Here is a 56795-nt window from a genome sequence, read left to right on the forward strand (position 1 = left end):
GCCCTTGCAGGTTGCGTATTTCCGAGGCGAAAGCGTAATGGTCCTGCTTCATGCGGATGCGTACGTCCTGCTCTGCAGGCGAGCCGTAATTGGCGTCGTAAGTGCTGTAGGACAACCCGGCGTAACCGTCATCCCAGGTGTAGGAACCGCCCAAGGCACCGCCATCCTGACGGCCGTTACTGTTACCCAGGCGGCCCCTTTTACTATCGTCGTCGTCACTTTGCGGGGCGTGCCGGCTGCGGGCCTCGCCCGGGATTTTCAGGTCATTGAACTCGCGGGCGTTGGCATCCAGGTGCAAGGCGAAAGTGCCATCGCCAGCTTCCAGTTTGCCTGCACTGCTGCGGGTGGTTGCGGCGCCGCCATAACGCAGTTCACCGGCGCCATGAATTCCGTCGATGGCTTCAGTCGGGATGCGGTTGTCGAAGGTGTTGACCACGCCGCCGATGGCATTGCCGCCATAGAGCAGAGCCGCCGGGCCACGGACGATTTCGATCCGCTCAACATTGACCGGGTCCAGTGGCACCGCGTGGTCGTATGACAGCGACGAGGCATCCAGCGCGCCGACACCATTGCGCAGGATGCGGATCCGGTCGCCATCCAGTCCGCGAATGATTGGTCGGCTGGCGCCCGGGCCGAAGTAGGACGAAGACACGCCGGGCTGTTTGTTCAGGGTTTCCCCCAGGCTGCCTTGCTGTTGCAGGGTCAGGTCGTCGCCCTCCAGCACCGTGGTCGGCGAGGCCAGCTGGCTGCTGCCCAGAGGATTGCCGGTAATCACTTGGGGTTGCAGTTCGAGGGCATAGGCCGGGGAGGCGATGAGCAGTGCGGTGGCCAGCGGCGTCAGGCGCAGGCGTCGCAGGTTACGTGAGAAAGCAGGGGCGGACATTGCAGGTTCCTTGGCAAGGGGCAGGGGAGGACAGGGGGCGCTGAGCGCTCTTTGAGTGGCAAGTTATAGTTACAATATAACATTGCTTTAATGGTCGCCAAGCGGAACTTTCATTTGGCCGTCAGGTCACCGCTAGACTGGCTGCATAGCGAATGCTCTTCCCCCTGAGCAGGTGCTCGGCTAAGGTGCGCGACTTTCCTCTATTGCTTAAAAGGCTCGGCATGACTGAACCCAACAACAACCCATTGCACGGCGTGACGCTGGAACAGATCCTCACTGCGCTGGTGGCGCATTACGAGTGGGAAGGGCTGGCCGAGCGCATTGATATTCGCTGCTTCAAGAGCGACCCGAGCATCAAGTCGAGTCTGACCTTCTTGCGTAAAACCCCCTGGGCGCGGGAAAAGGTCGAAAAGCTGTATGTGAAATACGCCCGTACCAAACGCGAACTTTGACAGACCCATGAACGCAACCGCGATGGGATTGAGCGAAGCCCGGCAGCGCATGCTATGCAGACTGGTGGCGATACTGGGATGGACCGGGCTGGCCATTCAGCTTGATCTGGTGCTGTTTGCGCGCTGGACATTGGGAGCGAGTCTGGTGGGGGGGCTGGTGGCCTACTTCAGTCTTTTCACCATCCTCAGCAACACCCTGGCCGCGACAGTGTTGACCTTTGCCGCTGGCACGCGAAATGCCACAGGCAAGGGGTTTTTCCTGCAGCCCTGGGTCAGCAGCGGCATTGCCGTGAGCATTATCGTGGTGGGTGTGGCGTATAGCCTGCTGCTGCGCCAGCTCTGGCAACCGCAGGGCCTGCAATGGCTGGCCAATGAAGTGCTGCACGACGTAATGCCGGTGCTGTTCACGTTGTACTGGTGGTTCTGCGTACCCAAAGGGTCGCTGCGCCTGAGCCATATCGGGCTATGGGTTTTGTATCCCGTGCTGTATTTCGCCTACATCCTGTTGCGCGGCGACTTGCTGGGCACGTACCCGTATCCGTTTGTTGACGTTGAAACCCTTGGTTATGCACAGGTGTTCGTAAATGCCTGCGGGATTCTGGCGGGGTTTGTGCTGGTGGCGCTGGTTGTCGTGGGGCTGGATCGCTGGCGCGGCCGAACAACCCTGTTGTTGTAGGAGCGAGCTGATTGTGCCTGGAAGCGCTCGCTCCTGCAGGTCAGGCAGGGCTATTCTTCTGAACTGCTGTCCAGCCGCCAGTAGCCTGCAGCCTTGACGAATTCTTCATCCAGCCCGTGGCTATCCAGCAACACTCTGCGCACTTTGCGCGACAACGCTGTTTCGGTAGCGACCCAGGCATAGAGCTTGCCTTGTGGAACGCTCAGTCCTTCGATGATCTCCAGCAAGTTGTTTGAGCCGTCGCGGTGAACCCAGATCACTTCCACTGAGGCTGCGCTGTTCAAAGCCTGCTCTTCCGCGGCGTTCTCCACCTCGACCACCACCAGGGCGCGACGATTGGCGGGCAGTTCTTCCAGGCGCCTGGCAATTGCTGGCAACGCGGTTTCGTCGCCGATCAGCAAGTAGCTGTCGAACATGTCCGGTACTACCATCGAGCCCCGCGGACCCCCGATATACAACGATTGCCCCGGGCTGGCCTGAGCCGCCCAGGTGGCCGCCGGGCCGTCACCGTGCAAAACAAAATCGATGTCCAGCTCAAGTGTGTCCAGGTCATAGCGACGCGGGGTGTAGTCGCGCATCGGTGGCATGGTCTTGCTCTTCATGCCTGCACTCAATTCCAGATTTTCCAGGGTCGCCAGTTCCTCGGCGGTCTGCGGGAAAAACAGTTTGACGTGGTCGTCGCTGCCCAGGCTGATAAAGCCTGCCAGCTCAGGGCCACCCAGGGTGATGCGGCGCATGCGCGGGGTCAGGTCGACCACCCGCAGCACTTCAAGTTTACGACGTTTGATTTCGTGGGTGACCCGGTGAATGGTCTGGGTATCAGCGGTATTCATTGAGCATCCTCCTGTGCAGTAACAGGGCCGTCGACTATGGCTTTGGCAGTGTTGTTGAGCAAATCGCGGACCCGCACAATTTCTGCCGGGCTCCAGCGACCGTGATGCATTTGCAGGGCGTGGCGCAGGTTGTGCACCGCTTCGTGGATTTCTGCCGGACGATCATGGCCGCGCAGTGAGCGCTTGCTGACCTCGATGCGCATACGCACGCCATCCAGGGCAATGGCCTGATCCGTCAGGGACTGGCGACCCAGGTCGGTCACGCAATAGCGTTTTTTCCCGCCCTCAGCATCGCCTTGGATCATTTCGCTTTCTTCAAGGAAGGTCAGGGTCGGGTAGATCACACCGGGGCTGGGGCTATAGGCGCCGTCGAACATGGTTTCGATCTGGCGGATCAGGTCGTAGCCGTGGCAAGGCTGCTCGGCAATCAGGGCCAGCAGCAGCAATTTCAAATCGCCAGGTGCAAATACCCGTGGGCCGCGGCCACCGCGTTCGCGGCCTGAGCGTTTTTCGAAGCTGTCCGGGCCCGCGCCATGGTCGCGGTGATGGGGATGATGTTCTCTCATTTCTCTTAGTCCTCTCTGCAAGTTAGATACAACTTAAGATATATCTTAAGAAGAGCGCAAGTGCAGCAGACGAACGGTAATGATTCTCAACACTCGCGTCCCGGTGGCGAGCCGTCTACGAATTGATGATGAACTGCAGGAGCGAGCTTGCTCGCGAGCCTTGCGCGATCTTGCAGAAGAGCTCGCGAGCAAGCTCGCTCCTACAGGAGAAGAGGGGGTCAGAGGGTTTGTGCGGGTTTCGGGATCTGGCACAGGGTGTGGGTGCCGGGTTGCAGGTAAGGCGTGAGAATGGGCGCCATGCCCTTGAGCACTTGCACCGGCAATGCCGAGGTGAACTTGAAGGCTTCGGCCGAGCGCCCGGGTACGAAGGCGGTCAAGGTGCCGAAATGATGATCGCCGATGTAAAACACGAAAGTGGCGGTGCGGTTGATTGATTTGGAACTGAGGATTCGTCCGCCAGCCCCCATGCTTTCGATCCGGTTGTCACCGGTACCGGTTTTGCCGCCCATGGCCAGCGGGGTGCCATTGTCCAGTTTGAAACTGCCCGATACGCGTCGCGCCGTACCTGCATCCACCACTTGGGACAGGGCATCGCGCAGTGCGCTGGCAACTTCGCTGGGCATCACCCGGACCCCTTTGTCGGGATCGTTCACCAGGCGGGTTTCGTACGGCGTATCTGCGGCGAAATGCAGGGTATCAATACGCAACACCGGCAAACGGACGCCATCGTTAAGGATGATCCCCATCAGCTCCGAGAGCGCTGCCGGACGGTCACCGGAACTGCCCAGTGCTGTGGCGAGGGACGGTACCAGATGGTCGAACGGGTAGCCCACCTGTTGCCAGCGCTGGTGAATATCAAGGAAGGCTTCGATTTCCAGCATGGTGCGAATCCGGCTGTCCCGGGCGCTTCTGTGCTTGCTTTTAAACAGCCAGCTGTAGACTTCCTGACGCTCGAATTCACTGGCGGCTATTGCTTGCTGGAAGGTGGCCTGGGGATTGTTCAGCAGATAGCCCAGCAGCCACAGATCCAGTGGATGGACTTTGGCAATGTAGCCCTGGTCCGGCAGGTCGTAGGTGCCGGGGCCATAGCTTTGGTAAAGCCTGGCCAGACGTTCGTCGGTGATCTTGTCGCTGCTGAGGTGCGAACGTACGAACCTGTTGAACGTGGCCTGCTCAGCATGGGGGAACAGATAGCGGTGCACCGCGGACATGCGAATGGCGGTGGGGTGCATGCTGTCGAGAAAGGTCTCCAGGCGCGCCTTGGAATCCTTGCCTTTGTATTTTTTCCAGAACTTGAGCATGTAGGTCGTACCTTCGCGGTCGGCGAAGCGGCTCAGGTATTCCTGCCGGCGCGGGTTCTGGTCATCGCGAAGCAATTCGGCATTGTTGCTGGGTGCCTGGTAAGAGGTGTAGCGCACCACATCGCGCATAAGGCGCACGAACGGCAGGTTGATCGATTCCCGTATCGCGTCCCGCAGGGAGGGGCTGCGGTTGTTGTCCTGATTGCGGAAGTTGTGGAAGTGATGCATGCCGCCCCCGGTAAAGAAACCTTCCCCGGGGTTGGCTGAATACTGCCGGTCCAGAGCCGCATCGAGCATTTTGGCGAGGCTGGCGCCGGGGTTCTGGATCATGTAGGCCAGGGCCCAGCGAGTCAGAGGGTCTTGATCGGTAATCTGGATTTTTTTCAGGTCGGCGCTCGACTGGCTGGCATAACGCTCATGCAGCTCGGAAATGATTTGCAGGTAGGTGGTCATGACCCGCAGTTTGGCGGTTGAACCCAGCTCCAGCTTGCTGCCTTCATTGATATCAAAGGGTTGGTCGGTGCTGTCGGTCTGCACCCGCGCGCGCGCGCCATCGGGGGTGAGTTCAAACAGAGTGAAGCTGTAACGCACTTGCGCGGTACTGGTTGGCGTCAGCAAGCTCGGGCCCAACAGACCCAGCTTGCCGGCAAACACGGGGTCAGCCAGTTTGCGCAGGTAGTCACTGGCCTGCTGCTGCAAATCACCCTGCAAGGTGCTGGTGGCTGACAGGTCAAGGCGATCGAGATCATAGAGCGGGCGCTTGAGCAGGACCGATAGCCGACTGCGGGCGAGGCTGATGCCCTTGTTGGTTTCGACGGGTTGAATCGTCGGCGCCTGTTGCCAGTCGCGGTAGGTCACGCGGCTGGCCAGGGCGGCGGTTGTCAGTGCGGGATCGATCACATTGCTCTGCGCAAGCAATCGTATGTGGCTGTCGGTCAGTTGCGCCAGTTCATCGCGGCCCTTGGTCAAATAATGTGACGGGCGACGCTGGGCAATCATCAGCGACAGCACCTCGCGCAGCGCCAGGCCTTTATCTGCCAGGCTTTTTGGGTCAGTAGCGGGGCTGCTCAACTGTTGATTGACCTGATTGAAGTCGGCGCCGTACCACACGCGCAGACCCTCAGCCATGCCATGCACTTCGCCGTGGCCGGGTACCGCGGAAAGCGGCACGCTGTTGAGGTAGTCGCGTACCACTTTCTGGCGTGCTTCCAGTGTTTGCGGACCACCCTGGTAAGCCCGCACGCTGGCTGAAATCATTTGCCGCAGCTTTTCGCCACCGGACAACGTCAAACCATCCGGAGAGTGGCGGTATTTTTCGAGTTGTGTGGCCAGGGTGCTGCCCCCTGCCGACTGGCCGGGCAAGTGCAACAGTTTGGCCACTTGAGAGTATGCCGCCATGGCGAAACGCGGCCAGTCGACCGCAGGGTTGGCCATTGGCAGTTTTGGGTCCAGCAGGTCGCGGTTTTCAATAAACAGCAGGCTGTGAACCATCAGTGGCGGAATACTCGCAAAGCTGGAGTACAGATGCTGCGGGTAATCGTACTGGTACAGGGGGCTGCCGGCACAGTCGGTGATAGACAGCCCGGCCTGGATTTTTTCGGCGTAGGGCACGAAAAATCCTTTCTCGCTGTAGCTGAGGAGCTCAGGGGAGAAGCGGGTTTGCTCAGCGATTATGTAGTCACGCTTTAACAGACGCGGCAGGAAATCACCCAGGGCGCTGTAGCCCAGGCGCTGGTCGAAAGGGCCTGTTCCGGGATAGCGGATCGAGTCTGTGGGACCTGCATGCATCGAGTAGCTCAGGGACGCAGCAAAACGGCTGAACTCCCGGGCCTGGAGTTTTGAAGTGCGCACTTCGTTGGCAATGGCAAACCCGCAGACGATCAGTGTGATTAACACCAGGAGCCAGAATAAACCCCAGCCATAGCGCCCCGATTTGCCCTTTTCTGGTTGGGGCACAGGTTCCGCCATTGTCGTTGATGGCTCTGCGGTTTTATTGGAATTGGAATGCCACAGTACGCCCATAGTTTGCAGATCCAGATGCGCATATTGGCTGCGCTTGAATGAAGCGTAGACGCTGACGCAAGCAGGCGAAAAGATTTGTGCCGTGGAAGTGAACAGAATTTTGCGACCCTGGCCGTTACCCAAGTGTTAAGTGGTATTAGTCCTAAAGTGCAGGACTAGAGCCTTCAAGCAGCAAAACAGGTCTTGGAACGGGGCATGACTGTGCACCAGCCCTATGCAATACTCGCCGCCGATCTCAACAGGGCATTTCCCTTTTGGTCCATCGACCTACAAGGTCAGGGCCGATCAAGAGGCAAGCCAGGTCACTCACCCGGTTTGGTCGAGCGCTCAGTTGATGCACATCCAAAAACAATACGAGGTTGTACTTTTATGCCAGTCGGCAACCACCAGCCCCACGGTGAAACCGCACAAGGCGGTCCGCTCAAGCGCGAGCTGGGCGAACGCCATATTCGCCTGATGGCCCTTGGCGCCTGCATCGGTGTCGGCCTGTTTCTGGGCTCGGCCAAAGCAATTGAAATGGCCGGCCCGGCCATCATGCTGTCTTACATCATCGGTGGCCTGGCCATTCTGGTGATCATGCGCGCACTCGGCGAAATGGCCGTGCACAACCCGGTAGCCGGCTCGTTCAGTCGCTACGCCCAGGATTACCTGGGGCCATTGGCCGGATTTCTGACCGGCTGGAACTACTGGTTCCTGTGGCTGGTGACCTGCGTTGCCGAAATCACCGCGGTGGCGGTGTACATGGGTGTCTGGTTTCCCGATGTCCCGCGCTGGATCTGGGCGCTGGCTGCGCTGATCAGCATGGGCTCGATCAACCTGATTGCAGTCAAAGCCTTCGGCGAGTTTGAATTCTGGTTTGCTCTGATCAAGATCGTCACCATCATTGCGATGGTGATCGGCGGCATCGGCATTATCGCGTTCGGCTTTGGCAACAATGGCGTAGCGTTGGGTATTTCCAATCTCTGGACCCATGGCGGCTTCTTGCCCAATGGCATCCAGGGCGTGCTGATGTCCCTGCAAATGGTGATGTTCGCCTACCTTGGTGTGGAAATGATCGGCCTGACTGCCGGTGAAGCCAAGAACCCGCAAAAGACTATCCCGAGCGCGATCGGTTCGGTGTTCTGGCGCATTTTGCTGTTCTACGTCGGCGCGCTGTTTGTGATTCTGTCGATCTACCCGTGGAACGAAATCGGCACCTCGGGCAGCCCGTTTGTGATGACCTTCGAGCGTCTGGGTATCAAGACAGCGGCAGGCATCATCAACTTCGTGGTGATTACGGCAGCACTGTCATCGTGCAACGGCGGTATTTTCAGCACGGGCCGCATGCTCTACAGCCTCGCGCAAAACGGTCAGGCCCCGGCCAACTTCGGCACCACCTCGAAAAATGGTGTGCCGCGTCAGGCATTGCTGTTGTCGATTGCGGTGTTGCTGATGGGCGTATTGCTTAACTACCTGGCACCCGGACAAGTGTTCGTGTGGGTGACTGCGATTGCGACCTTTGGTGCGATCTGGACCTGGCTGATGATCCTGCTGGCTCAACTGCGCTTCCGTAAAAGTCTGAGCCCTGAAGAAGCCGCCGGCCTGAAGTACCGCATGTGGCTGTACCCTTACAGTTCATACGCCGCTTTGGGATTCTTGCTGATGGTTGTAGGGCTGATGGCCTACTTCGAGGAAACCCGGATCGCCCTGTTCGTGGGCCCGGCGTTCCTGATTCTGCTGACGGTGCTGTTCTACGTGTTCAAGCTGCAGCCGACCCAGACAACATCGCCAGCGGTCCGTAGTTAATTCCCCCTGCACCGCTCATTCTGCAGTAGCGAGCTTGCTCGCGCTGCAATCACCTCGGTCAATCCGTTAAACCGAAGTGATTGCATCGCTGGCAAGCCAGCTCCCACAGTGCTGCTTACCTGACAAGCCAGCTCCCACAGTGCTGCTTACTTGGCAGGTCGGGCCAGGCGCTTGTTCCAGTCCAGCCATGCGGCCAGCACGGCCATGATTCCCACGCCCATCAGGGCGCTGAAAATCTGCATCACCATGATGTCCCCCCCCAGTGCATTCAGCATATCGGCCAGCGGCGCCAGAATCACCCCCAGACAAAACACTTCCAGAGAGTAGCGACCCATGCGGCAGGTTTGTCGGGCGAACCAGTTGTTCAGCCAGCCACTGTGGGGCACCAACCTGGCAACCACGTAAGCCAGCGCCAGAAAGTGCAGCAAGCGAACCGGCGAGAGATTGGTCTTGCTGATCGGGTACAGGTATTCCCCCAGCCATGGCGGCATGACTGCGTCGTGCAACTGAGGCCACTTCCATGACAACGCCAGCAGACCTGTGAGCAACAGGTACACCACGGCCGTCATAAACAGGGGTTGATGCGACAACGCTCGAGTTTCAGGCGCCTTGCCTTGTTGCCCGTGAAGCGCAGCCGCGCCCCCCAGAATGAACAGGAATTGCCAGGCCATCGGGTTAAAGAACCACACGCCGCCTTCCTGGGCCGCGAAGTTCCACACCGGTGCCAGCAAGTACAGCGCGAACGACACGGCCAACACGTATCGGGCTTTGCGCAGCAACATCGGCAGCACCAGCGGCAAGCCCAGCAACAGCACGATATACAGCGGCAGCGGGTCCATCAGGTTGGGTTTGAAACGCAGGAGCAGCTCGTCGGTCAGTGCCTGTTGCGGGTTGCTCAGGAAGTACTGCAAGCCCATCTCTTGCACCAGATCCCGGGTCTCTACATGGCTGTTGGCAAAGAACACGATGCCCATCAGCACCGCGAGCAAGAAAATATGCACCACATACAGCACCCAGGCGCGGCGCAGGATTTTTACTCCGGCGATCAGCAGGCCGTCACGCTGTGCGATTTTTCCGTAGGCCAGTACCGCGGCATAACCGGCCAGGAAGACAAAGATTTCTGCAGCATCACTGAGGCCGAAATTACGCACGGTCAGTTCGGCCAACGGGTTGTGCGGGATGTGATCCCAGAAGATAAAGATCAGCGCCAGCCCGCGAAAGAAATCGATGCGGTGGTCGCGTCCGTTAATCGTCACGGTGAGTACTCAAACGAAAGGTTGAATTAAGACCGGCGCGCGTAACAGATGATGCGCGCCGTACATCGGCGGCGCGCAGGGTGCGGGTATTGGTAGCTAATTGCAAAGGTTGGATATTGCAGAATATCTCAAGGGCCACAGGTTGGTGTCGTCAAAAGGCATTCATGAACATAAACCTGCATTCCTGCGACTGGCATGCATTGATCTGCGGCACCAACCGCCTGAAATGCTCACTTTGGCAGTGAGCATCCAGAGCGGCCTGATCGGGCCATTGCTCGACAAAAATAAAATGCCCCGGATCCTGGTGATCCACATACAAGTCGTAAGCGATGCAGTCAGGCTCCAGGCGGGTTTTTTCCACCAGCTCGGCGTACCACGGGCGCACAGTTTCAAGGTGTTCGTGCTTGATGAAGTCTTCGGCAATCACTTTCAACATGTTGATCAGTCCTGGTCAGGCTGCGGCAATTTCATTGGGTTCAAAGCTGTCGGCCCGGGCCATTTGCCACATGCGCGAATAGAACTCGCCATTGATCTCGCCGGTCAGCAACTCGCCGGGTTTGAGGAACACGTGCAGTTGCGAGAACAGTTTGATTTCGGTGGCCGAGACACGGCGCACCAGGTGTTTGGCCGAGAGTTGTGCCGGGTGTTCCAGGCCTGCTGCCGCGAGCATTTCGGCCAGTGCCTTGAGGGTGTTGGTGTGGAACTGCAACACCCGCTGCGCCTTGTCCGGTACCACCAGCGCACGCTGGCGCAGAGGGTCCTGAGTGGCGACGCCGGTCGGGCATTTGTTGGTGTGGCACGATTGCGACTGAATGCAGCCGACGGCAAACATGAAGCCCCGGGCCGAGTTGGCCCAGTCGGCGCCAATGGCCAGCACGCTGGCAATGTCGAAGGCGCTGACAATCTTGCCGCTGGCTCCCAGCTTGATTTTGTCCCGCAGGTTCAAGCCCACCAAGGTGTTGTGGACGAACAGCAAGCCTTCGCGCATCGGCGCGCCGATGTGGTCGGTGAACTCCACCGGGGCGGCGCCGGTACCGCCTTCCTTGCCATCGATGACGATAAAGTCGGGGAGGATGCCGGTTTCGAGCATGGCCTTGGCAATCCCCATGAACTCCCACGGATGGCCCAGGCAGAACTTGAAGCCGACAGGCTTGCCGCCGGATAGCTCACGTAACTGGGCGATGAATTGCATCAGTTCCAGTGGTGTTGAAAATGCACTGTGGCGCGAAGGCGATATGCAATCTTCGCCCATGGGGACGCCGCGGGTTTCGGCAATTTCCGGGGTGACCTTGTGCTTGGGCAGAATACCGCCATGGCCCGGTTTGGCACCCTGGCTCATTTTGATTTCGATCATCCGTACTTGCGGGGTGCGGGCCTGTTCGGCAAAGCGCTCGGGATCGAATCGACCGTCAGAGGTACGGCAGCCGAAGTAGCCGCTGCCCAGTTCCCAGGTCAGGTCACCGCCGTTTTCACGGTGATAGGAACTGATGCTGCCTTCGCCGGTATCGTGGGCAAAGTTACCGAGCTTGGCGCCCTGGTTCAGCGCGCGAATGGCATTGGCACTCAGCGAGCCAAAACTCATCGCCGAAATATTGAAGATGGACGCCGAGTACGGCTGGGTGCATTGCGGGCCACCGATGATGATGCGGAAGCTGCCGGGGTCGGTGAGCGGTGCCGGGCGCATGGAGTGGCCGATAAATTCGAAGCCGGGCTGGTACACGTCAACCAGGGTGCCAAAAGGTTTGTCGGCGCTTTCGTTCTTGGCGCGGGAATAGACCAGGGAGCGTTGCGCCCGCGAGAAGGGCAGTGCGTCGCTGTCTGACTCCAGCAGGTACTGGCGGATCTCCGGGCGGATAGCCTCCACCAGATAGCGGATATTGCCCAGGATCGGATAGTTACGGCGCACCGCGTGGGGGCTTTGCAGCAGGTCGAAAATCCCCAACACGCTCAAGATAAGGGTCACGGTGGTGAATGGCCATAACCACTCGTAGTGCATAAATGGCAGGCTGGCGAGAGTGAAAATCACGCAGAAGGCAAAAAACGCATAGCGGCTTAGCAGTGACAGGCTCATAGGGTTTCCTGTTTCAGGCTTGTCTGTTCAGGCGGGCGTCGAACAGAAAAAACGGGGCGGTAAACCCCCGGCGATACAGCTGTAGCAGTCGGCTCCCTCTCTGGACTGGAGGTTTGCTGACAAGGCATCTTACCCATTGAACGGGGCTTAGTGTCTTAAAGACGGCAAATGTCCATACAGAGGGTTCGGTTATGCGCGGCATCTGTGTCTTTGCATGGGCGCCAAGCCATGTGATCCTTCGCGCTCTTTCTACGCTGCTGGCCGATTCTTGTGACGTCTTCTGAACGCTGCACCGCAACCCCTGACATCATCCGTATTGCTGCTGCTCTGCTGATCGGTCCCGATGGCCGAACCCTGCTGGTGCGCAAGCGCGGCACCCTGGCGTTTATGCAGCCGGGTGGGAAGATCGAACCCCACGAGCAGCCGATCACTGCCCTGGCCCGTGAACTGGAAGAAGAGCTGGCATTAAAGATTGATCCGGCCAATGCCACCTACCTGGGCCACTTTTCGGCACCGGCGGTCAATGAGCCGGGATTTGAAGTGCAGGCCGAGCTGTTTCTGCTGCATATCCAGCAGTCAGTGGCGCCCGCCGCCGAGATTGAAGAAGTGCAGTGGATCGATCCGCAGGGTGATGGCGGGCTGATATTGGCTCCCTTGACCCGAGACCTGATCCTGCCGTTTTATCGCGACACCATGCTGACCTCAGCCTGATTCCTTTTCTGACAAGGACTGACCATGATTCCTGCTCAAGACCTGCTGATTTTCGCTGCGGCGTGTTTGCTGATGGTTTTGACGCCGGGGCCAAATATGATTTACCTGATTTCGCGCTCGATCTGTCAGGGGCGAAAAGCGGGGGTGACGTCATTGGTCGGTGTGGTCGCAGGTTTTTTGGTGCACATGTTTGCCGCCGCAGCCGGGCTGACAGCGGTATTTTTAGCAGTACCAATGGCCTATGAGGTATTGAAGTGGGCGGGAGCCCTGTATCTGCTGTGGATGGCGTGGCAGGCGCTCAAGCCGGGTGCCCGCTCGCCTTTTGAAGCGCAGGAGCTGGCGTCGGACTCATCGCCAAAACTGGTGCTGATGGGGTTTATGACCAGTGTCCTGAACCCCAAGGTCGCGGTGTTTTACCTGTCGGTGTTCCCGCAATTCATCAGCCCCGAGCATGGTTCGATGTTTACCCAGAGCCTGCTGTTGGGCCTGACCCAGATCAGCGTCAGTTTCACCGTGAACCTGTTGATTGCGCTGTTTGCTTCAGGCATCGCCTTCTGGTTTGTGCGTAATCCGCTGTGGCTGGCTGTCCAGCGTTATGTCATGGGCTTTGTACTGGCCGGTCTGGCGGTAAAATTGATGCTGGAACAACGTAAAACCCTATGATTGGGACCCGATATGGCTATAGAACTGCTTGATCCCTCACACGCCAGTGCGTATCGCCAGTTACTGCTGGAGGCCTACGCGCTGCACCCCGAGGCTTTTGTTTCCAGCCTGTCAAACCGTGAAAAGTTGCCACTGAGTTGGTGGCAAGCACAGCTGGATGATGAATTGAGCGCGCTGTTCGGCGCCTTTGTCGATGACCGGCTGGTGGGGGTAGTGGGTCTGGCTTTCGAGCCGTGGGAAGACGCCCGGCATCAGGCCACGCTGTTTGGCTTGTACGTATCCGGGGGCTTTCGCGGGCAGGGGCTGGGCGAGCACCTGGTGCAGGCAGTGTTGTCCATGGCAGAGCAGGAGCCCGAAATAAAAGTGCTGCAACTGAGCGTGAGCGCCAACAGTCCAGCGGCGCTGGCCTTGTATCGCCGCTGCGGGTTTGAACAGTCGGGGCTTGAAGATTGCGCGATCCGGGTGGGGGAGGAGTATTACGACCGGGTGCATATGCGCCGGCTGGTATAAGCGACCCCCCCTGCAGGAGCGAGCTTGCTCCCGCAGGTTGTACAGGTTCAGCGAACGGCACTCACCCCGTCCAGGGTCGAGAAGGATGTGTCTTTGGCCGTCAGCAAAAAGTCGCGCATATAAGGGGCGTCGAGCATATCGGCACGTACCGCCGCGTAGAGCGTGGCAAACAACCCTTTCTCACCGAGGCGCTTGGCTTTCACGTAGCCGCGCGAGCTGTATTCATGCAAGGCCCAGTGCGGCATCCCGCATACACCACGGCCACTGGCTACGAGCTGCATCATCATGACGGTCAGCTCGGAGGTGCGCACTTGTGCCGGTTCAACGTCTGCCGGCTCTAAAAAGCGGGTGAAAATATCGAGCCGGTCGCGCTCCACCGGGTAGGTAATCAGAGTCTCAGTGCTCAAATCTTCCGGCACGATAAACGGCTTGCTGGCCAGAGCATGCTGATTGGCAACGGCCAACATGGCTTCGTAGGTAAACAGCGGCACATACGTCAGCCCTGCAATCTCTTGCGGGTCAGAAGTAACCACCAGATCCAGATCGCCCCGGGCCAGTGCAGGCAAGGGGGCGAAGGCAAAGCCCGAAGCCAGGTCCAGTTCGACCTCGGGCCAGGCGTCGCGGAACTGATCGATGGTGGGCATCAGCCACTGGAAGCAACTGTGGCACTCAATCGCCATGTGCAAACGTCCGGCCGTACCGCCGACCAAACGGGCGATATCGCGCTCGGCGCCGCGCAGCAGCGGGAGCATGGCATCGGCCAGTTGCAGCAGGCGCAACCCGCCGCTGGTGAAACGGACCGGTTTGGTTTTGCGCACAAACAGCGGCATGCCCATGCGTTCTTCCAGCTCTTTGAACTGGTGGGATAAAGCAGATTGTGTCAGGTGCAGCCGTTCAGCCGCTTCGACCAGGCTGTCGGACTCGCGTAATGCGTGCAGGGTTTTGAGGTGACGAATTTCCAGCACGGTGACTCCATGAGTAAATTTGATGATCAACACGAAAACGTTGAGTTTGTCTCATGTTGCAGTGCGTGTCGATAATTGTGCCATTACTTACACGAAGGAATGTCGTTATGGCCCTGGCACACAATCTTGGTTTCCCGCGTATCGGTGCGGATCGTGAACTGAAAAAAGCACTCGAAGCGTACTGGAAGGGCGATATTGACCAGGCTGCCCTGCAAGCTGTGGGGCGTGAACTGCGCGCCAGCCACTGGCAACTGCAAAAAGACGCCGGGATCGACTTACTGCCGGTGGGTGACTTTGCCTGGTACGACCAGGTGCTGACCCACTCGCTGACCTTCGGTGCCATTCCCGAGCGGTTCGCCAGTACCCTGGACGCCCAGGGCCGTCCAACCCTGAATACCCTGTTCGGCATGGCCCGTGGTGCGAGCCAGAGTTGCTGCGGCGAACACGGCAAAGGTCAGTACGCTCAAGAACTGACCAAATGGTTTGATACCAACTATCACTACCTGGTGCCGGAGTTCAGTCAGGATCAGCGTTTTGAACTGAGCTGGAATCAGCTGTTTGAAGAAACTGCCGAGGCCCTGGCCCTGGGTCACAAGGTCAAGCCGGTGATCATAGGACCGCTGACTTTCCTGTGGCTGGGCAAGATCAAGGGCAATGAGTTCAACAAACTCGATCTGCTGGAAAACCTGTTGCCGGTATACGCCGCTATTCTTTCCCGTCTGGCTGAACAAGGTGTGGAATGGGTACAGATTGACGAACCGATTCTGTCGCTTGACCTGCCCCAGGAGTGGAAAAACGCCTTTGAGCGTGCTTACCACATCCTTCAGTACTCACCTCTGAAGAAGCTGGTAGCCACTTACTTCAGCGGTCTGGAAGACAATCTGGGGCTGGCTGTCAGCCTGCCGGTGGAAGGTTTGCACGTTGACCTGGTGCGTGCCCCTGACCAGTTGCATGCCATTCTGGATCGCCTGCCGACCTATAAAGTGTTGTCGCTGGGTCTGGTGAACGGTCGCAACGTCTGGCGCTGTGATCTGGAAAACGCCCTGGCCCAATTGCAGGAAGCCGAAGAACGCTTTGGTGACAATCTGTGGGTTGCCGGCTCTTGCTCGTTGTTGCATAGCCCGGTTGATCTGGACCGCGAAACCCGGCTGGATGCCGAGCTTAAAAGCTGGCTGGCCTTTGCCCGGCAAAAGTGCGACGAAATTGCCGTACTGCGCGATGCGCTGAATATCCCCCAGGATGCCAAAGTGCAGCAGGCGCTGGCCCAAAGCCGTGCGGTGCAGGCCAGCCGCGCCAACTCGCCACGAATTCACAAGCCTGCGGTGCAAGCACGTACCGCAGCGATCACCGCTGCGGACAGCCAGCGTCAGTCACCGTTTGCCACCCGTATCCAGTTGCAGCGCGCGCGCCTGAATCTGCCGGCATTTCCTACGACCACTATTGGATCGTTTCCGCAGACAGCATCGATTCGGCTGGCGCGGCAGTCTTACAAACAGGGCAAATTGTCGGTCAGTGAGTACACCGACGCCATGCACAGCGAAATTCGCAACGCCGTACAAACCCAGGAGCGTTTGGGGCTGGACGTGCTGGTCCACGGCGAAGCCGAACGTAACGATATGGTCGAGTACTTTGCCGAACAGCTGGATGGCTACGTGTTTACGCAATATGGCTGGGTGCAGAGCTACGGTTCGCGCTGTGTGAAGCCGGCGATCATTTTCGGCGACCTGAGCCGTCTTCAAGCCATGACCGTGGACTGGATCAAATACGCTCAGGGCCTGACCGACAAGGTAATGAAGGGCATGTTGACCGGCCCGGTGACCATGCTGATGTGGTCATTCCCCCGCGAAGATGTTTCGCGCAAAGTGCAGGCGCAACAACTGGCGCTGGCGATTCGTGACGAGGTGATCGATCTGGAAAAAGCCGGGATCAAGATTGTGCAGATTGACGAAGCGGCTTTGCGCGAAGGCCTGCCGTTGCGTCGGGCGCAGTGGCAGGAATACCTGGACTGGGCAGTGGAGGCTTTTCGCCTGTGTGCTTCGGGAGTCGGGGACGAAACACAGATTCATACCCACATGTGCTACAGCGAGTTCAACGATGTGATCAAGTCGATTGCCGAGATGGACGCTGACGTCATCACCATCGAAACCTCGCGTTCGGATATGGAACTGCTGGATGCGTTTGAAGCATTCGATTACCCGAACGACATTGGCCCGGGGGTGTATGACATCCACTCGCCACGGGTTCCGGACACGGCCGAGATGGTCAAGTTGCTGAGCAAGGCGGCCCAACGTATTCCGGCTGAGCGGTTGTGGGTAAACCCCGACTGCGGCCTCAAAACCCGCGCCTGGGCCGAGACCGAAGCGGCACTGATCAACATGGTGGCGGCGGCGCGGCAGTTGCGGGCGCAGGTTGCCTGAACCCGGCGCAGCACCTGTAGGAGCGAGATTGCTCGCGAGTATTGGAGCTTGAAAGCTCGCGAGCATTTGATGCTGAAACTGGGGGTTGGCTTTATCTGATGATTTTGTCGACGTGTATATCGAGCTTTTTCAGGCGGTACCAGAAGCTGCGTTCTGATATGCCAATCAACTGCGCTGCAGCAGCCTGGACTCCGTGGGCTTGTTGCAGCGCCGCCAGGATGTAGGCTTTTTCCACTTCAGCCAGCGCCGCTTCCAGATCGGGCGGTACGCTCGGGCCCGGGCTCGGCAGGGCGCTGGTCTGGCTCGGCTGGGCACTGAACAGGTACGGCGGCAGGTCACTGTCCTGGATCGTGCTGCTGGTGGCCACAATGGTGGCGCGCTCGACGCAGTTCTGCAGTTCGCGAATGTTGCCGGGCCAGCTGTATTCGGCCATTGCCCGCAAGGCACTGGGGCTGAAACCGCTGATCCGTTTGCCAGCAGTAGCTCCCAGATTGTGGGCGAAGTGCCGCGCCAGCGCAGCGATGTCTTCAACCCGCTCGCGCAAGGCAGGCAGGGGAATCGGGAATACATTCAGGCGGTAATACAGATCCTCGCGAAACTCTTTGTTGGCCACGGCTTCCAGCAGGTTTTTATTGGTGGCTGCAATGACCCGGACATCGACCTTGCGCTCGCGGGGATCGCCAACGGGCTCAATGACTCGCTCTTGCAGCGCGCGCAAGATCTTGGCCTGCAGGGCCAGGGGCATATCACCCACTTCATCGAGAAACAAAGTGCCTTTGTCCGCTTGCATGAAGCGCCCGACACGATCAGCGACGGCACCGGTAAAGGCGCCTTTGCGATGACCGAACATCTCGCTTTCCAGCAGCCCTTCAGGAATCGCCGCACAGTTGACCGCGACAAAGGGTTTTTCGGCCCGGCTACCGTGGTTGTGGATGGCACGGGCGACCATCTCTTTGCCGGTACCGCTTTCACCGGTCAGCAGGATGGTGGCGTTGCTGTCACGCACCGAGTCGATGGCCTGCAACACCCGGCGAAAACTCGGGCTGTCACCTATCAGGCTCTCGATATGCCAGTGCTCGTCGAGTTCGGCGCGCATGCGTGCGTTATCGCGCAGGATGTCGCGAAACTGCAGGGCTTTGCTGACGGTGATGTCCAGTTCGTCGATATCGAAGGGTTTGGCAATGTAGTCGTAGGCGCCATCGCGCATCGACTGTACGGCGTTTTTCACCGTGCTGTAGGCCGTCATCACAATGACTGGCAGATGCGGGTAACGCACCTTGACCTCGGCCAGTAACTGCGAGCCGTCCATGCCGGGCATGCGCCAGTCGCTGATGATCAGGTCGATGTCTTCCTGTTCCAGAATGGCCAGTGCGTGCAGGCCGTTGCCTGCGGTAAATACCTGCACCTCGTTCTGGCTCAGCGCGGAACTGAGCAGGTCGCAAAGTTTCGGCTCGTCGTCGACCACCAGGATGTTGTGACTCATGACTCATCCCCTCCGTGGGCCGGAATATACAGGTTGAAGGTGGTTCCGGCGTTTTTCTCGCTGATGCATTCAATCCGGCCGTCGTGGTTTTCCATAATGGAGAACACTTTGGGCAGACCCAGGCCCGTACCCGATGCCTTGGTGGTGACAAAAGGCGTGAAAATTCGCTCGATCATGTCAGGTTCAATACCTTGGCCGTTATCGATAATGCTGATCACGGTGTCATTGTTGGTGTCACGGGCAATGCGCAATGTCAGGTGCCCTCCGTCAGGCATTGCGTCTATGGCATTGATGATCAGGTTCAGGCAAGCCTGTTTCAGTTGCCGGGTGTCTGCATAAATGGTTGCCCCGGGGGCTTTGTCGTCTATTTCGGTTCTGATGTTGTGGCTGTCCAGCTCGGGCTTGCAGAAGCCCAGAATATCTTCGACCAGAAGTCGTGCCGGCTGGACTGAACGCACCGGTGCACTGGGTTTGGCAAAGTCCAGAAAGTCGGTAATGAGCTCGTTGATTCGAGATACCTCGCTGACCACGTACTCCAGATGGCGCTTGTCGGTTTCGTCCAGATTGGCCCGCCGGTGCAGCAGTTGGGTGGCGGTTTTGATAATGCCCAGCGGATTGCGGATTTCGTGGGCCAGGCCCATGGCGACCTCGCCCAGGGCATGCAGGCGATCACGCCGGCGCAACTGGGCCTCTAGATGATGCAACTGGGCCAGGCGTACGGTCATGTGGTTGAAGGTGCTGCTCAACTCAGCCAGTTCGTCCCGGCCAGACACCGCGACCAGTTGCGTGTAATCCCCGGCAATCACTGCCCGTACACCTTCAGACAGACCGCGCAGTGGCCGGGTCAGGCGCTCGGAAACCAGCCAGCCAACGCTTAGCGAAAGTATCGAGCCGACCAGGAAAATCAGTGCAAACAGGTTGCTCTGATTGACCAGGCCGACAAGGCTGGTATGGCGTAGCAAACCACTGTAAATAACGCCTTGCAGTTCACCGGTACCGTTGAGGATTGGCCAGTAGAGTCCGCTGTAGCGAGTGGTGAATTGCTCGCTGGGCTGTTTGGTCTCGCGCAGTATTTGCTCGATGGCAGTCGGCACCTGAAGCTCACGGTCATCAAAGTGCTGACTGGAGAAAATTTCGGAATAGCCATTACCACTGGCCAGGTACAGGCGCAGGTCCAGGGAGTGGACGTCAGCGACGCTGGTCAAAAAGCTGTTGTCCATGTAAGTGGCAACCAGTAATTGATACGCCTCGCCATCCTGGGTGGTAGGAAAGGTCGAAACCACTGTGCCGGTGGGCACGCCGCCCACGTCGATGGTTTGCAGCACGGCATTGGGCGCCATGCTGATCTGGTCAACGATGGCTTCACTGGCCGTGCTGAATACCACTTTGTGGTCACTGCTGCGAATCAGCGCCACCACGTTAATGTCCATTGCACTGGCAATGTCGGCGGTCAACTTGTCGTGGCGCAGGGCTGTATGGGAGGTAGGCGGGTGGGTATAGCGCAGGAACAATTGCGCCGCGCGGGCATTGTCTTGAATGATTTCGCCGATTTCGTCTTTGACGATTTCGGTCGATTCCTGCAGCCAGACGCGCACGTTGTTGTCGAAAATATGCGACAGCGTGGTGGCGGCCAGTTCGGCGGCAATCATGGTGGGGATGACGCTGACCAGCCAGAAGGCCAGTACCAGTTTGCGCTGAACCGTCCAGCGCGAGACCTTGAAAGCTGGAGCATTGCGCTTTGATTCAGAGGTGATTGGCATTAATGCTCGCTTATCGCTGCCGCAAGGGCGGGGTCATGACGGTCTGGGCGGACGAATAGTTTGACTAACTTGAGCATGTTATTGACCAACCCGTTGCGATGGCGGAAGAACAGCGTATTGCTCTGGAAGGTGCAGCCCAGGCGAACTTTGCTGGCGTATCCGGCCTGGCCACATTCGTATAGCGCAATTCTGTTACGGATGCAGTAGTCGACGTTCTCCATCCAGCTTCTGAAATACAAGCTGTACTCCCGTGTCAGTTCAAGGTCGTGACCGAAAAATTTGTCCACCAGCCGATGTTCGTCGATCAGTAGCAGATTGAACGCTACCAGTTGATCATCGAGCCAATACAGCACGCAGAGCGCCCGGTCTCCCAGTTGCTGGAGGATACCCGTGAAATAAGCGGGCGGTAAGCGTTCGAATTGCAGGTCGCTGCGGCCCAGGCTGGCTTCGTACAAACGCATGATGTCGGGCAGGACATCGTCAATGCTGCTGCGCCATTCCACCCTGGGTCCGGGTGAGCGCAATTTGCGGCGCATGTCTTTGCGGGTGGATTTACCCAGGGAGCCGAGGTAGCAGTCAACCGAGCCAAAAGGTACGGGCAGCACGGCCCTGGGCAGGCTGGGCATGGACTGATAGCCCGCCGCCTTGCAGCTATGGGACCAGTCATCGTCGTGGCTGGGGACGTCCTTGACCGCTATCAGGCCGATATCCAGCTGGCGGGCGTCGTGCTGCGCTAGAAGCAGCAGGCGTGCCAGCAGGGCCGGGCGCTGGTCAGGCGGAATATGGCTGGCGGTGCCCGCGTTGCATTGTTCGGTCACCGGGGAGCCGATGGCGTATAGAGGCAACTGCACCAGCCCCGGCAAAATATGGTTCAGCTTTTCGGTAAATCGTTTACCGATCCCCTGAACCGTGGTGTCGAGGCGATAAGAGGTGGTGAATGCGGTGGCGGCGGCAATCAGGGTCGAGCCTCTGTACAGCGTCAGGTAACGCCACTCGAAGCCCTCAATGCCGGCGTTTTCCACTGCCACGATGTAGTCCCAATCCTCCAGAGAATCTGGGAAGCAGTCATTCCAGGCCTCGCGTTCGATGGCCTGGATTGATGAAAAGGCTTGGGCTGTAATCATGGATCTTCCTTGGTCAGGCTTGCTGCAGGTACTCGACAGTGCCCTGGGCAACGGTGCTGTGGTGCTTGATGAAAGCGTCACTCAGTTCAATCACGCGGCGGTATTGCAGGTCGACGGTGATCATGTGGTAACAGTTATCGAGCAGCACTTTGGTCACCGGGCCGCCCAGATGGCGCTCTACGTAATCGGCGTTCCAGCGGCTGGTGATGTCGTCTTCGATGGAGTGCAGTACCAGTGCCGGGGTGGTGATCGACGGCATGCGCTTTTTCACCACGGCGTTCATCCGGTGCAGCTCGCGCACGGTGATGCCTTCCATTGTCAGTAACCCGGCATTGCTGCTTTCGCCGGCTTTCATCTGTCGTTCAACGATCGCTCGCAGGCGCTCGTTCTTGATCCCGTAGGGCGGTTTCTCCTCGAAACTGCACAGGTGCACGCCGAACGGAATGGCCATCAGCAAGGGTGTCAGGAACGCCAGTTTATGAATGCTCCAGCCGTCGTAGCGCAAGGTGGTGGAGTACATCAACAGGCCCGCCACTTGCCCCGGGTGTTCGGAGGCCAGGTACATCGACATCACTGCACCCATCGACAGACCGCCGACGAAAACCCGGGCATGGCGCTGGCGGACATCGACGAAGGTTTTACGCACCCCTTCGTACCAGTCTTGCCAGCCGGTGGCCTGCAGGTCGCTGTTGTCACCGCAGTGGCCGGCCAGGGTGGGTACGTACACTGTGCATGTTCCGTCCTTGGCCAGCCCCTGGGCCACCCGCCGCAACTCCGTCGGGGTGCCGGTGAGGCCGTGGATCAACAGGATCCCGACCTCACCCGTGCCGAGAACGAAACCGGCGTCGCCTTCGCCCAGGTCGATCTCTGACCGCTTCACCGCTTCATGGCCCGATGCAACAGGCGATCGAGCAGGGCGATGCCAAGGTCGATTTCGGCGTAGCTGATTTCCAGCGATGGAGCCAGGGTGATGACGTTTTTGTAGTAGCCGCCGACGTCCAGAATCAGACCCAGACGCTTGCCGTCGATTTCGATATCGCCCTTCATGCCTTCTTCAACCATGTAGTCCAGGGTTGCCTTGTCCGGGGTAAAGCCGTCCGGACCGCAGATTTCGCAGCGCAGGGCCAGGCCCAGGCCGTCGACATCGCCGATGATCGGGTAGCGTTTTTGCAGGTCCTGCAGGCCTGCCAGGAAGTATTTGCCTTTCTCCATGACCATCGCGCCGTAGTCGATTTCGCTGGTCATTTTGAACATTTCCAGACCCACCGCAGTGCCTAGCGGGTTGGAGGCGAAGGTGGAGTGGGTCGAGCCTGGCGGGAAGATTTTCGGGTTGATCAGCTCTTCACGGGCCCAGATGCCGCCCAGCGGGTTGAGGCCGTTGGTCAGCGCCTTGCCGAACACGATCACGTCGGGTTTGACGTCGAAGTGCTCGATCGACCATAGCTTGCCGGTGCGCCAGAAGCCCATCTGGATTTCATCGACCACCATCAAAATGCCGTGTTGATCCAGAACCTGCTTGAGTTCGCTGTAGAAGTTCATGGGGGGAATCACATAGCCGCCGGTGCCCTGGATCGGCTCGACGTAAAACGCGGCATATTCGCTCTGGCCGACTTTAGGGTCCCATACACCGTTGTATTCAGTTTCAAACAAACGGGCGAATTGCTGTACGCAGTGGCTGCCATATTCTTCTTTGGTCATGCCTTTTGGACCGCGGAAGTGATACGGAAACGGGATGAAATTGGCGCGCTCACCGAAGTGGCCATAGCGACGGCGGTAGCGGTAGCTGGAGGTGATCGACGAAGCACCTAGCGTACGACCGTGGTAACCGCCTTCGAAGGCAAACATCAGGCTTTTGCCGTTGGTGGCGTTACGGACCACTTTCAACGAGTCTTCGATGGACTGTGAACCGCCAACGTTGAAGTGTACGCGCCCGTCGAGACCGAACTTGTTTTTGGCGTCGACCGCGATGCGCTCCGACAACTCGATCTTGCCTTTGTGCAGGTATTGGCTGGCAATCTGCGGCAGGGTATCGATCTGTTGTTTCAGGGCGTTGTTCAAGCGCGGATTGGAGTAACCGAAGTTAACCGCCGAGTACCACATTTGCAGATCGAGATAAGCCTGGTCACTGGTGTCCCATACATAAGAGCCTTCGCAGCGGCTGAAAATGCGCGGTGGTTCGATGTAGTGGACAGTGTCGCCGTACGAGCAGTACTTGGCTTCTTTTTCCAGAAGAATCTGGTCTTCAGGTGAGGCGATCCGGATATCAGACATGATTGAAAAGCTCCTGTTGTTCACGAGAATAGTGGGGGGCGTTGGCGGCGTTGCTTGGCAATTTGGCCAGCAGGGCCGCAAGTTCAGCGAATGTGTCGAAGCGTGCGTAGGGGATGCCGTTGCGCTCGCAGTGTTCAGCCAGACTGTCTTTGGCGAATACGAAGTCGGCGCTTGCGGCCACACACATGTCGGAGCGCCCGTCGCCAATCACCAGCACGCGTTTGCCGCCAGGCGTGGATTTGCATTTGCAGTTGCCTGAAGCCGCATGGCAGGCGTCGCTGGCATGGGGGAAGTCGATGCGCCAACGGTTGTGGTCGACCTGGCGCAGGCGGTTGGCGAGGATCGGCAACAGGCTCACATAGTTGCGGGCCAGGATGCGCGCGATGCCCTGTTCGATGCCGTCACTGACCACTTCGATAGAAGCACCGAGGCCGATGACGTGATCAACGAAATCCGGAAAGTCCGGGTCAATCTCAACGGTATCGAAATAGGCCAGCAGTTCGGCTGGGGAGGCTTTAACCAGCGACAGCTGGCGGCTGAGGCATTCACGCGAACCAATCTCACCTCGCACCCATTGTTCTTCGATCGCTTCCCAGCTGGGGTCGGCGAAACGTTGAAGAATGTTGTCGATGACGTCGGTGCGGGTGATGGTTCCGTCGAAATCACACACGATATGCCATTGCATCATCTGCATTGTCCTGTTGTGGAGACGCGCACTTTGCGCATGTACAGGACAGAGCACGGACTGTGCCAAGTTGCCAAAGCCCCATGGGCCGGGGCTTTGGCCGTTGCCCGCGGTGAGAATCCCCGAGCAGGCTACAATTTTTGTAGCTTGCTACAAACAACATCAGTGCTTGCGTCGAATTCTCAAAAAAGCGACTTATGCGCGCATGAATTCATATGGAACCTCTGTCATGAAAACCTGCGCTCCTGTTTTTTTGCTGCTCTCATTGTTGGGTGTCGGGGCCGTGGCGCGTGCTGCCGACGGCCCCAGTGGCGAAGTGGGGGGCGGGATTGGCTATCAGCCTTACGACCCCAGTGGCAGCCGCTATCAGACAGTACCGCTGCCGTACTTCGATGTGGACTGGGGCGATGTCAGTCTGGATACCGACAATGGCTTGACCTGGAGTAGCTTCAAAGCTGATGGCTGGAGCGCCGGGCCATTTATCAATTACTTGTCGGGGCGTAACGCCAACGGTTCGCTGCGCGGGCTGCGGGATGTTTCGGACATGGCGCAGCTGGGCGGCTTCGTGCAATACAGTCCGGCCGAGTTCTGGCGCGTGTATGCGCAACTGGGCCAGGCGGTGGGCGGTGCCGGCGGGCAGGGAGGGTTATTGGGGCAAGTGGGCGGTGAGCTGGGTTATCCGCTGGGCCTGGGAATTATCGGCAGCAGCCAGTTGGCGGTGAACTTTGCCGATGCCCGGCAAATGTCGACTTTCTTTGGTGTAAGCGCCAGTGAAGCCCGAGCTTCGGGTTTTTCTGCGTACAAGGCCGGCGGTGGTTTCCAGAACGTGACATTGACCCAGAACTTCGAGTTTGCGCTGACACAACATTGGTCACTGGTGGCCAGTGCCAGCTGGGTTCGTCTGGTGGGTACAGCGGCAGACAGCAGCATCGTCAAGGATGTGGGCGACGTGAATCAGGGCACAGTGCAGACCGCGATCAGCTATAAATTCTAGAGTGCAGGCTGACTCTGCGGGAGCTGGAAAGCCGGCTCCCGCAGTTGCTCATCAGTCGATCTGTCAGTGCTCCGGCTCGCCGTCAGCCAGCAAGGCAATTCCGCCAATGATCACCGCCACGCCCGCCCAGTGCAGCGCGCTGATGTGCTCACCCAGGCCCAGCCACGACCCCAGCAGCACCCCCACGAATACCAGCGAACTCAGCGGAAACGCCAACGACAGGCTGCTGCGGCGCAATATCAGCATCCACACGAAAAATGCGCCGATATAGCAGGCAATGGCTGCCCATACCCCGGGATTGAGCAGCATGTCGTGCAGCCATTGCAGGGTGAAATCCGTATTGCCCAACTGATCGCCGCCGACTTTGGTCGCGATTTGCCCTGCGCTTTCCAGGATGATCAGCAATGCCCACAGTACAACCGTACCCAGCCGCCCATGCAGCCATCCACTTTGTGGCGGATTCATCGGTTCAGAGTTTTGCATGATTAATCTCCTAAGCTCCGGCGATGCTGACCAGCAACACGCCGAGGGTAATCACCAGAGTGCCCATCCAGCGGCGACGGCTGACGTGTTCACCAAGAAACACCTTGCCGGCGAAGACCACGCCGCAATAGGCCAGCGCTGCGGCCGGAAACAACAAACTCAGCGGCGCCCGGGACAAGGCTTCAAGCCAGATGAAAAATTCGATCACGTAGGCAGCGATACCCGCCCACAGCATGGGAGCCTGGAACACCTGGCCCCAGAACGCGTTGAGGCGAAAGCCGCCTTCGAGTTCGGGTAACCGGTCGAGGCCGATTTTGAAACACAGTTGGCCGATCACATCGAGAACGATGGAAAACGCCACTAGCGCAATAACAGTCAAAGTCACGGAAACAGCTCCTCAAACAACGAAATCAGGGCTTTGTTGGTGGTTGAGTTGCGTAACAAATCGCTTTCGCTCCAGCGTTCTGGTGGCGGCTGATCTGACTTGGCCTCCCAGCGTTTGAACAGGTTGCTGTGTGGGGCCCTGGCGAAGTCGCCGCAGACGTCGATCCCCAGTACGCGCTTGCTGGTGGCCAGGGCGCGTATGGCGTGGAGCAGGTGGGTAAGACGCATGCCGCCCTGATCCCAGTTGGTGGCGGCGTCTTCGCTGGCCAGCACGTCTTTGTCGATGCTGATCCACACCCCTGTGGTGGGCAGGTTCTTGATTAGATTGTCGATAAAGGTGGGCCAGTCCTGATCGGCCAGGTTGCGCCAGTACAGGAGATTTTCGTGTTGCTCATGGCCTGCGCCATCGCCGATGCGGCCCCAGACTTTGGTGGGCGCATGGCGCCATGGAAAGAGTTGCAGAGCCCCGCTGCGCAGGGCCCCCAGGTTGGCGCCTTTGAACTGCGGGCTTTTCAGGTCATCGCTGCAGGGGCCAAGGGTGACGATACGCTTGATATTGTGCAGTCTGAGCGCCCGGTTGATCCATGAACCGCAATGCCGGCGGGGAGCAAAGCGCACCCAGTCGGGGTGGTTGTCGAAATGGATCAGGGTGACAGGCTCGCGCAGGTCTGCCAGCAGGGCCGGGGTCAGGTGATGATAATCACCGGAGCCGACGAAGAATATTTCAGGCCTGTGGGCCGCCCGCCTGGGACGTTCCTGCAGTAATTTGGCGAAGCGCTGGTAATTGCGTTCGGTGGACCACAAACGCAATTTCGGTCCCAGGGCCAGTAAATCCATACGGATCGCGCGACCATCGGCCAGCCGCAGCGCAATGGGCGCCTGGTGGGTCAGGCTGTGATCCAGATCGAGAATGTTCATGTGCTATGTACCCCCGTTTGTTCACCGCCGGGTCAGACCAGGCGGGCGTCAGGGGGTAAATGCAAGGGGCGGGCCAGAATTTCGGCGGGTGTGGATCTCTGCTGGAACGAGACAGCTTGCGATCCAGGCCCCCGGGTATTTCAAGTGCAGCGCGACGTTGCTACCGCCAGCAAGCTCGCTCCTGGCGATCAGTGCAAGCGCACCCAGACACTGACCAGTACGGTTGCGGCGATCAGCCAGGCCACGGCGGCCAGTGCCAAAGAGGCTTCAAGACGCATGCGATCCACCAGTACGTAAAGTGCTGCGAGGTAGACGAAGTAGGGAATGATCGACCACATGCCGAAGACGATGGTGGTTTTCAGGTCGTCCAGTGAGCGCCCTTTGCCGACGATGTAGTGGGCAATCAGGGCAAAAGTCGGGAACAGCGGGACCAGACCTGCGATGTAGTAGTTTTTGGTTTTTGCCAGCATCGCCAGGATGATTACCACGGCGGCGCCCAGTGCAGCTTTCAGAATTAAATCCATCAGTGAGCCAGCCCGTATTTTTTGACCTTGTCGAAGAGTGTGGTTTTGGCCATGCCCAACTCCTGGCTGGCCTGGGTCAGGTTGCCGCCACTGCGTTGTAGTGCATCGCTGAGCAGATTGCGCTCGAACGCCTCCACCGCTTCCGAAAAGCCCAGGCCCTGGGCGACGTTGCTGCCCGATTTCTTGAAGGCCGGCAGGCCCAAAGCAAAACGCTCGGCCACGTTGCGCAGCTCTCGCACGTTGCCCGGCCAGTCATGGCTCATCAGGTTGGACAGGGTCTGGTTATCCAGTTCAGGCGCCGTGCGGTCGAAACGCAGAGACGATTGCTGCAGGAAGTACTCGAACAGTTGCAGGATGTCTTCGCGGCGCTCGCGCAGAGGCGGCAGCTCGAGTGTCACCACATTCAACCGGTAATAGAGGTCGCTGCGAAACTGGCTGACTTTGCTCAGCTGATCGAGGTCGGACTTGGTGGCGGCAATCACCCGGCAATCGACATCGATGCTCTGGTTGGAGCCCAGGCGCTCCAGTGAGCGCTCCTGCAGCACCCGCAGCAGTTTGATCTGCAGGTTGAGCGGCATGCTTTCTACTTCGTCGAGAAACAGGGTGCCGCCGTCGGCATGTTCGATCTTGCCGATCCGACGCTTGCCGGCACCGGTAAAGGCATTGGCTTCGTGACCGAATATCTCGCTTTCGAACAGGTTTTCCGGCAGCCCGCCGCAGTTGAGCGCGACGAATTGCCGGGGCTGGCGACGGCTGAAGTCGTGCAGGCAGCGGGCGACCAGCTCCTTGCCGGTACCGGTTTCGCCCTCAATCAGCACGTTGGCCGAGGTATCGGCGACATTGGCGATCAATTCGCGCAATTGCTGCATGGCGGGCGAGCGGCCGATGATCCGGCCCTCAAGGGAATCACGCTCGGCCAGCTGCCGGCGCAGTGACCACACTTCCCGGGCCAGGCCGCGTTGCTCCAGGGCCCGGCGTGCGATATCGACCAGGCGTTCAGGAGAAAAAGGTTTCTCCATGAAGTCATAGGCGCCATCGCGCATGGCGCCCACGGCCATGGAAATATCGCCATGCCCGGTAATCAGTACCACCGGCAGGCTGCGATCACGGGCCTTGAGCCGTTTCAGCAGCTCCAGACCATCGATCCCGGGCAGGCGGATGTCACTGATGACAATGCCGGGGAAGTTGTCCCCGACCATTGCCAGGGCTTGTTCAGCACTGCTCACGCCTTCGCTGCGAATATCTTCGAGCGCGAGCGCCTGCTGGCATCCGAGCAGGACATGGGGGTCGTCTTCGACAATCAGGACGGTCAGCTCGTTATTCATATCGGCTCGGCCTTAGCGGGTTGCAACAGCGGTAATAAGAGGACAAACGCAGCACCACCGGTGGCCGGGAACTCGACGCTGAGGCTGCCGCCGGCAGCGGCGGCCAGGCTGGCCGACAGGGTCAGGCCCAGGCCCAGACCCTGCTCGCCGGGTTTGGTGGTGAAGAAGGGTTCAAACAGGTGTTTTCGGCTTTCAGGGTCGATGCCGGGACCGTTGTCACGTACTCGCAGGCGGTACTTGCCGTCGCCGGGCTCGCCTTCCAGCCACAGCTTTTTGGGGGCTGCCTGGTCCTGCATGGCGTCCAGAGCGTTGCCAATCAGGTTGACGAGGATCTGTTCCAGCCGGGTCTGGTCGATCTTGAGCTGGACATCGCTGAAATCGCGCTGCAGTTCAACTCCGGCTGCTTCCAGGCGAAGCGCGAGCAGTTGCAGGGTCGCCTCCACTGCCTTGCCCAGGCTGGCCTGGCCCTGGTCATCGCCGCGTCGGGCAAAGGAGCGCAGGTTGGCAGTGATGCGGCCCATGCGGTCCACCAGATTGTTGATGGTGTTGAGATTGTCCGCCGCTACCTTCAGGTCGCCGCGCTGGAGAAACCTTATGGTGTTGCCCGACAGTGTGCGCAAGGCGGCCAATGGCTGATTCAGTTCATGGGCAATGCTGGTGGACATTTGACCGATGGCGGCCAGTTTGCCGGCCTGGACCAGTTCGTCCTGGGCCCGGCGCAGGGTGTCTTCGGCCTGACGGCGCTCGCGAATCTGGCCCTTGAGCCGTTCGTTGCTGGCACGCAGGTGGGCGGTGCGCTCCGTGATTTTGCGTTCGAGCTGGTTATTGGCTTCTTGCAGGGCTTCGCGGGCCGCAAGCCTGGTTGCTATCACTTTGCGCCGCTCATTCCAGGCAATCAGCAAGAAGGCCAGCAGGGCAAAGGCCACGGCCACCAGCATGCCCTGATTGGCAGCTTCGCGGCGCAAGTCTTGTAATGGGGTGAGCAGGGTTATTTCCCAGGGCGTGTCGTTGAGCTTGCGGGTCTGGGCCAGATAGCTGACTTCCTTTTCATCCTTGGCCAGTCCGCTACTGGCGGCAAAGGTGACGGTTTCTACGCCTTCGGCCAGATGCTCACGTTCCACAGGTTGCAGCTCATTAAGCGGCCACCAGTAATACTGCAGGCTGCGCGCCAGTTGCTCTTTGGTGTCGGCGGTCAGGGGGCGGACCGATTTCAGGCGGCGGGTCGGATCACTCGACAGAATGATGATGCCGTTTTCATCGCTTACATAGGCTTCGAGCCGGGCGCGTTGCCAGCGCTCCTCAAGGGCTTCGAGGCGGACTTTGATCACCGCAACGCCAATGATTTTGCCTTGTTCTTCCAGACCGTGGGCCAGGTAGTAGCCCGGCTCGCCGGAGGTGCTGCCAATGCCGTAAAAACGTCCCGGCTGACCGCGCACTGCGTCTTGAAAGTAGGCCCGGAAAGACAGGTCTTCGCCCAGGTAGCTGTCGGCGTCGCGCCAGTTACTGGTGGCCATTACCCGGCCCGTGGTGTCCAGTACATAAATGGCACGGCTGCGGCTGCGGCGGTTCAGACCTTCGAGGTATTGATTGACGGTAACCCGGTTCTGCGCGGTCGGATCTGCCAGCAAATGCGAAACACTGGACTCCAGCTCCAGCAGGCTGGGCAGGTAGGTGTATTTGCCGAGCTCACTCTCGACAGTGCGTGCATGGAGTTCAAGTTGGCGCTCACCGTTCTCGCTGAGGCTGCGGATGCCAAAGTGTTCGCTGACGCGATAGCCCGCGTAGCCCAGCCCGATGGTTAGCAGCAGGATGAGCGGGGGTAACAGCAAATGGCGGAGCAGACGAGGTTTCACGGCAAGTGAAGGCGGGGCACCGCGATAAATAGTGGGGTCGCATTTCATCACAGATGCCTTGGGTCAACCACTGCGCAAGAGCAGCCGATTAACAGAAATCTCCTGTAGCAGCGAGCTTGCCTCGCGATCTTTTGGAAGATCGCGTGACCAGCCCGCTCCTGCAAGGAATGGTGCTGCTTAGTGCTGCAGGATTTTGGCGAGGAAGTGTTGCGCACGCTCGGAACGGGCCGTTACATCACCGAAGAACTCTTCTTTCTCACAGTCTTCGACGATTTTGCCCTGGTCCATGAAGATCACCCGGTTGGCGACCTTGCGTGCAAAGCCCATTTCATGGGTGACGCACATCATGGTCATGCCTTCGTGGGCCAGTTGCACCATCACGTCCAGTACTTCGTTAACCATTTCCGGGTCGAGGGCCGAGGTCGGTTCGTCAAACAGCATGACGATCGGGTCCATGGCCAGTGCGCGGGCAATGGCTACGCGCTGTTGCTGGCCGCCGGAGAGTTGTCCCGGGTGCTTGTGGGCATGTGCCGAGAGGCCAACGCGTTCCAGCAGTTCGAGGCCCTTTTTGGTGGCTTCTTCCTTGCTGCGCCCCAATACCTTGATCTGCGCGATCGTCAGGTTTTCGGTGATGGTCATGTGCGGGAACAGTTCGAAATGCTGGAACACCATGCCCACCCGCGAGCGCAGTTTTGGCAGATCGGTCTTCGGGTCGGCAATCGAAGTGCCATCGACCACGATGTCGCCTTTCTGGAACGGTTCCAGGGCGTTGACACACTTGATCAGGGTCGATTTACCGGAGCCGGACGGGCCGCAGACTACAACCACTTCGCCTTTTTTGACTTCAGTACTGCAGTCGGTCAGTACCTGGAAGTCCCCGTACCACTTGTTGATGTTCTTGATCGAGATCATACGGCAAACCTTTTTTGCAGACGCTTGACCAGCAGCGAGGCGGAAAAGCTGATGATGAAATACACCAGACCGGCGAAGATCAGGAACTCATTGGAGCGGCCGATGATGTCGCCACTGGAGCGCGAGGCATTGAGGAAGTCCACAAGGCCAACCGTGTAAACCAGCGAGGTGTCCTGGAACAAAATGATGCTCTGTTGCAACAGCAGCGGGGTCATTTTGCGAAAGGCCTGGGGCAGGATGATCAGGCGCATGGCCTGGCCGTAACTCATGCCCAGCGCTTTGGCTGCGCCCATCTGGCCTTTGGGAATGGCCTGTACGCCGGCCCGCACGATTTCGCAGAAGTAGGCGGCTTCGAACATGACGAATGCCACCATGCATGATTCGAATGCACCGATCGGGGTGTCTTTGCCGGTGATCCAGCGCAGTACGAACGGGACCGCCAGGTAGAACCAGGTAATGACCAGCAGTAGCGGGATGGAGCGGAAGTAGTTCACGTAAGCGCCGGCCAGGTTGGCCAGCCACTTGCTGGACGACAAACGCATCAACGCCAGCACGGTGCCCAGGGCAATACCGCCGATAACGCCCAGGACCATGAGTTTCAAGGTCATGAGCATGCCGTTCCACAGGCCCGGCAGGGCAGGAACAATCCCGCTGAAATCGAAGAAGTCCATTATTTGCCCCCCAATGACATCAGGCCGGGCACCGCGACTTTCTTCTCGATCAGGCGCATCAGCAACATCAGGCTCATGTTCAGGGTGAAGTAAATCAGCGTGGCCAGGGTGAAGGCTTCAAACAGGTTGGCGGAAAACTCTGCCGTCTGTTTGGTTTGCGCCAGCAACTCCATCAAACCGATCAGCGATGCCACAGACGAGTTCTTGAACACGTTCAGGAATTCGGAGGTGAGCGGTGGAATGATGATTCGGTAGGCTTGTGGCAGCAGCACGTTCCAGTAGATCTGCGACAGGCTGAAGCCCATGGCGCGCGCGGCGGCTTCTTGCCCGTGGGGCAGGGCCTGAATACCGGTACGTACTTGTTCGCAGACACGGGCGGCGGTGAACAGACCCAGACACACGACAACGCTCAGGTAGGCCGAGGTGGTCGGGTTGAGGTCTTGCTTGTACCAGTCCTGCAGGTTCTGCGGCAGCAGGTCGGGTACCAGGAAGTACCAGATAAACAGCTGAACCAGCAGTGGTACGTTGCGGAAGATTTCCACGTACACCCCGGCGATGCCGGCTACCAGGCGGTTTGGCATGGTGCGCATGACGCCCAGCATCGAACCCAGTATCAGTGCAACAATCCAGGCGACAACAGCGATCGCAATGGTCCAGCCCAGACCGGAGATAAACCAGTCGAGATATGTCTCGCTGCCTATGCCGGTGGACTTGAAGAACACGCTCCAGTCCCAGTTGTAATTCATGCAGGGTCTCCCCTCAGATGGGTCTATAAAAAAGCACTTGCTTCAGGGAATCCGTTCTCACCCGACAGGGTCCGTCAGGCACACCGAGCCCGCTCGATCATCAGGGGTTCGAGTGTTCTCTAATGCAGTAAGAAGCAGTACAGCCGGTGAACAAGACTTGTGAGCGCGTTCAATCGCGCTCACAAGTCGCCTCAGCCAGGGATCAGGCCGCTGGTTTTTCTTCAGGTGCCGGCTTGTCGTTCGGGTTGGCGATCAGCTCTTTGAGCTCTTTGCTCATCGGGAAGTCGAGGTTCAGACCTTTTGGCGGGATAGGGGACTGGAACCATTTGGCGTAGGATTTATTGACGTCGCCAGACTTGTAGTAAGTGATGATGGCGTCATCCACGGCTTTCTTGAAGTCAGGATCACCTTTACGCAGCATGCAGCCATAAATTTCGTACGACTGTGGCGTGCCGGTCACGGCCCAGTCTGTTGGCTTCTTGGCCTTGGCCATTTCACCGGCCAGCAGTGCGTCATCCATCATGAAGGCTACAGCGCGGCCCGACTCAAGCATGTTGAAGGCTTCGCCGTGGTCTTTTGCCGAGATCACGTTCATGCCCATCTGCTTGTCGGCGTTCATCGCCTTGAGGATGCGCTCCGAAGTCGTGCCCGCGGTGGTGACCACGTTTTTGCCTTTCAGGTCAGCGAAGTCCTTGTAAGGCGAGTCCTTTTTGGACAGCAGACGAGTACCGATTTCGAAGATGCCGACCGAAAAGTCTACTTGCTGGGCGCGTTCCGCGTTGTTGGTGGTGGAACCACACTCAACGTCAACGGTGCCGTTCTGCACCAGCGGGATGCGGGTCTGGGAAGTGACCAGGTTGTACTTGACCTTGAGGTCGGGCATGTCGAGTTGCTTTTTCAGCCCTTCGACGATTGCCAGTTGCACATCATGGGAGTAGCCAACCGGCTTGCCGGAGCCATCAGCGATGTAAGAGAACGGGATGGAGGAGTCACGATGCCCGAGGGTGATGGTGCCGGATTCTTTGATTTTCTTCAGTGTGCCGGTCAATTCGGCTGCAAAAACTGGAGTGCTAATCAGAGCTGCAGCAATAGCTGCGCTCAAAAGTTGCGGAACGATGCGCATCGATGTTTCCTCGACATTGTTTTTTTTATTGAGCCCGTTTGCGGACCCTTTTTGTACTAGGAATAGCCCAACAGGCTTGAGCACTGTTTAAGCATTCGGCTCAGAGTGTAGAGCATGAGTCGTGCCAAACGCGTGAATAATGCTCATCTATATGATTTGTAAGGATTTTTTAATATTTCAAGAATGGCTGTCGATAGGGAATGCCCGGAAAGCCGAATCAATGTGGGGCTTGCCGTTCGGAAAACCGAATGAAACCGGGCTGTAGCAGCGAGCCTGTTCGCGATGAAGGCAATCCGGTTGTCAGAAAACCGGGGAGGGTACCTTCGCGAGCAGGCTCGTTCATGCCGCGCGTCATGCCATCAAGCGGCTGCTACCTTGCGATGCTTCAAGTCCAGTGTGGCCATGTATTGCGCCAGGTGTTCCTGCTCTTGGGCCGTGGTGAACAAGCCGAGCTTGGTCCGGCGCCACAGGATGTCCTGTGCATCCAGTGCCCATTCCTGTGTGCACAGGTAGTCGACTTCACGACTGTAGAGACCGCTGCCGATATGCTCACCCATATCGTCCAGCCCTTGCGCACCGTCCAGCAGGTTCCATGAGCGGCTGCCATAGGTGATTGCCCAGCGCTTGGCAATGGCAGCATCCAGCCAGTTGTATTTGCTGGTCAGGGCAGCGCTCAGGGCTTGCGGGGTAGTCATGTTTTCGCCACCCGGCAGGGTGGCCTTGGCGGTCCAGCTTGGCTTGATCTGAGTAAAGTACGGCGTCAGTTGGGCCATGGCCGATTCAGCCAGCTTGCGGTAAGTGGTCAGCTTGCCACCAAACACCGACAGCAAAGGTGCTTCGCCCGGCACGCCGGACAGTGCCAGGGTGTAGTCACGGGTGACCGCAGACGGGTTGTCCGACTCGTCATTGCACAGCGGGCGTACGCCGGAGTAAGTGCGCAGAATGTCGGCACGGCTCACTTGCTGTTTGAAGTGGGCGTTGACCACGTTCAGCAGATAGTCGGTTTCCTGTTCGGTGATGCTGACTTTGGCCGGGTCACCGGTGTATTCGCGGTCAGTAGTACCGATGATGGTGAACTGGTCCATGTACGGAATGGTGAACACTATCCGTTGGTCTTCGTTCTGCAGGATGAAGGCGTTGGGTGCGTCATACAGCTTCGGAACGATCAGGTGGCTGCCCTGAATCAGGCGAATGCCGTATGGCGAGTCCAGCTTGAGATCGTCTTTGATGAACTTGGCCACCCAGGGCCCGGCAGCGTTGACCAAAGCCTTGGCGCGAATCGAAAACAGGCTGCCGTCAGCGCGCTCAAGATTCAGCTCCCACAAGCCTTTGCTGCGACGAGCCCCGACGCAGCGGGTCTGGGTGTGTACATGCGCACCTTTTTCCCGCGCAGCCATGGCGTTGAGTACTACAAGGCGTGCGTCATCCACCCAGCAGTCCGAGTATTCGAAGCCTTTGGTGATTTCTGCTTTTAACGGGCTGTCGGTACCGAACTTGAGGCTGGTAGAACCGGCGAGCTTTTCACGCTTGCCCAGGTGGTCATACAGGAACAGGCCGGCACGGATCATCCATGCCGGGCGCAGGTGCGGGCGATGGGGCAAGACAAAGCGCATGGGTTTGACGATATGCGGGGCTTTTGCCAGCAACACTTCGCGCTCGGCCAGGGCTTCGCGCACCAGGCGGAACTCGTAATGCTCCAGGTAGCGCAGGCCACCATGAATCAGCTTGCTGCTGGCGGACGAGGTGTGACTGGCCAGATCGTCTTTTTCGCAAAGGAACACAGACAAGCCTCGACCGGCAGCGTCTGCCGCGATCCCTACCCCGTTGATTCCACCGCCAATGACGGCGACATCGTAAACCTCGGCGAGGGGAGTGGCAGGCAAGGTGGTCAGGGACATATGTAGGCCTCGCGTTCTTTACGCATATTTGAATTCGAACATTAATGTTCATTTTCGAAAATGGTAGCGGATAAAGGCCGACAGAGCCAGCGCGCTTCGATTGAAAAAACTCATCGAAGGAGGGGGAAAGGAAGAATTTCGAACATTTTAGCGCGTGGGCCAGTTGCCTCGCGATTCACGCGAGGCATGCATGGGCCTGGCCGTGCTGTCATCGCGAGGCACACTCGCTCCTGCAGGAGTTTGTGCGGTGTGGTGTTAAACCACTTCCAGGCGGATTTTGTACTGGGCGAGCAGTTGCGCAAGTTCCGGGACCGGCGGCTGGTCGGTGACCAGACAATCGATCAGGCTGATAGGCCCGAGGCGGACCATCGCGTTGCGCCCGAATTTACTGGAGTCAGCGGCGAGAATGGTCTGTCGGGCATTGGCGATGATGGCCTGGGAAACACGCACTTCCTGATAATCGAAATCCAGCAGGCTGCCGTCTGAATCGATGCCGCTGATACCGACCAGTGCAAAGTCGAACTTGAACTGGTTGATAAAGTCGACGCTGGCCTGGCCCACGATACCGCCATCGCGGCGCACGTTGCCGCCAGCTATCAGCACTTCAAAATCATCCTTGGCGCTCAGGATTGAAGCGACATGCAGGTTGTTAGTGATGATTTTCAGGTGATTGTGGTTGAGCAGCGCCCGGGCAATGGATTCGGTAGTGGTACCGATATTGATGAAAATCGAGGCGTGATCGGGAATCTGGGCGGCGATGGCTTCGCCAATACGGCGTTTTTCATCGCGCATCTGGTCGGCGCGCATGGCGTAGGCGGTGTTTTCAACGCTGGAGTCATAGGCGGCGCCACCGTGATAGCGACGCAACAGGTCGGCTTCTGCCAACTGATTGATGTCGCGACGGATGGTCTGCGGTGTAACGACGAACAACTGAGCCATTTCCTCGATGCTGACATAGCCACGTTCGCGAACGAGTTCGAGGATCTGCTGTTGGCGTGGAGGCAGATTCATGGAGTTTCCTTTGGGCGGCGAAGCAAATTCGCCCATCATGCCGCAGGAAAGCGCCGCCTGCTACTCGCAGGTGCCATGAACCATAGGCGTAGCAGCGAATACCAAAGGTATCCGCTGCTCGCGTATCAGGGCGTGTTTAGTTGCTTTCTTCGTGGGGTTCCCAGTCACGAGTACGGCTCACGGCCTTTTTCCAGCCCGCGTAGAGCTTCTCTTTGCAAGCATCCTCAAGTGCAGGTTCGAACTCGCGTTCAATCACCGCCTTGCCGCGCAACTCTTCCAGGCTGCTCCAGAAGCCGCAGGCCAGACCGGCCAGGTAGGCCGCGCCCAAGGCAGTGGTTTCACGCATTTGCGGACGTTCAACCATGGTGCCGAGAATGTCTGCCTGAAATTGCATCAGGAAGTTGTTGGCGACAGCGCCGCCATCTACGCGCAAGGCCTTGAGGCGTTCGCCCGAGTCTTGCTGCATGGCATCCAGTACATCGCGTGTCTGGTAGGCAATCGACTCCAGTGCGGCACGGATGATGTGATCCACGCGGACACCACGGGTCAGACCGAACAGTGCGCCACGGGCATACGGGTCCCAGTAAGGAGCCCCCAGGCCGGTGAACGCAGGTACCAGGTACACGCCATTGCTGTCTTTGACCTTGTTGGCGAAGTATTCGGTGTCATGGGCGTCGTTGATGATTTTCAATTCATCACGCAGCCACTGCACTGTGGAGCCGCCGTTGAACACAGCGCCTTCCAGTGCGTAGGCCACTTCGCCTCGTGGGCCGCAGGCAATGGTAGTCAGCATGCCGTGAGTCGACTTGACGGCCTTGGAGCCGGTGTTCATCAACAGGAAGCAGCCAGTGCCGTAGGTGTTTTTGGCCTGGCCCGGCTCAACGCACATCTGACCGAACAGCGCGGCCTGTTGGTCTCCGGCAATACCGCCAATGGCGATGCCGCTTTTGGTACGCCCGTAGATCTCTGAAGACGATTTCACTTCAGGCAGCATTTCGCGAGGGATATCCAGCACTTCCAGCATCCTGGCATCCCAGTCCAGGGTATGGATGTTGAAGAGCATGGTGCGCGAAGCATTGGTGTAGTCGGTGACGTGGGTTTTGCCGCCGGTAAATTTCCAGATCAGCCAGCTGTCGATGGTGCCGAACAGCAGTTCGCCATTACGTGCGCGCTCGCGGCTGCCTTCGACGTTGTCGAGGATCCACTTCAGCTTGGTGCCGGAGAAGTACGGGTCGGTCACCAGACCGGTGGTGTCGCTGATGTATTGCTCGTGACCGTCGCGCTTGAGCTGCTCGCAGATCTCGGTGCTGCGCCGGCACTGCCAGACAATGGCGTTGTAGATCGGACGCCCGCTGATTTTGTCCCAGACAACCGTGGTTTCCCGCTGGTTGGTGATGCCGATCGCCGCAACCTGATCATGATGCAGGCCGGCTTGAGCCAGGGCTTCGACCATGACCGCGCTTTGGGTGGCAAAAATTTCCATCGGGTCATGTTCGACCCAGCCTGGCTGCGGATAGTGCTGTTGAAACTCGCGTTGCGCGGTGCAGACCACGTTTGCGTCACGATCGAAGATGATCGCTCGCGAACTGGTGGTGCCTTGGTCCAGCGCAATGATGTAGTTCTTATTCTGAATGTCGGTCATTTGATTGCCTTGCAGAATGAAGTAATGGGTTCAGGGCGCGAGAAAGTTATGGGCAGTAGTCTCGTGCGCCCCGTTTCATAAGTCGATATCAGGAAGCCTGGGTTTTTACCTCTGCGATGGCTTGGGCGTCCGTTGCCACGGGTTCGTCAGCAGGCAAGTGGCGGGCAATCATCCCGCGATATATGGCTGCGCCGAGGCAGGCACCCACGATCGGGGCAAAGATTGGAATCAGGAAATAAGGAATGTCGCGCCCGCCAGTAAGCGAAATGTCACCCCAGCCAGCCAAGAAAGTCATCAGCTTGGGCCCGAAATCACGCGCAGGGTTCATTGCAAAACCTGTCAGCGGACCCATCGAGCTGCCGATTACCGCAATCAACAAGCCAATCAGCAACGGCGCCAATGGGCCGCGGGGCAAACCGTTCTTGTCATCGGTCAGGGCCATGATCACGCCCATGAGGATTGCGGTAATGACCATTTCGACGAGGAAAGCTTGCAAGGTCGAGAGTGCAGGGTGTGGATAGGTCGAGAACACCGAGGCCAGTTCCAGGCTTGCCTGGCTGCCGCGAACCATTTGATGGGTTTGTTCGTAATCGAAAAATAAATTGCTGTAGAGCGTGTATACCAAAGCCGCTGCGCAAAAGGCTCCCGCGACCTGGGCGATGATGTAGAAGGGAAGTTTGCGCTTGTCGAAATCGGTAAACAGACAGAGTGCGATGCTGACGGCGGGGTTCAGGTGCGCACCGGAGACGCCCGCAGTCAGGTAGATCGCCATGCTTACCCCAACCCCCCAGATGATGCTGATTTCCCACAGGCCCAGGCTGGCACCGCCTACCTTGAGGGCCGCAACACAACCTGTGCCGAAGAAGATTAGCAGCGCGGTGCCGAGAAACTCGGCCATGCACTGGCCTGAAAGTGTGGGGTGCCGGGTAGCAGTCGTCATTTTAAACCTCGTTTTTGTTGTTTTTTTACGTTGTCAGTCCGGGTTGCCAATGGGGCTGTATTAAAACCGGAGCGTCTCGATCCGGGTTTTTCAGGCCTGGGTAACAGAATGGCTGAAATGCTCGGGTATATTCATATTCGAAAAAATATAGACAAGAAACACTGCTGTCAAAGGTCGAAAGTGAACGCTCAGCCACATTCTGACTTTTTACCGCAGGTTTGGTACTTATTTTTGTGTAAGCAAAGAACACAAATTGGTAGGTTCGAGTTTAACGTTTCAGCTTGATGGGGCGCTGAAAGGCCTGCTCCAGCGCCTTTTTGCCGTGCAATAGCCTAATATTCGGGCTTGGTTTACTTCGTCCGATTCCTGACTGGAGCTGTCATGACGCCTGCACTGGACCTGCTGAAAAAAGTTCGCGCCGAACACCGGGTACACAGCTACGAACACGACCCCAAGGCCGCGTCCTATGGGTTGGAAGCCGCGGAAAAGCTTGGTCTCACGCCGGCGCAGGTGTTCAAGACACTGTTGGCCAGCAGTGAAAAGGGTGAGCTGCTGGTGGCCGTTGTACCGGTCGTCGGAAGTCTCGATTTAAAAGCGCTGGCCCAGGCGGCTGCGGTCAAGAAAGTCGAAATGGCGGACCCTGCGGCAGCACAGCGTGCGACGGGGTATCTATTGGGCGGCATCAGTCCGCTGGGGCAGAAGAAACGCCTGCGTACCTTTATTGATCAAAGTGCACAGGGTTTTGCGACGATTTTTGTCAGCGCCGGTCGACGCGGACTGGAAGTGGAACTGGCGCCTGCGGTACTGGCAGAGCACACCCAGGCAATCTTTGCGCCTGTGGGGCGTATCTGAGGGGGTTGCAGGAACCTGCTTGCCCCGCGAGCTCTTCGTTATTGCGTTGAAAAGCTCGCTCATGCGGGGTTTTGCAGTTCAAAAATGTGGGATCTGGTCTGGCAGCGACCGCTTAACCAGTTGTACTGAAACGTCTTACGCCAGACTCGGTGTGTTGAATTTGCGCAGCCGTGCTGCCGCTGGTCTGGAACATCACCAGATGTTCGGCTGCAACGCGAATGCCGACTTCTGCTCCCGGCAAGTGATCGGCATGGCTCGGGAAAATCGACTCCAGCTGGCTGCCGGTAGGCAGTTGCAGGCGGTACAGGGTCGATGCGCCCAAAAAGGTTTTGCCGATAATTCGCGCCTTCAGCTCACTGTCCGGGGCGTAGACGATATCGTCCGGACGCAGTAGCACATCAACTGCACCTCCGGTCGGCCAGGTGTAGGCACGATTGCCTCGTAATACGCCCAGCTCGGTTTGTACCGACTCCGGGCTCAGCAACTGCCCGCGAATGAAGTAACCCTGACCTATAAAACTCGCAACAAACGGCGTCAGAGGCTCGTGGTAAAGGTTGTAGGGGGTATCCCACTGTTCAAGGCGGCCTTCCTTGAAGACGCCGACATGGTCGCTGACAGCGAAGGCTTCTTCCTGATCGTGGGTTACCAGAATTGCGCTGGTGCCACGGGCTTTCAGGATGTCGCGCACCTCATGGCTGAGCTTGCGCCGCAGTTCGCCATCGAGGTTGGAGAAGGGCTCGTCAAGCAGTAACAGCTGTGGCTCGGGGGCCAGAGCACGGGCCAGAGCGACCCGTTGCTGCTGGCCGCCGGAAAGCTCGTGGGGGAAGCGTTTGCCAAGGTTCTTGAGGTTGACCAGTTCGAGCAGCTCTTGGGTTACGCGCTCTTTGTCAGGGTGTTTGCGGATGCCGAACGCGATGTTGTCGGCCACGCTTAGATGCGGAAAAAGAGCGTAGTCCTGAAACACCATGCCGATGCGACGTTTCTCGGGTGCCAGTGTGAAACCGGCACTGGAGATGACTTCGCCGGCCAGCTGGATTTCACCCTGGTGTACGGGTTCGAAGCCGGCAATAGCGCGCAACGTAGTGGTTTTCCCGCACCCCGAGGAGCCAAGCAGGCAGCCAATGTCCCCTGCATTGAGATGCAGGTTGAGGTTTTGCACCACGCTCTGGCCCTGGTATCCACAGGCCAGGTCGCGCAGGTTGAGCAATAGCGGCTGGCTCATACGGGTTGGTACGCCGGTTGAACGAGAAATTCGAGCAGTGCTTTCTGCGCGTGCAGGCGGTTTTCGGCCTGATCCCACGCGACAGAGCGCTGGTCGTCCAGCAGGTCGAGGCTGATTTCTTCACCCCGGTGCGCAGGCAGGCAGTGCATGAACAGCACATCTTCGGCGGCAAGGTCGAGCAGGGCGCGGTTGACCTGATACGGTGCAAACAGCTTTAAACGCTTGGCCGTTTCTTCTTCCTGACCCATCGAGGTCCAGACGTCAGTACTCACCAGATGGGCGCCCGCTACAGCCTCACGGGGATCGCGGACGATGGTTACGCGATCCCCGGCCAGGGCCACGAACCCGGGGTTGGGCTCATAGCCTTCAGGGCAGGCCACACGCAGCTGGAAGTCGAACTGGATCGCCGCTTCTATATAGCTGTTGCACATGTTGTTGCCATCGCCGATCCAGGCCACGGTTTTGCCTTTGATCGAGCCGCGATGTTCCAGGTAGGTCTGCATGTCGGCCAGCAGTTGGCAGGGGTGCAGATCGTCCGAGAGGCCGTTGATGACCGGTACCCGGGAATTGGCTGCGAATTCGGTCAAGGTGCTGTGGGCAAAGGTGCGGATCATGACAGCGTCAAGCATGCGTGACATGACAATGGCGCAGTCGCCGATCGGCTCGCCACGACCCAACTGGGTATCGCGTGGGGACAGGAAGATGGCCTGACCGCCAAGTTGAATCATGCCGGCCTCAAAAGACAGTCGGGTACGGGTCGATGATTTTTCGAAAATCATTCCCAGAACGCGGTTCTTCAGGGGTTCGAAGAGTACGCCGCGCTCGCGCAGGTCCTTGAGCTCGATACCGCGACGAATCACGCTGAGTAGTTCTTCGGGCGTGCAATCCATCAGGGAGAGAAAGTGCCTTGCGCTCATCATAAACTACCTTTTTTGCAACGATCGCAGATGCTCAAAGCCGGGTTTTTCGGAAAAACGGGCGAGACCTGCGGCGAAAGCCGCACGGGGCGACGGAAATAGGGGAAGGCGCGATCTTATAAGGAAATGTCGCGTCTTGCCAATAAGGGTCGTGCGTTTAGAGGTTCGAGCGAGACTTGCGCTATATGAGCGCCAGGCTTGAACCACCATCGAGTGGTTTGCCTCACCTCAGCGGCCCATTTGTACACTGCCCTCAGGCTGCTTGGCAATTGTGTGCCATGTTGGCGCTGCTCCGCAGGTGGGAATTCGGACTATTGTCTGTCGGGGAGACCGAGCGTCAGGCCCGGCTTTCCGTTACAATGCGCAACCGTGCCGACAACTGAGTCGGAAAGTTCAGCCGAGGTGCTCCATGGATATCATCGAAACTATTAAAGAACAGATTGCTAACAACACCATTCTGCTCTACATGAAAGGCTCCCCGAACGCCCCGCAGTGCGGCTTTTCGGCTAAAGCTGCGCAAGCTGTCATGGCCTGCGGTGAGAAATTCGCTTACGTGGATATCCTTCAGAATCCTGAAATTCGCGCCAACCTGCCGAAATACGCCAACTGGCCAACTTTCCCGCAGCTGTGGGTAGGTGGTGAATTGATCGGCGGTAGCGACATCATGACCGAGATGGCAGCAGACGGTTCTTTGCAGTCGACGATCAAAGCCGCTGTAGAAAAAGCCGCAGCGAGCAAGACTGAAGCGTGAAGACAATCGCCACGGTCACTTTTAGTTAAGTGACCGTGCATAAAAAGCCCCGCTCCTGATTAAACAGGGCGGGGCTTTTTTATTGAGCCGTGGCGTGTTGGTTATTCACCCATTTGCGACTGCAGGTAATTCTCAATCCCTACTTTGTCGATCAGGCCCAGCTGTGTTTCCAGCCAGTCGATATGCTCTTCTTCAGATTCAAGAATATCTTCCAGAAGTTCACGGCTGCCAAAGTCACCTACAACTTCGCAGTGTGCGATCGCGGTCTTGAGATCGGCGTGGCCGGTCCTTTCGATGCGCAGGTCGCACTCCAGCATTTCTTTTGTGTGCTCGCCGATGTGCAGCTTGCCCAGGTCTTGTACGTTTGGCAGGCCTTCAAGGAACAGGATGCGCTTGATCAGTTTGTCCGCGTGTTTCATCTCGTCGATGGACTCGTGGTACTCGTGTGCACCCAACTTCTCCAGGCCCCAATCCTGATACATGCGTGCATGCAGGAAGTATTGGTTGATAGCGACCAGTTCGTTGCCGAGAATTTTGTTGAGGTGCTGGATGACTGAAATGTCGCCTTTCATGGCTAGGGCCTGCCTTAAGTAACCGTATATAAGGCAGAGTTTGATCCGCGTACTTACGACTGTCAAACCTAAGTGTTTGAATAATAAATGAAAATTAATCGGAATAAGAATGTTTGTGTTCCGCGTCTTGGTCCTAAGCGCTTGAATTTTAGACATAAAAAAACCGGACATTAAGTCCGGCTCTTCAAAATTCTCGATTCAGGCGACTGAAAATTCCGCCGGATAACTCATCACAGACTGGCTGGCTTGCAACGAGGACAGGGTTTCACGAACCACTTGCTTGGCCAGGCAGGCACATTTGCCACATTGGCTTGCGACACCCGTCGCTTCACGCACTTCACGGTAGCTGCAGCAACCGTCGTAGATTGCGTCGCGGATTTTTCCATCGGTGACGCCAGTGCAAAGGCAAACGTACATAAATAAGAACCATCGCTGGTTGGGATTCAATGCGAAGGATCTTAATGCTAACGAGAATGATTGTCAAAGTACCTTGAGTCTCAATCAGGCCTTGGCGGTCCTGTAGTGACGAACGGTACGAGTCGAGAGTTTTTCGGGGGGTGAAAAAGGGTTAAGGCCGGTTCGGACGAGCGGTGTATGATGGACGGTCATTTTTTCCGCGAGAGCTGGTTTCAAGGCTGTTGTTTCACGATGGCAGCCTGGCCGGGTCCCGTTTTTCACGTTGCACACCAGGAGATATCCAATGAGCGTACTCGTAGGCAAACAAGCCCCTGACTTCACCGTCGCAGCCGTACTCGGCAATGGCGAAATCGTTGACAGCTTCTCGCTGTCCACTGCCATCAAAGGTAAATATGGCCTGGTGTTCTTCTACCCGCTGGACTTCACTTTCGTTTGCCCGTCCGAGCTGATTGCTCTGGATCACCGCATTCCTGAGTTCCAGGCGCGTAACGTTGAAGTGGTAGCCGTGTCCATCGACTCCCATTTCACTCACAACGCATGGCGCAACACGCCAGTGAACAATGGCGGCATCGGCCAGGTGAAATACACCATGGCAGCCGACATCAATCACGCAATCTGCAAGGCTTATGACGTTGAAACCGAAGGCGGCGTTGCTCTGCGTGGCGCATTCCTGATCGATGACAAAGGCGTTGTTCGCTCCCAGATCGTTAACGACCTGCCACTGGGCCGTAACATGGATGAGCTGCTGCGTCTGGTTGACGCTCTGCAATTCCACGAAGAGCACGGCGAAGTTTGCCCTGCCAACTGGAAGAAAGGCGACAAAGGCATGACTGCTTCGACTGCAGGCGTTGCTGCTTACCTGACCGAGAATGCTGACCAGCTGTAAGGGTCTGCTTCAGGCATAAAAAAACCGGACCCTGGGTCCGGTTTTTTTATGGGGTGAAGTAAGCCTTGACCACAGGATCAGTCGTTGAAGTCTTTCCAGCCACCCATTTGTTTCCAGCGGTTAACAATGCCGCAGAACAGCTCGGCGGTCTTTTCAGTGTCATAGCGTGCCGAGTGAGCTTCACGGCCGTCAAAGTCGATATCGGCTGTTTGACAGGCTTTGGCCAATACCGTCTGGCCGTATGCCAGGCCTGCCAGGGTGGCGGTGTCGAAGCTGGAGAACGGGTGAAACGGGTTGCGTTTCATGTCCAGACGCGCGACAGCTGCGTTGAGGAAACCCAGGTCAAAGCTGCTGTTGTGACCCACCAGAATGGCGCGTTTGCAGCCGTTGGCTTTCAGGGCTTTACGCACGCCACGGAAGATGTCGGTCAGGGCCGTTTCTTCGCTGACAGCCATGCGCAACGGGTGATCAAGCTTGATACCGGTAAATTCCAGTGCCGCAGCTTCGATGTTCGCGCCTTCAAAGGGTTCAACACGGTGGAAATAGGTGTGTTCGGGATACACAAAGCCTCTTTCATCCATGCCGATGGTGACCGCTGCAATTTCCAGCAAGGCATCAGTGGCGCTGTTGAAACCGCCGGTTTCAACATCGATTACGACCGGCAGATAGCCGCGAAAACGCTCGGCCATCGGGTGGCGTGAGCCGCCGCCATGACCGCCTTCGTGTTCGTCATCATAATGGTCGTCACTCACAGCTGTTCCTCCAGCAGGCGCCAGCGCAGTTTTTCACCGGCGCGCAGCGGAATTACGGTCAGCTCGCCGAATGGCAGACTGGTTGGGGCGGTCCACTCCTGGCGAACCAGGGTGATGTGTTCGGTACTGGGGGCCAGTCCGTAGAAACGGGGGCCGTTCAAGCTGGCAAAGGCTTCCAGTTTGTCCAGCGCGTTACGCTGTTCAAATGCTTCGGCATACATCTCGATGGCTGCGTAGGCGGTGTAGCACCCGGCACATCCGCACGCGGCTTCTTTGGCATGCTGGGCATGGGGCGCCGAGTCTGTGCCCAGGAAGAACTTCTCGCTGCCGCTCGTGGCCGCATCCAGCAGGGCTTCCTGATGGGTGTTGCGCTTGAGGATCGGCAGGCAATAGAAGTGCGGGCGAATGCCGCCAACCAGCATGTGGTTGCGGTTGTAAAGCAGGTGGTGAGCCGTAATGGTTGCGCCTACGTTAGCCGAAGCTTCATTGACGAACTGCACTGCATCTGCGGTGGTGATGTGCTCGAACACGACTTTGAGGGTCGGGAAGCGATCAACAACGCGGCGCATATGCTCGTCGATAAAGATTTTTTCGCGGTCAAACACGTCGACGTTGGCGCGGGTAACTTCGCCGTGTATCAGCAAGGGCATGCCGACTTCGGCCATGACTTCAAGGACCGGGAAGATCGCATCGATGCTGGTCACGCCAGAATCGGAGTTGGTCGTGGCGCCAGCCGGATACAGCTTGGCGGCGTGCACGAAGCCACAGGCCTTGGCCGTGCGGATGTCTTCAGGCTGGGTACGGTCAGTGAGGTAAAGCACCATCAGCGGCTCGAAACGGCTACCAGCCGGGCGAGCAGCCAAAATGCGCTGGCGGTAGGCATCTGCTTCGGCGGCATTACGCACCGGAGGTACCAGGTTTGGCATGATGATGGCGCGGCCAAAAGTGCGCGCCACATCTGCGACAGTGTGGGGCAACACAGCACCATCGCGAAGATGTATATGCCAGTCGTCGGGACGCAGCAGGGTCAGGCGGTCAGACATTGGGAATTCCAGGCGGGTCAAACTGATGCGAATGCTACCGGAAAAGACTCTCTCAGGCACTCGCTATCAAGTTTTGTCGCGGCTAACCGATATACGAAGGGTCTGCGGTAAACCGACGGACTGTTTTTTTGCAGTACAAGGCTGTGGAGGCTGCGGTGCGCCAGTGTTATTTCATTCTGCTCGGCATGTTTGCCAGCCTGCCAGCCATGGCCCTGACTTTTCAGACTCGACTGGAGAATATTGAGTGGAAGGTCGAGGGCGACAAATTTGAATGCCGGCTGATCCAGCCGATTACCGATTTCGGTTCGGGAGCCTTCGTGCGCCGTGCAGGTGAACAGGCCGTATTTCGCCTCAATGCCTACAACTCAATGCTGGGTGAAGGTTCTGCAACCTTGCTGGCAGCCGCTGCACCGTGGCAGCCGGGTCGGGGTGACATTGATCTGGGGCCGGTGCGCATCGGGCGCGGCCACATACTTTTCAACAGTTCGCAGGCCCAGGCAGGGCGCTTGTTTCGTGGCCTGCTGGAAGGCCGTAGCCCCCTGGTGAGGCATTACTCGCCTGCCGGCGGTTTGTCGGAGGTTCGTTTATTGCCGGTCAAGTTTCGCCAGGCCTACGGCGATTATGAGGCCTGTACTACAAAGCTGTTGGCCAAAAACTTCGAGCAGGTGCGCCAAAGCCAGATCGGATTTCCAGACGGTGGCATCGAGCTGGACATCAAGGCCCGGACCAATTTGCAAGTCATGCTCGACTACTTAAAGGCAGACCCTACGGTCAACCACCTCATCCTTGACGGCTATTCAGACAATAGCGGCAATCGTTTGACCAATCGTGAGTTGTCGCGGCGCCGGGCCCTGGCGGTGATGAACTACTTCAAGGAAAACGGCATGCAAGAATCGCAGATGACGTTGCGCTTCCATGGCGAACAATACCCATTGGTGCCTAATACCAGTGCCAGCAACCGCGCTAAAAACCGTCGTGTGAGCGTGCGTATGGAGCGTGTGCCCGAGCCCGGAAAAGCCGCCCCGTCAGCCAGTGTGGCGAGTTTGGGTACGGCGTCCTGAGTTGCGACGACTGGTCGCCTTGTTGAAACTTACTGTCGCTTTGTCGTCTTAACGTGTCGCGCCTCTGTAATTTCTCGCACTTGAGCGGTAGACTGTTCGGCTTTTCGAACAACCCGTGGAGTGATGGCATGGCGGACGTAAACAAGGTCGTTCTGGCTTATTCGGGCGGCCTGGACACTTCGGTGATCCTCAAGTGGCTGCAGGATACTTATAACTGTGAAGTCGTAACCTTCACCGCTGACCTGGGTCAGGGGGAAGAGGTCGAGCCTGCACGCGCCAAGGCGCAAGCCATGGGCGTCAAGGAAATCTATATTGATGACCTGCGCGAAGAGTTTGTTCGAGACTTCGTGTTCCCTATGTTCCGCGCCAACACCGTTTACGAAGGCGAGTACCTGCTGGGTACTTCCATCGCACGTCCGCTGATTGCCAAGCGCCTGATCGAAATCGCCAACGAAACCGGTGCAGATGCCATCTCCCATGGCGCGACAGGCAAGGGTAACGATCAGGTTCGTTTCGAACTGGGTGCCTACGCACTGAAGCCTGGTGTGAAGGTAATTGCGCCATGGCGTGAGTGGGATCTGCTCTCCCGTGAAAAGCTGATGGATTATGCTGAAAAGCATTCCATCCCGATCGAGCGTCACGGCAAGAAAAAATCGCCGTACTCGATGGACGCCAACTTGCTGCACATCTCTTACGAGGGCGGCGTGCTGGAAGACACCTGGACCGAGCACGAAGAAGACATGTGGCGTTGGACCGTCTCCCCGGAGAAAGCGCCTGACACCCCGCAGTACCTGGAACTGACCTACCGCAACGGTGATATCGTCGCGCTGGACGGCGTTGAAATGACCCCGGCTACAGTCCTGGCGACCTTGAACCGTATCGGCGGCGAGCACGGCATTGGCCGTCTCGACATCGTTGAAAACCGTTATGTCGGCATGAAGTCCCGTGGCTGCTACGAAACTCCGGGCGGCACCATTATGCTGCGCGCTCACCGTGCCATTGAGTCGATTACTCTGGACCGTGAAGTTGCACACCTGAAAGACGAGTTGATGCCCAAGTACGCCAGCCTGATCTACACCGGCTACTGGTGGAGCCCTGAGCGCATCATGCTGCAACAAATGATTGATGCTTCCCAGGCTCACGTTAACGGTGTAGTTCGCCTCAAGCTGTACAAAGGCAACGTGATCGTTACCGGTCGTAAATCTGATGAATCGTTGTTTGATGCAAATATTGCAACATTCGAAGAAGACGGCGGCGCTTACAACCAGGCTGATGCTGCTGGATTCATCAAGTTGAACGCCTTGCGCATGCGTATTGCTGCGAATAAAGGCCGTAAACTGTTCTGATATATGCACACATGAAAAAACCCGGCCTTCAGGCCGGGTTTTTTTTGCTCTGCCTGAAGTGTCGTTGTCAACATCAGAGGTATACACATACATGTCTTTGCGGGTAAAAAACTTGCGGCATAGTTTGAATTAATCAGAAACAGATTAATGTTTTCTGATGTTATATTTTGATACGGATCAATTTGAAAAATTCAATGCCAGGGCTATTGGCGGCATGATCATGGGCTTGATTTCGGGTTGGCGCAGCGTGCGCACTTCAAGTCGCCAGGTGAACCTGATGGAACTTACTACAGTTTGTAGTAATGGCTGTCAGTCGCAATTAAGGTTGAATATACAATCTGAGGTCTTTCTTGTGCGGCACACAGTGCCCACAGGTTTTGCGAGAGGGACTAATAATCGTTTGGTGTTGTTTTTTAGGATAAATCTTTATTTCGTGTAGGAATTTTCTTTGAATGTTGGTACCTGGCAAGGAGGTATGCCCAGGCTGTTATGACTAGGTTATTGTATTGGCTCTAAAATTTAGAACGGCGAAAAATGGAATTGTCCCATGAATAAAGTAATGATCGTGGATGATCACCCGGTAGTTCGTCTTGCTGTGCGCGTGCTCATGGAGCGACATGGATACGAAGTCATAGCAGAGACGGACAATGGTGTGGATGCTTTGCAACTTGCTCGCGAGCACACACCCGATATTGTGATTCTGGATATCGGAATCCCCCGGCTTGACGGCCTTGAAGTTATAGCTCGCTTGTCAACAACTGTAATGCCTATAAAGATATTGGTGTTGACCTCGCAAGTGCCCGGCCATTTTTCCATGCGTTGCATGCAGGCGGGGGCCGCGGGTTACGTTTGCAAGCAGCAAGGTTTGACTGAGCTGTTGAGTGCGATCAAGGCAGTGCTTTCAGGGTATAGCTATTTTCCGAGCCAGGCCTTGCACTCCACGCGTTCCAATTTTGGTAGTACCAGTGAAACAGATATGATCAATCGTCTGTCGGGGCGGGAAATGATGGTGCTGCAACAACTGGCAAGGGGTAAGAGCAACAAGGAAATAGCCGACAGCATATTTTTGAGTAACAAGACCGTGAGTACTTACAAAACGCGTCTTCTATTGAAACTCAATGCCCGCTCGCTGGTTGATCTTATTGAATTGGCGCAGCGTAATGGTCTGGAATGAATAGGATGTGAGCCGTTGCTCTTCGACAGCTCCTGAAAACAAAAAGCCTCCGTTAATGGAGGCTTTTGATCTCGCGAGCTAAAAGTCAAAGATCGTAAGGATAATCTTCCAGCTCTTTTTTCAGGCGCTTTTCAGCTAAAAGCGCATCAATCGTCCGGCGTTTGGCCAAATTGGTTTTAGCTACCTCAACCACAGGTTCCACTATCTCTTCCGGATCTGAGACAGGAAAATCTTCTTCCACTTCCAGTTGTTCTTTGCCAGTGCTCATTCAGTTCACTCCAGGCTAAGACATTCAATGGCGCCCCTTATAGCGATAATCGCTGCGCGGGTAAAAAAGATTTTCTCAATCGATCAGCACATAAACGCTCTATCGCTCAATCGTCAGAGGTCTTTTGCTTGAATTCACACAGGTCTTCTATGCGGCAGCTCCCGCAGCGCGGCTTGCGCGCCTGGCAAACGTAACGACCATGCAGGATGAGCCAGTGGTGGGCGTCAAGCAGATAAGGCTTGGGTACGAATTTCATTAATTGCTTTTCAACCTCGACCACATTTTTGCCTGGTGCAATACCGGTTCGGTTACTGACCCTGAAAATATGGGTATCTACGGCCATGGTCAGCTGTCTGAAGGCGGTGTTAAGCACGACGTTTGCTGTTTTACGACCTACACCGGGAAGCGCTTCAAGCTCCTCGCGGGTTTGTGGAACCTGGCCGGCATGCCGTTCAATCAGTAAACGACAGGTTTCGATAACGTTCTTGGCCTTGCTGTTATACAAGCCGATGGTTTTGATGTACTGCGACAGCCCTTCCACTCCCAGAGCGTAGATGGCTTCTGGGGTATTTGCGACTGGAAACAATTTGGCCATTGCCTTGTTCACGCTTACGTCGGTGGCTTGCGCAGACAAGATAACGGCAATCAATAATTCGAAGGGAGACGTGTAGGCCAGTTCGGTTTTGGGCTCGGGATTGTCTTCGTGAAACCGGCGAAATATTTCAAGGCGCTTTGCGGCGTTCATGGGTAAACACAATTCCTGGAGAGCGGTCAGTTATTTCATGGCTAAAATCTATCAGGCTTTGGGTGACTCCAAAGCGCTGATAGCCAATTCTGCCTGTGTAACCGCGTCATTCAAAAGCGCCAGTTGCGCACTGGGCTGTTCTTGGGTGATGGCTTTTTTAAGTTCTGCCCGGCGCATGGCGAGCTGGATTTTTGCACGTTTAAGTTCCGCGTTGTTTATGGCCGGTGCGCTAATTGAGGCTTCAGGGGCAGGTTCAAATTGCGCCAGTGCCTGTTCGGCTGCCTCAAATTGTTGTTGCAGGAGCACCAGCTGGGATTGCTGTTGCGCAGTAGGAGGATGACCAAAGGCTTTAAGCGATTTGTTTAACTGTGCGCGTGCCATTGCCAGTGTGACCTTGGCTTTTTTCAGCGCCATTTCGTCGGTACTGGAAGACCCGGTTGTCGGCTCTTTGAGTTGCCCGGTGCCGTCGACGGCTGACGAACGCTGGGTGCGCGCTAGGCGTTCTGCCTGTTTGTGTTGCTCCTCGCGGAGCAGGCGTTCGGCACGTCGCTCAAAGCGGCTGCGTGCGTGATCGCGCTTTTGGTGACGAGCCTTGTACTGTTCAGGCTCGTGGGCAAGTCCGGCAACAATCGGGATTACATTGGCCGGCAGAGGGCGCATCTCTATGCAATCGACAGGGCAGGGCGCAACACAGAGGTCGCAACCGGTGCATTCATCAATGATTACAGTGTGCATGAGCTTGGCTGCGCCGAGGATCGCGTCGACAGGGCAGGCCTGGATGCACTTGGTACAGCCGATACACTCAGCTTCGCGAATGTAGGCTACCTGTGCCGGCGCGGTACCACGCCCGGTGTCCAGGGCCACCACGGGAATGGCAAGCAAATCAGCCAGTGCGGCGATGGTCTCGGTCCCGCCGGGCGGGCATTTATTGATGGGCTCGCCCTGGGCAATACCTTGCGCATAGGGTTTGCAGCCGGGGTGGCCGCATTTTCCGCACTGGGTTTGCGGCAATAAGGCATCAATACGTTGAATCAGGCTCATGGTGTGATCAGTCCAGCGACGGCGGGCCGCACCCGGGCGACACTCATCATGCGCAGTGAATAAGAGGGTGTGAGGCGGTTAAACGAGCGGCGCTGATTATCCGGCAAGACAAGAAGGGCGGCTAGGGATCAACATCCGCTAACGGCTAGTTGGCCGTTAGCGGATGGGGAGGACATGTTACTTGATGCGCTGGCCTGGCTTGGCGCCGCTGTCCGGGCTAAGCAGGTAAATTTCTTCACCGCCGGGGCCGGCAGCCATCACCATGCCTTCAGACATCCCGAAGCGCATTTTTCGCGGTTTCAGGTTGGCAATCATCATGGTCAGGCGACCTTCAAGTTCAGCCGGGTTCGGATAAGCGCTTTTGATCCCCGAGAACACATTGCGTTGTTCGTCGCCGATATCCAGGGTCAGGCGCAGCAGTTTGTCTGCGCCTTCAACCGCTTCGGCCTTGAGGATCAGGGCTACCCGCAGATCCACCGCGGCAAAAGCATCGAAGTCGATCTCGGCTGCAAGCGGTTCTTTTACCAGTTCGCCGTTGCCTTGAGGAGCGGCTGTGCCGGTATCTGTCTGGCTGGCAACCAGGTCTTCTTTAGATGCATCACTCATGGCTTGTACTTTTACCGGATCGATGCGCGTCATCAGCGGTTTGAACGCATTGAGCTGATGGTTGGCCAGCAGGGTGCTGTGATCTGCCCAGGTCAGAGGCGCAACGTTCAGAAAGGCTTCGGCGTCAGCGGCAAGCACTGGCAGAACCGGCTTGAGGAAGATCACCAGTTGACGGAACAGGTTGATGCCCAATGCGCAGACCGCTTGAACTTCGTCCTGCTTGCCCTCCTGTTTGGCCATTGCCCATGGCGCTTTCTCGGCAATCCAGGCGTTGGCCCGATCGGCCAGGCCCATGATTTCACGCATGGCACGAGCGAAGTCGCGGGCTTCATAAGCCTCGGCAATGCTCGGTGCCGCAGTCAGGAACGCATCGGTGAGTTCGGGAGCCGCATTGCCTTCGACCATTACCCCGGCGTTACCCTTGTGAATGAAGCCTGCGCAACGGCTGGCAATGTTCACAACTTTACCCACCAGATCCGAGTTGACCTTCTGTACGAAGTCTTCCAGGTTCAGGTCAAGGTCATCGACGCCACGGCCCAGTTTGGATGCGTAGTAGTAGCGCAGGTATTCCGGCGACAGGTGATCAAGGTAAGTACGGGCCTTGATGAAGGTGCCGCGGGATTTGGACATTTTCTGACCGTTGACGGTCAGGTAGCCATGGACGTTGATCGCTGTCGGCTTGCGATAGCCAGCGCCTTCGAGCATGGCAGGCCAGAACAGGGCGTGGAAATTCACGATGTCCTTGCCGATGAAATGATAAAGCTCGGTGGTGGAGTCCTTGGCCCAGTACGCATCGAAGTCCAGTTCCGGACGGCGAGCACACAGGTTCTTGAAGCTGGCCATGTAGCCGATTGGCGCATCCAGCCAGACATAGAAGTACTTGCCCGGCTCGTCCGGAATCTCGAACCCGAAGTAGGGCGCATCACGGGAAATGTCCCACTGCTGCAGTCCTGCATCCAGCCATTCGGCGATTTTGTTTGCGACTGCATCTTGCAGTGCGCCGCTTCGGGTCCAGCTTTTGAGCATGGCGTCGAAGTCTGGCAGCTTGAAGAAGAAGTGCTGGGAGTCCTTGAGTACCGGGGTTGCCCCCGAGATCGCTGACTTTGGATTTTTCAGGTCGGTTGGTGCATAGGTCGCACCACATTTTTCGCAGTTGTCGCCGTACTGATCATCCGTGCCGCATTTAGGGCAAGTGCCCTTGATGAAGCGGTCGGCCAGGAACATTTTCTTTTCCGGGTCGAAATACTGGGTGATCGAGCGGGTGGCGATATGCCCTGCTTCGCGCAACTTGATGTAAATCGCACTCGACAGCTCACGGTTCTCTTCGGAGTGGGTCGAATGGAAGTTATCGAAATCGACGAGGAACTCGGAAAAGTCGGCGCTGTGTTCAGCCTGGACGTTGGCGATCAGTTGTTCTGGCGTGATGCCTTCTTTCTCGGCGCGCAACATGATTGCCGAGCCGTGGGCGTCGTCTGCGCAGACGTAAGTGCATTGATTGCCGCGATGCTTCTGGAAGCGCACCCACATATCGGTCTGGATGTACTCAAGCATATGGCCAAGGTGAATTGAACCATTGGCATAGGGCAGGGCGCTGGTGACGAGGATCTTGCGTGGCTCGGACATGGGGCTCGGCTACTTGATGAGACGGTGGTCGGCCACTATAAAGCGCCGGGCAATTTATTTCACCCCGTCGACGTGTATCTGATCGTTTACGGTGTTTTTGTAGGTACGATAGCGGGCTGTTTTACTCAGTCTTTTTCGGGAGTTGCCCATGAGCGCAGTCAATCGCGCAGCGGTGGAGGCCGTCCTTCGCCAATACACCGACCCTTATTTGAATCAGGATCCGGTCAGTGCCGGGTGCGTACGTAACATTGAAGTCCAGGGTGAGCACGTCAGCGTTCGGCTGGAGCTGGGTTATGCCGCCGGTCTGTTCAAGAGTGGCTGGGGGCAAATGTTGCAAATGGCTATCAGCAACATGGACGGGGTGTCCTCGGCCAAGGTTGAGGTCAGCTGCGTGATTGCTGCGCATAAGGCTCAGGCTCAGATCCCGGGTCTGGCCAATGTGAAAAACATTGTGGCCGTGGCTTCCGGGAAAGGTGGTGTAGGCAAGTCGACTACCGCTGCCAACCTGGCGCTGGCGCTGGCGCGTGAAGGCGCGCGGGTGGGAATTCTGGATGCGGATATCTATGGTCCGAGCCAGGGGGTGATGTTTGGTATTGCTGAAGGCACCCGTCCGAAAATTCGTGATCAGAAGTGGTTTGTGCCGATTGAGGCCCATGGTGTCGAAGTGATGTCGATGGCGTTTCTGACCGACGACAACACGCCAATGGTATGGCGCGGTCCGATGGTGTCGGGCGCATTGCTGCAATTGGTTACGCAAACGGCATGGAATGATCTGGATTATCTGGTCATCGATATGCCGCCCGGCACTGGTGATATTCAGCTGACCCTGGCGCAAAAAGTCCCGGTGACCGGTTCGGTGATAGTGACGACCCCGCAGGATCTGGCGTTGCTGGATGCGCGTAAAGGTGTCGAGATGTTCCGCAAGGTGAATATCCCGGTACTGGGTGTTGTGGAAAACATGGCGGTGCACATTTGCTCGAACTGCGGTCATGCCGAGCATCTGTTCGGCGAAGGCGGTGGCGAGAAGCTGGCCACTCAGTACGGCGTTGAAGTGCTTGCGTCACTGCCGCTGTCGATGGCGATTCGTGAGCAGGCCGATAATGGCAAGCCAACTGCGATTGCAGATCCGGACAGCCCTGTTGCGTTGATCTATCAGGAACTGGCCCGGCATGTCGGGGCGCGCATAGTTATGTCTGAGGCTGCCTCGCAGGCCATGCCTACAATCACCAGCAGCGACGACTGACGGTTGGCAGCAGGGGATGCAGTTTGGCGCAAGCGCTGAGTAACTGTGGGAGCTGGCTCGCCAGCGATTACATCTACATGGTCTGAAGTCGAACCGCATCCCCTGCATCGCTGGCAAGCCAGGGGATTACAAAGGGTTGCCGGGTGCATTTATTGCGGGCATAAAAAAACCCCGCTTTTAAGGGCGGGGTTTTTTACTGGATCAGTACAAGTTAGATAACTTGAACTTCCTCAGCTTGCATGCCTTTCTGACCGCGGGTAGCGATGAAAGAAACCTGTTGGCCTTCTTTCAGGCTTTTGAAGCCGTCGGATTGGATTGCTTTGAAGTGAACAAACAGGTCGTCACCGGATTGTGGAGTGATGAAGCCGAAGCCTTTTTCATCGTTGAACCACTTAACGGTACCAGTTTGGCGATTAGA

General features: G+C 57.4%; 53 protein-coding genes and 1 pseudogene (2 of these 54 only partly in view). 15 read left to right on the forward strand and 39 right to left on the reverse strand.

Annotated elements, in window-relative coordinates; genetic code table 11:
* Positions 1-883: the 5' end (the start) of a TonB-dependent receptor gene (locus FEZ21_RS08115; RefSeq protein WP_160626838.1), read on the reverse strand. 1154 nt of this gene lie to the left of the window's left edge; 883 of the gene's 2037 nt are visible here — the first part of the coding sequence; the start codon lies at positions 881-883; the stop codon falls past the left edge of the window.
* A 221-nt stretch (positions 884-1104) separates the two neighbouring features.
* Between FEZ21_RS08115 and FEZ21_RS08120 the strand changes: the two genes are divergently transcribed.
* Both FEZ21_RS08120 and FEZ21_RS08125 read left to right on the forward strand, forming a co-directional pair.
* Positions 1105-1335, forward strand: a complete 231-nt coding sequence (locus tag FEZ21_RS08120; protein ID WP_003443274.1) for a VF530 family DNA-binding protein — start codon at positions 1105-1107, stop codon at positions 1333-1335.
* Between the two features lie 22 nt (positions 1336-1357).
* Positions 1358-2011 (forward strand): Pr6Pr family membrane protein, encoded by a 654-nt coding sequence (locus tag FEZ21_RS08125; RefSeq protein WP_160626968.1) that lies wholly within the window; start codon positions 1358-1360, stop codon positions 2009-2011.
* Between the two features lie 50 nt (positions 2012-2061).
* Here FEZ21_RS08125 and FEZ21_RS08130 read toward each other — a convergent pair whose 3' ends face one another.
* The 3 genes from FEZ21_RS08130 to FEZ21_RS08140 form a co-directional block, all read right to left on the reverse strand.
* A complete protein-coding gene (locus FEZ21_RS08130) occupies positions 2062-2844 on the reverse strand; it encodes a siderophore-interacting protein (protein ID WP_160626840.1) in 783 nt (260 codons plus the stop codon).
* Positions 2841-3410: a PadR family transcriptional regulator gene (locus FEZ21_RS08135; RefSeq protein WP_003443267.1), complete on the reverse strand. Its 570-nt coding sequence runs from the start codon at positions 3408-3410 to the stop codon at positions 2841-2843. Before FEZ21_RS08135 ends, FEZ21_RS08130 begins: the two co-directional genes overlap by 4 nt.
* Positions 3411-3628: 218 nt before the next feature.
* On the reverse strand, positions 3629-6733 hold the full coding sequence (locus FEZ21_RS08140) for a transglycosylase domain-containing protein (RefSeq protein ID WP_165439590.1): 3105 nt from the start codon (positions 6731-6733) through the stop codon (positions 3629-3631).
* Positions 6734-7102: 369 nt separating this feature from the next.
* Here FEZ21_RS08140 and FEZ21_RS08145 point away from each other — a divergent pair, with 369 nt between their 5' ends.
* Positions 7103-8518, forward strand: a complete 1416-nt coding sequence (locus FEZ21_RS08145; protein WP_003443263.1) for an amino acid permease — start codon at positions 7103-7105, stop codon at positions 8516-8518.
* Positions 8519-8664: 146 nt separating this feature from the next.
* Here the strand turns inward: FEZ21_RS08145 and FEZ21_RS08150 are convergent, their stop codons facing one another.
* From FEZ21_RS08150 to FEZ21_RS08160, 3 genes are all read right to left on the reverse strand, one after another.
* On the reverse strand, positions 8665-9774 hold the full coding sequence (locus FEZ21_RS08150; RefSeq protein ID WP_127196116.1) for an OpgC family protein: 1110 nt from the start codon (positions 9772-9774) through the stop codon (positions 8665-8667).
* A 151-nt stretch (positions 9775-9925) separates the two neighbouring features.
* Positions 9926-10210 carry a putative quinol monooxygenase gene (locus FEZ21_RS08155; protein WP_010655648.1) on the reverse strand — a complete coding sequence of 95 codons (285 nt, stop codon included), beginning with the start codon at positions 10208-10210 and terminating at the stop codon, positions 9926-9928.
* A gap of 15 nt (positions 10211-10225) precedes the next feature.
* Complete coding sequence (locus tag FEZ21_RS08160) at positions 10226-11845, reverse strand: FMN-binding glutamate synthase family protein (RefSeq protein ID WP_010655649.1); 1620 nt, start codon at positions 11843-11845, stop codon at positions 10226-10228.
* A gap of 270 nt (positions 11846-12115) precedes the next feature.
* Between FEZ21_RS08160 and FEZ21_RS08165 the strand changes: the two genes are divergently transcribed.
* The 3 genes from FEZ21_RS08165 to FEZ21_RS08175 are packed head-to-tail and all read left to right on the forward strand — an operon-like array spanning position 12116 to position 13729.
* Positions 12116-12556 carry an NUDIX domain-containing protein gene (locus FEZ21_RS08165; protein ID WP_010655650.1) on the forward strand — a complete coding sequence of 147 codons (441 nt, stop codon included), beginning with the start codon at positions 12116-12118 and terminating at the stop codon, positions 12554-12556.
* 24 nt (positions 12557-12580) lie between these two features.
* Positions 12581-13219 (forward strand): LysE family translocator, encoded by a 639-nt coding sequence (locus FEZ21_RS08170; protein WP_160626842.1) that lies wholly within the window; start codon positions 12581-12583, stop codon positions 13217-13219.
* A gap of 12 nt (positions 13220-13231) precedes the next feature.
* A complete protein-coding gene (locus tag FEZ21_RS08175) occupies positions 13232-13729 on the forward strand; it encodes a GNAT family N-acetyltransferase (protein ID WP_010655651.1) in 498 nt (165 codons plus the stop codon).
* A gap of 47 nt (positions 13730-13776) precedes the next feature.
* Here FEZ21_RS08175 and metR read toward each other — a convergent pair whose 3' ends face one another.
* Positions 13777-14694, reverse strand: coding sequence for a transcriptional regulator MetR (gene metR / locus FEZ21_RS08180; RefSeq protein WP_003443249.1), 918 nt, complete (start codon positions 14692-14694; stop codon positions 13777-13779).
* 107 nt (positions 14695-14801) lie between these two features.
* Here metR and metE point away from each other — a divergent pair, with 107 nt between their 5' ends.
* Positions 14802-17111, forward strand: a complete 2310-nt coding sequence (metE, locus tag FEZ21_RS08185) for a 5-methyltetrahydropteroyltriglutamate--homocysteine S-methyltransferase (RefSeq protein ID WP_010655652.1) — start codon at positions 14802-14804, stop codon at positions 17109-17111.
* 91 nt (positions 17112-17202) lie between these two features.
* Here metE and FEZ21_RS08190 read toward each other — a convergent pair whose 3' ends face one another.
* From FEZ21_RS08190 to FEZ21_RS08215, 6 genes are read right to left on the reverse strand one after another with little or no spacing between them, the layout of a single operon-like run.
* Positions 17203-18594: a sigma-54 dependent transcriptional regulator gene (locus FEZ21_RS08190; RefSeq protein WP_160626844.1), complete on the reverse strand. Its 1392-nt coding sequence runs from the start codon at positions 18592-18594 to the stop codon at positions 17203-17205.
* On the reverse strand, positions 18591-20354 hold the full coding sequence (locus tag FEZ21_RS08195; RefSeq protein WP_160626846.1) for a HAMP domain-containing sensor histidine kinase: 1764 nt from the start codon (positions 20352-20354) through the stop codon (positions 18591-18593). Before FEZ21_RS08195 ends, FEZ21_RS08190 begins: the two co-directional genes overlap by 4 nt.
* Positions 20354-21478: a GNAT family N-acetyltransferase gene (locus FEZ21_RS08200; protein WP_003443241.1), complete on the reverse strand. Its 1125-nt coding sequence runs from the start codon at positions 21476-21478 to the stop codon at positions 20354-20356. The genes FEZ21_RS08195 and FEZ21_RS08200 overlap by 1 nt, the downstream gene beginning before the upstream one ends.
* Positions 21479-21491: 13 nt before the next feature.
* Complete coding sequence (locus tag FEZ21_RS08205) at positions 21492-22358, reverse strand: carboxylesterase (RefSeq protein ID WP_010655653.1); 867 nt, start codon at positions 22356-22358, stop codon at positions 21492-21494.
* Positions 22355-23749: an aspartate aminotransferase family protein gene (locus FEZ21_RS08210; RefSeq protein WP_003443236.1), complete on the reverse strand. Its 1395-nt coding sequence runs from the start codon at positions 23747-23749 to the stop codon at positions 22355-22357. Before FEZ21_RS08210 ends, FEZ21_RS08205 begins: the two co-directional genes overlap by 4 nt.
* Complete coding sequence (locus FEZ21_RS08215; protein WP_160626849.1) at positions 23742-24437, reverse strand: MtnX-like HAD-IB family phosphatase; 696 nt, start codon at positions 24435-24437, stop codon at positions 23742-23744. The genes FEZ21_RS08210 and FEZ21_RS08215 overlap by 8 nt, the downstream gene beginning before the upstream one ends.
* Before the next feature lie 226 nt (positions 24438-24663).
* On the opposite strand from FEZ21_RS08215, the gene FEZ21_RS08220 reads away from it, so the two are divergent.
* Complete coding sequence (locus tag FEZ21_RS08220; protein WP_160626851.1) at positions 24664-25428, forward strand: MipA/OmpV family protein; 765 nt, start codon at positions 24664-24666, stop codon at positions 25426-25428.
* Positions 25429-25491: 63 nt separating this feature from the next.
* Here the strand turns inward: FEZ21_RS08220 and FEZ21_RS08225 are convergent, their stop codons facing one another.
* The 14 genes from FEZ21_RS08225 to FEZ21_RS08290 all read right to left on the reverse strand — a co-directional run bounded on the left by FEZ21_RS08225 (position 25492) and on the right by FEZ21_RS08290 (position 39858).
* A complete protein-coding gene (locus FEZ21_RS08225) occupies positions 25492-25911 on the reverse strand; it encodes an EamA family transporter (protein ID WP_003443230.1) in 420 nt (139 codons plus the stop codon).
* A 10-nt stretch (positions 25912-25921) separates the two neighbouring features.
* Positions 25922-26296, reverse strand: coding sequence for a hypothetical protein (locus FEZ21_RS08230; RefSeq protein WP_003443228.1), 375 nt, complete (start codon positions 26294-26296; stop codon positions 25922-25924).
* A complete protein-coding gene (locus FEZ21_RS08235; RefSeq protein ID WP_160626853.1) occupies positions 26293-27213 on the reverse strand; it encodes an arginase in 921 nt (306 codons plus the stop codon). Before FEZ21_RS08235 ends, FEZ21_RS08230 begins: the two co-directional genes overlap by 4 nt.
* Positions 27214-27401: 188 nt before the next feature.
* On the reverse strand, positions 27402-27728 hold the full coding sequence (locus tag FEZ21_RS08240; RefSeq protein ID WP_177412970.1) for a GlpM family protein: 327 nt from the start codon (positions 27726-27728) through the stop codon (positions 27402-27404).
* A gap of 8 nt (positions 27729-27736) precedes the next feature.
* Positions 27737-29062, reverse strand: a complete 1326-nt coding sequence (locus FEZ21_RS08245) for a sigma-54 dependent transcriptional regulator (protein ID WP_003443222.1) — start codon at positions 29060-29062, stop codon at positions 27737-27739.
* Complete coding sequence (locus tag FEZ21_RS08250; protein WP_003443220.1) at positions 29059-30963, reverse strand: ATP-binding protein; 1905 nt, start codon at positions 30961-30963, stop codon at positions 29059-29061. Before FEZ21_RS08250 ends, FEZ21_RS08245 begins: the two co-directional genes overlap by 4 nt.
* Positions 30964-31092: 129 nt before the next feature.
* Positions 31093-31827 carry an amino acid ABC transporter ATP-binding protein gene (locus FEZ21_RS08255; RefSeq protein WP_003443218.1) on the reverse strand — a complete coding sequence of 245 codons (735 nt, stop codon included), beginning with the start codon at positions 31825-31827 and terminating at the stop codon, positions 31093-31095.
* Positions 31824-32498 (reverse strand): amino acid ABC transporter permease, encoded by a 675-nt coding sequence (locus FEZ21_RS08260; RefSeq protein ID WP_003443216.1) that lies wholly within the window; start codon positions 32496-32498, stop codon positions 31824-31826. The genes FEZ21_RS08255 and FEZ21_RS08260 overlap by 4 nt, the downstream gene beginning before the upstream one ends.
* The gene (locus tag FEZ21_RS08265; RefSeq protein WP_003443214.1) at positions 32498-33244 is read right to left on the reverse strand and encodes an amino acid ABC transporter permease; all 747 of its coding nucleotides are present in this window, start codon (positions 33242-33244) and stop codon (positions 32498-32500) included. The genes FEZ21_RS08260 and FEZ21_RS08265 overlap by 1 nt, the downstream gene beginning before the upstream one ends.
* Positions 33245-33446: 202 nt before the next feature.
* Complete coding sequence (locus FEZ21_RS08270) at positions 33447-34367, reverse strand: glutamate/aspartate ABC transporter substrate-binding protein (RefSeq protein WP_003443212.1); 921 nt, start codon at positions 34365-34367, stop codon at positions 33447-33449.
* A gap of 359 nt (positions 34368-34726) precedes the next feature.
* Positions 34727-36265, reverse strand: a complete 1539-nt coding sequence (glpD, locus tag FEZ21_RS08275; protein ID WP_003443204.1) for a glycerol-3-phosphate dehydrogenase — start codon at positions 36263-36265, stop codon at positions 34727-34729.
* Positions 36266-36520: 255 nt separating this feature from the next.
* Positions 36521-37276: a DeoR family transcriptional regulator gene (locus FEZ21_RS08280; RefSeq protein WP_003443202.1), complete on the reverse strand. Its 756-nt coding sequence runs from the start codon at positions 37274-37276 to the stop codon at positions 36521-36523.
* 136 nt (positions 37277-37412) lie between these two features.
* Entirely contained in the window at positions 37413-38918 is a 1506-nt protein-coding gene (glpK, locus tag FEZ21_RS08285; protein WP_003443190.1) for a glycerol kinase GlpK, read from the reverse strand.
* Between the two features lie 88 nt (positions 38919-39006).
* The gene (locus FEZ21_RS08290; protein ID WP_003443188.1) at positions 39007-39858 is read right to left on the reverse strand and encodes an MIP/aquaporin family protein; all 852 of its coding nucleotides are present in this window, start codon (positions 39856-39858) and stop codon (positions 39007-39009) included.
* 381 nt (positions 39859-40239) lie between these two features.
* On the opposite strand from FEZ21_RS08290, the gene ybaK reads away from it, so the two are divergent.
* The gene (gene ybaK / locus FEZ21_RS08295; protein WP_010655659.1) at positions 40240-40710 is read left to right on the forward strand and encodes a Cys-tRNA(Pro) deacylase; all 471 of its coding nucleotides are present in this window, start codon (positions 40240-40242) and stop codon (positions 40708-40710) included.
* Between the two features lie 112 nt (positions 40711-40822).
* Here the strand turns inward: ybaK and FEZ21_RS08300 are convergent, their stop codons facing one another.
* Both FEZ21_RS08300 and argF read right to left on the reverse strand, forming a co-directional pair.
* Positions 40823-41932 (reverse strand): ABC transporter ATP-binding protein, encoded by a 1110-nt coding sequence (locus FEZ21_RS08300; protein ID WP_003443186.1) that lies wholly within the window; start codon positions 41930-41932, stop codon positions 40823-40825.
* A complete protein-coding gene (gene argF / locus FEZ21_RS08305; RefSeq protein ID WP_003443185.1) occupies positions 41929-42849 on the reverse strand; it encodes an ornithine carbamoyltransferase in 921 nt (306 codons plus the stop codon). The genes FEZ21_RS08300 and argF overlap by 4 nt, the downstream gene beginning before the upstream one ends.
* A 409-nt stretch (positions 42850-43258) precedes the next feature.
* Here argF and grxD point away from each other — a divergent pair, with 409 nt between their 5' ends.
* Entirely contained in the window at positions 43259-43600 is a 342-nt protein-coding gene (gene grxD, locus FEZ21_RS08310) for a Grx4 family monothiol glutaredoxin (RefSeq protein WP_003443184.1), read from the forward strand.
* A 101-nt stretch (positions 43601-43701) separates the two neighbouring features.
* Here grxD and bfr read toward each other — a convergent pair whose 3' ends face one another.
* Both bfr and FEZ21_RS08320 read right to left on the reverse strand, forming a co-directional pair.
* Complete coding sequence (gene bfr, locus FEZ21_RS08315; protein ID WP_003443183.1) at positions 43702-44172, reverse strand: bacterioferritin; 471 nt, start codon at positions 44170-44172, stop codon at positions 43702-43704.
* 198 nt (positions 44173-44370) lie between these two features.
* The gene (locus FEZ21_RS08320; RefSeq protein ID WP_003443182.1) at positions 44371-44589 is read right to left on the reverse strand and encodes a bacterioferritin-associated ferredoxin; all 219 of its coding nucleotides are present in this window, start codon (positions 44587-44589) and stop codon (positions 44371-44373) included.
* 283 nt (positions 44590-44872) lie between these two features.
* Between FEZ21_RS08320 and FEZ21_RS08325 the strand changes: the two genes are divergently transcribed.
* Positions 44873-45475, forward strand: coding sequence for a peroxiredoxin (locus tag FEZ21_RS08325; RefSeq protein WP_003443181.1), 603 nt, complete (start codon positions 44873-44875; stop codon positions 45473-45475).
* Positions 45476-45552: 77 nt separating this feature from the next.
* Here the strand turns inward: FEZ21_RS08325 and rnt are convergent, their stop codons facing one another.
* Positions 45553-46227 (reverse strand): ribonuclease T, encoded by a 675-nt coding sequence (rnt, locus tag FEZ21_RS08330; RefSeq protein WP_003443180.1) that lies wholly within the window; start codon positions 46225-46227, stop codon positions 45553-45555.
* Positions 46224-47270 carry a dihydroorotase gene (gene pyrC / locus FEZ21_RS08335; RefSeq protein WP_127196123.1) on the reverse strand — a complete coding sequence of 349 codons (1047 nt, stop codon included), beginning with the start codon at positions 47268-47270 and terminating at the stop codon, positions 46224-46226. The genes rnt and pyrC overlap by 4 nt, the downstream gene beginning before the upstream one ends.
* A 155-nt stretch (positions 47271-47425) precedes the next feature.
* Here pyrC and FEZ21_RS08340 point away from each other — a divergent pair, with 155 nt between their 5' ends.
* The 3 genes from FEZ21_RS08340 (at position 47426) to FEZ21_RS08350 (ending at position 50851) form a co-directional block, all read left to right on the forward strand.
* A complete protein-coding gene (locus tag FEZ21_RS08340) occupies positions 47426-48331 on the forward strand; it encodes an OmpA family protein (protein ID WP_127196204.1) in 906 nt (301 codons plus the stop codon).
* A gap of 128 nt (positions 48332-48459) precedes the next feature.
* Complete coding sequence (locus tag FEZ21_RS08345) at positions 48460-49677, forward strand: argininosuccinate synthase (protein ID WP_003443176.1); 1218 nt, start codon at positions 48460-48462, stop codon at positions 49675-49677.
* Between the two features lie 547 nt (positions 49678-50224).
* Positions 50225-50851, forward strand: coding sequence for a response regulator transcription factor (locus FEZ21_RS08350; RefSeq protein WP_003443174.1), 627 nt, complete (start codon positions 50225-50227; stop codon positions 50849-50851).
* 85 nt (positions 50852-50936) lie between these two features.
* Here the strand turns inward: FEZ21_RS08350 and FEZ21_RS08355 are convergent, their stop codons facing one another.
* The 4 genes and pseudogenes from FEZ21_RS08355 to metG form a co-directional block, all read right to left on the reverse strand.
* Positions 50937-51119, reverse strand: a complete 183-nt coding sequence (locus tag FEZ21_RS08355) for a PA3496 family putative envelope integrity protein (protein ID WP_003443171.1) — start codon at positions 51117-51119, stop codon at positions 50937-50939.
* Positions 51120-51225: 106 nt separating this feature from the next.
* Positions 51226-51864 carry an endonuclease III gene (gene nth / locus FEZ21_RS08360; RefSeq protein ID WP_003443169.1) on the reverse strand — a complete coding sequence of 213 codons (639 nt, stop codon included), beginning with the start codon at positions 51862-51864 and terminating at the stop codon, positions 51226-51228.
* A gap of 51 nt (positions 51865-51915) precedes the next feature.
* Positions 51916-52926 (reverse strand): annotated as a pseudogene (gene rsxB, locus FEZ21_RS08365) (electron transport complex subunit RsxB); the annotation flags it as partial.
* Positions 52927-53082: 156 nt separating this feature from the next.
* The gene (metG, locus tag FEZ21_RS08370; RefSeq protein WP_003443166.1) at positions 53083-55134 is read right to left on the reverse strand and encodes a methionine--tRNA ligase; all 2052 of its coding nucleotides are present in this window, start codon (positions 55132-55134) and stop codon (positions 53083-53085) included.
* A gap of 148 nt (positions 55135-55282) precedes the next feature.
* Here metG and apbC point away from each other — a divergent pair, with 148 nt between their 5' ends.
* Positions 55283-56377 (forward strand): iron-sulfur cluster carrier protein ApbC, encoded by a 1095-nt coding sequence (apbC, locus tag FEZ21_RS08375; protein ID WP_010655665.1) that lies wholly within the window; start codon positions 55283-55285, stop codon positions 56375-56377.
* 211 nt (positions 56378-56588) lie between these two features.
* Here apbC and FEZ21_RS08380 read toward each other — a convergent pair whose 3' ends face one another.
* Positions 56589-56795, reverse strand: the 3' portion of a protein-coding gene (locus FEZ21_RS08380) for a cold-shock protein (RefSeq protein ID WP_002554837.1). It continues 3 nt past the right edge of the window; the window shows 207 of its 210 coding nt (coding positions 4-210); its start codon lies off the right edge, out of view — the gene reads right to left on this strand; it ends in the stop codon at positions 56589-56591.

Source organism: Pseudomonas sp. 9.1(2019) (genome assembly GCF_009910445.1).
GTDB lineage: Bacteria > Pseudomonadota > Gammaproteobacteria > Pseudomonadales > Pseudomonadaceae > Aquipseudomonas > Aquipseudomonas paraversuta.

Coding starts and splice junctions, on each gene's coding strand:
- FEZ21_RS08160 (WP_010655649.1), bottom strand. CDS start 11,845: ATGAGCCTGTCACTGCTAAGCCGCTATGCGTTTTTTGCCTTCTGCGTG.
- FEZ21_RS08120 (WP_003443274.1), top strand. CDS start 1,105: ATGACTGAACCCAACAACAACCCATTGCACGGCGTGACGCTGGAACAG.
- FEZ21_RS08320 (WP_003443182.1), bottom strand. CDS start 44,589: ATGTACGTTTGCCTTTGCACTGGCGTCACCGATGGAAAAATCCGCGAC.
- FEZ21_RS08145 (WP_003443263.1), top strand. CDS start 7,103: ATGCCAGTCGGCAACCACCAGCCCCACGGTGAAACCGCACAAGGCGGT.
- metE (WP_010655652.1), top strand. CDS start 14,802: ATGGCCCTGGCACACAATCTTGGTTTCCCGCGTATCGGTGCGGATCGT.
- bfr (WP_003443183.1), bottom strand. CDS start 44,172: ATGAAAGGCGACATTTCAGTCATCCAGCACCTCAACAAAATTCTCGGC.
- nth (WP_003443169.1), bottom strand. CDS start 51,864: ATGAACGCCGCAAAGCGCCTTGAAATATTTCGCCGGTTTCACGAAGAC.
- FEZ21_RS08175 (WP_010655651.1), top strand. CDS start 13,232: ATGGCTATAGAACTGCTTGATCCCTCACACGCCAGTGCGTATCGCCAG.
- FEZ21_RS08170 (WP_160626842.1), top strand. CDS start 12,581: ATGATTCCTGCTCAAGACCTGCTGATTTTCGCTGCGGCGTGTTTGCTG.
- apbC (WP_010655665.1), top strand. CDS start 55,283: ATGAGCGCAGTCAATCGCGCAGCGGTGGAGGCCGTCCTTCGCCAATAC.
- FEZ21_RS08270 (WP_003443212.1), bottom strand. CDS start 34,367: ATGCGCATCGTTCCGCAACTTTTGAGCGCAGCTATTGCTGCAGCTCTG.
- FEZ21_RS08290 (WP_003443188.1), bottom strand. CDS start 39,858: ATGACGACTGCTACCCGGCACCCCACACTTTCAGGCCAGTGCATGGCC.
- FEZ21_RS08350 (WP_003443174.1), top strand. CDS start 50,225: ATGAATAAAGTAATGATCGTGGATGATCACCCGGTAGTTCGTCTTGCT.
- FEZ21_RS08260 (WP_003443216.1), bottom strand. CDS start 32,498: ATGGACTTCTTCGATTTCAGCGGGATTGTTCCTGCCCTGCCGGGCCTG.
- ybaK (WP_010655659.1), top strand. CDS start 40,240: ATGACGCCTGCACTGGACCTGCTGAAAAAAGTTCGCGCCGAACACCGG.
- metG (WP_003443166.1), bottom strand. CDS start 55,134: ATGTCCGAGCCACGCAAGATCCTCGTCACCAGCGCCCTGCCCTATGCC.
- FEZ21_RS08265 (WP_003443214.1), bottom strand. CDS start 33,244: ATGAATTACAACTGGGACTGGAGCGTGTTCTTCAAGTCCACCGGCATA.
- FEZ21_RS08195 (WP_160626846.1), bottom strand. CDS start 20,354: ATGCCAATCACCTCTGAATCAAAGCGCAATGCTCCAGCTTTCAAGGTC.
- FEZ21_RS08355 (WP_003443171.1), bottom strand. CDS start 51,119: ATGAGCACTGGCAAAGAACAACTGGAAGTGGAAGAAGATTTTCCTGTC.
- FEZ21_RS08190 (WP_160626844.1), bottom strand. CDS start 18,594: ATGAGTCACAACATCCTGGTGGTCGACGACGAGCCGAAACTTTGCGAC.
- grxD (WP_003443184.1), top strand. CDS start 43,259: ATGGATATCATCGAAACTATTAAAGAACAGATTGCTAACAACACCATT.
- glpD (WP_003443204.1), bottom strand. CDS start 36,265: ATGTCCCTGACCACCTTGCCTGCCACTCCCCTCGCCGAGGTTTACGAT.
- FEZ21_RS08155 (WP_010655648.1), bottom strand. CDS start 10,210: ATGTTGAAAGTGATTGCCGAAGACTTCATCAAGCACGAACACCTTGAA.
- FEZ21_RS08225 (WP_003443230.1), bottom strand. CDS start 25,911: ATGCAAAACTCTGAACCGATGAATCCGCCACAAAGTGGATGGCTGCAT.
- FEZ21_RS08200 (WP_003443241.1), bottom strand. CDS start 21,478: ATGATTACAGCCCAAGCCTTTTCATCAATCCAGGCCATCGAACGCGAG.
- FEZ21_RS08235 (WP_160626853.1), bottom strand. CDS start 27,213: ATGAACATTCTCGATCTGGATCACAGCCTGACCCACCAGGCGCCCATT.
- FEZ21_RS08140 (WP_165439590.1), bottom strand. CDS start 6,733: ATGGGCGTACTGTGGCATTCCAATTCCAATAAAACCGCAGAGCCATCA.
- FEZ21_RS08255 (WP_003443218.1), bottom strand. CDS start 31,827: ATGATCTCGATCAAGAACATCAACAAGTGGTACGGGGACTTCCAGGTA.
- FEZ21_RS08135 (WP_003443267.1), bottom strand. CDS start 3,410: ATGAGAGAACATCATCCCCATCACCGCGACCATGGCGCGGGCCCGGAC.
- FEZ21_RS08220 (WP_160626851.1), top strand. CDS start 24,664: ATGAAAACCTGCGCTCCTGTTTTTTTGCTGCTCTCATTGTTGGGTGTC.
- FEZ21_RS08300 (WP_003443186.1), bottom strand. CDS start 41,932: ATGAGCCAGCCGCTATTGCTCAACCTGCGCGACCTGGCCTGTGGATAC.
- glpK (WP_003443190.1), bottom strand. CDS start 38,918: ATGACCGACATTCAGAATAAGAACTACATCATTGCGCTGGACCAAGGC.
- FEZ21_RS08210 (WP_003443236.1), bottom strand. CDS start 23,749: ATGTCTGATATCCGGATCGCCTCACCTGAAGACCAGATTCTTCTGGAA.
- FEZ21_RS08130 (WP_160626840.1), bottom strand. CDS start 2,844: ATGAATACCGCTGATACCCAGACCATTCACCGGGTCACCCACGAAATC.
- argF (WP_003443185.1), bottom strand. CDS start 42,849: ATGAGCGCAAGGCACTTTCTCTCCCTGATGGATTGCACGCCCGAAGAA.
- FEZ21_RS08250 (WP_003443220.1), bottom strand. CDS start 30,963: ATGAAATGCGACCCCACTATTTATCGCGGTGCCCCGCCTTCACTTGCC.
- FEZ21_RS08125 (WP_160626968.1), top strand. CDS start 1,358: ATGGGATTGAGCGAAGCCCGGCAGCGCATGCTATGCAGACTGGTGGCG.
- FEZ21_RS08215 (WP_160626849.1), bottom strand. CDS start 24,437: ATGATGCAATGGCATATCGTGTGTGATTTCGACGGAACCATCACCCGC.
- FEZ21_RS08280 (WP_003443202.1), bottom strand. CDS start 37,276: ATGAATCTGCCTCCACGCCAACAGCAGATCCTCGAACTCGTTCGCGAA.
- FEZ21_RS08245 (WP_003443222.1), bottom strand. CDS start 29,062: ATGAATAACGAGCTGACCGTCCTGATTGTCGAAGACGACCCCCATGTC.
- pyrC (WP_127196123.1), bottom strand. CDS start 47,270: ATGTCTGACCGCCTGACCCTGCTGCGTCCCGACGACTGGCATATACAT.
- FEZ21_RS08345 (WP_003443176.1), top strand. CDS start 48,460: ATGGCGGACGTAAACAAGGTCGTTCTGGCTTATTCGGGCGGCCTGGAC.
- FEZ21_RS08325 (WP_003443181.1), top strand. CDS start 44,873: ATGAGCGTACTCGTAGGCAAACAAGCCCCTGACTTCACCGTCGCAGCC.